Here is a 56,399-nt window from a genome sequence, read left to right as displayed (position 1 = left end):
TCTGCGGGTTCCCGTGGTCAGCGGATACAGTCACGGTTGCGTCGACTACGGGGACAGGAGAGGGCCATTACCGGCAACCGGCAGACGAGCTGGGCGTTCGCCGATGCGTTCGTCGCCGAGGACGAGGCGCTGCGCTGGGCCCGGGACCGGGCCGTGGAGGCAGGCCTGCGCTCGGTGTCGTCCGGCACCGGCGCGGCGCTGCGCCTGCTCGCGGCGGCCGTGGACGCCAAGGCGGTGGCCGAGATCGGCACGGGCACCGGCGTCTCCGGCATCCACCTCCTGCACGGCATGCGGCCCGACGGCGTGCTGACCACGGTGGACGCGGACCCCGAGTGCCAGCAGTTCGCCCGGCAGGCGTTCCGCGCCGCGGGCTTCGCGGGCAACCGCGCGCGCTTCATCCCCGGCCGCGCCCTGGAGGTGCTGCCGCGCCTGGCCGACGGCGGATACGACCTGGTGTTCTGCGACGGCGACCGGCTGGAGTGCCTGGACTACCTAGCCGAATCGTTGCGCCTGCTGCGACCGGGCGGCCTCGTCTGCTTCGAGGGCGTCTTCGCCGACGGCCGCACGGTGGACGCGGCCGTCCAGCCCGCCGAGGTGCAGCGGCTGCGCGAGCTGCTGCGGGCCGTGCGGGAGTCCCGGGTGCTGGTGCCGTCGCTGCTGCCGGTGGGCGACGGGCTGCTGTGCGCCGCGCGGCGCGGCTGAGCCCGCGCGGGCGCGGCACGCGGACGGCCCCGGGCTCCCCGGGCGCGCCCCGGCCCCGGATGCACCGCTGCCCCGGCAGCCGGTGCGGACCGGCTGCCGGGGCAGCGTAAGAACGGTGGTTCGGCGTGTGTCAGCCGACAACCTTCTTCAGGGCGTCTCCGAGGGCCTCGGCCTCATCCGGGGTCAGCTCGACGACGAGCCGACCGCCGCCTTCGAGCGGAACCCGCATGACGATGCCCCGCCCCTCCTTGGTCACCTCGAGCGGGCCATCGCCCGTCCGCGGCTTCATGGCCGCCATGCTCGTTCCCCTTCCTGAAACCAGCTCATCGTCAGCCGACGGCCCCACGACAGGCCCGCGTCACCGGCATCGAACACATTGCTTCCAGGCCATTATCTCGCATCGCGTGACCCAATGAACAACATCGGTCCGTATCCCTTCGGCAACGCGATCGCGCAAAACCACTCAATTCGGCGATCGGACTGCGATACTGCGCCACCCCGGCCCCGATTCCATGGCCGGATTCTTTGACGCAGGTCACATATCGGCGGCCGGTGATCTCCGGCATGCTGAGCCCTGAACGCCGCCCGCGGGGCTTGCGACGAGGGAGGGAACGCACCATGGCCGACTCCGTGCTGTACGAGGTGACGGACGGACTCGCGACGATCACGCTGAACCGTCCCGATGCGATGAACGCACTGAACACCGACACGAAGGCCGCCCTGCGCGACGCCCTGCAGCGGGCCGGCGCGGACCCCGCCGTACGGGCGGTACTGCTCACTGGCACCGGGCGCGCCTTCTGCGTCGGACAGGACCTCAAGGAACACGTCGAATCGCTCGCCGCCGACCGGGAGAACGGCACGCGGCTGACGATGACGACGGTCGAGGAGCACTACAACCCCATCGTCACGGCGATCGCCGGCATGCCGAAGCCGGTGGTCGCGGGCGTCAACGGCGTCGCCGCGGGCGCGGGGGCGGGCTTCGCCTTCGCCGCCGACTACCGCGTCGTCGCCGACACCGCCGCCTTCAACACCTCCTTCGCGGGCGTCGCCCTGACCGCCGACTCGGGCGTCTCCTGGACGCTGCCCCGCCTCGTCGGCCACAGCCGCGCCTCCGACCTGCTGCTCTTCCCGCGCGCCGTGCCCGCCCAGGAGGCGTACGAGCTGGGCATCGCCAACCGGGTCGTCCCGGCCGCGGAGCTGGCCGCGGAGGCGGAGGCCGTGGCCCGGCGGCTCGCCGAGGGGCCGACCGCGGCCTACGCCGCGATCAAGGAGTCCCTCGCCTACGGCGCGGGCCGGCCGCTGGCCGAGGCCCTGGCCAAGGAGGACGAGCTGCAGGGCCGTGCGGGCGCGTCGGAGGACCACGCCATCGCGGTGGACGCGTTCCTGAAGAAGGAGAAGCCGAGGTTCGTCGGCCGCTGATCCCGTACGGACCGGGCTCGGTTCTCAGCCCTTCCTCGCGTGGCACCCCGCCAGGTGGTCGTTCACCAACCCGCACGCCTGCATCAGCGCGTACGCCGTCGTCGGCCCGATGAAGCGGAAGCCCCGCTTCTTGAGGTCCTTGGCCAGGGCCGTCGACTCCGGTGTCGTCGCCGGGACGTCGGCGGCCGTGCGCGGTGCGGCGGCCGGCTCCGGGGCGTACGACCAGATCAGGGCGTCCAGCTCGCCGGGCGCCCACTCCGCCGCGACCCGCGCGTTGGCGATCGTGGCCGTGATCTTGGCGCGGTTGCGGATGATGGCGGCGTCGGCCAGCAGCCGCTCCGCGTCGGCGTCCGTGAAGGCCGCCACCTTGGCGATGGAGAAATCGGCGAAGGCGGCACGGAAGCCCTCGCGGCGGCGCAGGATCGTCAGCCAGGACAGCCCGGACTGGAAGGCCTCCAGGCATATCCGCTCGTAGAGGGCGTCGTCGCCGTGCACGGGGCGGCCCCACTCCGTGTCGTGGTAGACGCGGTAGTCCGCCGCGGACTCGGCTTCCATGCCGCCCCACGGGCAGCGCCGCAGGCCGTCCGGGCCGGTGATCAGGGTGCCGCTCACGCCTTCTTCTCCCCCTCGTCGTCGCCATCGCCGCTCCCGGCCCTGCCCTTGGCCTGCGCGCCGCCGCCCATGGCCGCGGCCTGCGCCCCGGCCAGCGCCGCCTCCAGCTCGGCGATGCGGGCGTCGCGCTCGGCGAGCTCGGCGCCCAGGCGGTCCAGCGCCTCGTCCGTCTCGGCCATGCGGTAGCCGCGCAGGGCGACCGGCAGGCGCAGGGTGTCGACGTCGGCGCGGGCCATGGGGCGGTCGGCGGGGAGCGGCCAGACCGTCCGGTCGGCGGCGGCCTCGGGCAGCGCCGCGCCGCTCCCGCCGCCGGCGACGAACAGCGCGACCGCGGCGACCACCACGACCAGCGCGATGAGCAGGAACCAGAACACGACCATCTCCCCGGAACACGGACTGCGATTCGGTCCACCCCGATCGTGCCATGCCGCACTGACAGTTAAGGTCGCTGGCGGACCACCGAGAGGGAGTAGGGACATGCTGCGGCTGGGACGACGCGAGTTCGATGCGCACGAGCCGGTGATCATGGCGATCGTCAACCGGACGCCGGACTCCTTCTACGACCAGGGTGCGACGTTCGGCGACGAGCCCGCCCTGGCCAGGGTGGAGCAGGCCGTCGCGGAGGGCGCCGCCATCGTCGACATCGGCGGGGTGAAGGCGGGCCCCGGCGAGGAGGTGACCGCCGAGGAGGAGGCGCGGCGCACGGTCGGCTTCGTGGCCGAGGTCCGCCGGCGCCACCCGGACGTGGTGATCAGCGTCGACACCTGGCGGCACGACGTGGGCGAGGCGGTGTGCGAGGCGGGCGCCGACCTGCTCAACGACGCGTGGGGCGGGGTGGACCCCAAGCTGGCCGAGGTCGCGGCCCGCTACGGCGCGGGCCTGGTGTGCACGCACGCGGGCGGCGCGGAGCCGCGCACGCGCCCGCACCGGGTGGAGTACGAGGACGTGATGGCGGACGTCCTGCGGGTCACGCTGGGGCTGGCGGAGCGCGCGGTGGCGCTGGGCGTCCGGCGCGACGGCATCATGATCGACCCGGGGCACGACTTCGGGAAGAACACCCGGCACTCGCTGGAGGCGACCCGCCGGCTCGGCGAGATGGCGGAGACGGTTCCCCGAGCTCTCGGCTTCGCTCGAGCAGGGGATACCCCATTGCCGGTGCTGGTCTCGCTGTCGAACAAGGACTTCGTCGGCGAGACGCTGGACAAGCCGGTGAAGGAGCGCGTCCTGGGCACGCTCGCGACGACGGCCGTCTCGGCGTGGCTGGGCGCGCAGGTCTACCGCGTGCACGAGGTGGCGGAAACGAAGCAGGTGCTGGACATGGTGGCCTCGATCGCGGGCCATCGCCCGCCGGCGGTGGCCCGGCGCGGTCTGGCCTGACGGCGTCGCGGGCCACCGGGCACCTGCGGTGGCCGGGCAAGGGCTCGCCTGAGAACCACGGCGAGTCCGGCACCGCCGGACCGGCTCGTCGTGGTTGCGCGCCGCTGCGGCGGAGCATGGATGCCCGCCGCAACGGCGGCACGCCACCGGGACCGCCGGAGGCGGTGGGTTACATCCCCGCTTCCTTCGTCACCAGCCGCACCGCTTCCTCCACGTCGTCCGTGACGTGGAAGAGGTGCAGGTCGTGCGGGCCGGCCTTGCCCTCGGCGACGATGGTGTCGCGGAACCAGTCGACCAGGCCGCTCCAGTACGCGGAGCCGAAGAGCACGATCGGGAAGCGCGTGACCTTCTTGGTCTGGACGAGGGTGAGGGCCTCGAACAGCTCGTCCAGCGTGCCGAGTCCGCCGGGCAGGACCACGAACCCGCTCGCGTACTTCACGAACATCGTCTTCCGCACGAAGAAGTAGCGGAAGTCGACGCCCAGGTTGACGTACGGGTTGAGCCCCTGCTCGAAGGGCAGTTCGATGCCGAGGCCGACGGAGACGCCGCCGGCCTCCGTCGCGCCCTTGTTCGCGGCCTCCATCGCGCCGGGCCCGCCGCCGGTGATGACCGCGAAGCCCGACTCGACGAGCCCGCGCCCGATGGCGATGCCGGCCTCGTACTCCGGAGAGTTCCGCGGCGTGCGGGCGGAGCCGAAGACGCTGATGGCGGGTGGCAGTTCGGCGAGGGCCCCGAAGCCCTCGACGAACTCGGACTGGATGCGCATCACCCGGAAGGGGTCCTCGTGGACCCAGTCCGCGGCTCCTCTGGTGTCCAGCAGGTGCTGGTCCGTGGTGCCCGCCTGCATCTGGCCGTACCGGCGTACCACCGGCCCCCGGCGCTGCTCCCGCTGCGCGCGCGATCCTTCGGGATGTGCCATGCCGTGCTCCCTCCGCTGCAGATCGTTGCTGTTCAGCGTAGGCCCATGCGCACGGCTCTCCGGCAGGTCACCGGAAGGTCAGCCGGCCAGCCAGGCCCGCAGCCGCTCCTCGCAGTCGTTGATGAGAGAAGCCCGGACGCGTTCGTCCCGCTTGTGGGCGAGGGTCGGGTCGCCGGGGCCGTAGTTGACGGCGGGCACCCCGAGCGCGCTGAAGCGGGAGACGTCGGTCCAGCCGAACTTGGGCTTGGGCGTGCCCCCGACGGCCTTGATGAACGCGGCCGCGGCGGGGTGGGACAGCCCGGGCAGCGCGCCGGGCGACTCGTCGTCCACGACGAGCCCGGCGACGCCGCAGTCCGCGAAGACCTCGCGCACGTGCTCCAGGGCCTCCGCGGGGCTGCGGTCGGGCGCGTAGCGGAAGTTGACGGTCACGGTGCACGCGTCGGGGATGACGTTGCCGGCGACGCCGCCCTCGATGCGGACGGCGTTGAGCCCTTCCCGGTACTCCAGGCCGTCGATGACGTGGCGGCGCGGCTCGTAGGCCGCGAGCCTGGCCAGGATGGGCGCGGCGGCGTGGACGGCGTTGCTGCCCATCCAGCTGCGCGCGGAGTGGGCGCGCTCGCCGGTGGTGTGCAGGTGCACGCGGAGGGTGCCCTGGCAGCCGCCCTCGACCTGGGCGTCGGAGGGTTCCAGGAGGACGGCGAAGTCGGCGGCGAGCCACTCCGGGTGGGCGTCGGCGATGTGGCCGAGGCCGTTGAGGTGGGCGGCGACCTCCTCGTTGTCGTAGAAGACGAACGTCAGGTCGCGGTTGGGTTCCGGCACGGTCGCGGCGATGCGCAGCTGGACTGCGACGCCGGACTTCATGTCGCTGGTGCCGCAGCCCCACAGGAAGCCGTCCTCGTCCAGCCGGGAGGGGACGTTGCCGGCGATGGGGACGGTGTCGATGTGGCCGGCGAGCACGACGCGCTCGGAGCGGCCCAGGTTCGTGCGGGCCACGACGTTGTTGCCGTGGCGGTCCACCGTCAGGTGCGGCAGCGCGCGCAGGGCGTTCTCGATGGCGTCGGCCAGCGTCTTCTCGCTTCCGCTGACCGACGGGACGTCGACGAGCCGGGCAGTGAGGGCGGCGGCGTCGAGGGACAGGTCGAGTGCGGCGTCATCCATGCGGCGACTCTAGCCCGGCCGGTGCGGGCGGGGCGGGGCCGGAGGGTGGGGCCCGGGCGGCGTCGGCACTCTCCAGTAACGTGGGCGGCATGTCCCGGATCTTCGTCACCCGACGTGGCCGAATGTTGCGCATCGTGGCCGCCTGTGCCGTGCTGCTCGCGCTGATCGGCTACGGGATCGCCCAGCTGGTGACGGGCGGCCCGGGAGCGCCGCGCTGCACGGTGCGCGCCGACGGAGCGTCGTACGCCCTCTCGCCCGAGCAGGCGGTGAACGCGGCGACGATCTCGGCCGTGGGGGCCGAGCGCGGGCTGCCGGAGCGGGCGGTGACGATCGCTCTGGCCACGGCCATGCAGGAGTCGGGGCTGCGCAACATCCACCACGGCGACCGGGATTCGCTGGGGCTGTTCCAGCAGCGGCCGACGCAGGGCTGGGGCAGCGCGCGGCAGATCACGGACCCGGTGTACGCGGCGGGGAAGTTCTACGACCACCTGGTGGAGGTGCCGGGCTACTCGCGGCTGCCGCTGACGGTGGCCGCGCAGAAGGTGCAGCGCAGCGGCTTCCCGCAGGCGTACGCCAAGCACGAGCCGGACGCGTCGCTGCTGTCGTCCGCGCTGACGGGCCGGGAGGCGGCGGCGTTCACCTGCACGACGAGCCCGAGCGACGGCAAGAAGGGCGATGTCACGGCGGTGCGGGCCAAGCTGCGCCGGGAGTTCGGCGCGGTGGCGGTCCCGGCGGCGGACACGCTCGCGGCCGGGAGCGGCAGCGGTGCGGGCGCGGCCGGGGGTGCCGCGGCGCGGACCCTGTCGGTGCCCGTGCCGGAGAAGTCGCCCGGTCCGGGCGAGCCGGCCGAGGGCGGCCGGGAGCGGCGCGGCTGGCAGCTGGCCTCGTGGGCGGTGGCGCACGCGACGGAGCTGCGGATCGAGCGGGTGTCCTTCGGCGGCCGGGTGTGGACGGCGGCGGATTCGCGGAAGGGCTGGCTCGCGGACAAGGGCGCCAAGGGCCCTGCGGAGCGGGGGAATTCGGCGGGGAACGCCTCGCTCGAGGTACGGATCACGACCGCCCCGTAGACGCTCAGGAGTGCGAGCGCACCCCCCACCGGGGGTATGCACAACAGCCCCGCGCGATTGCCGGGCATCGCCAGTCCCAGGCGTCCGGCTTTCTCGGAAATTCCTTGTGACTAAAGGCTTGTAAGCCTTCCCGACGTGCATACCGCGCGCCCGTTTTGCCCCGCTATTAGGGGGACAGATAATGCGACGCATTACCAACTCTTTACCGTGGCGCACCGCAACCTTCCGCGGATTCACGCGGTAGTCACTGCGTCCGCTCGCCGGACAGCCAACGTCCTCAACTCCGCCAAAGGAGCATCATGTCCCTCCCCCTGACGCGTCGGATCGCCCGGGCCGCCCTGCTGGTAGCCGCCGGTGCGGCACCCGTCATCGGCGCGGCCGGAGCGGCGAGCGCCGCCCCGCAGGCTCCCGACCTGACGAGCGGCCTGACCGCGGTGGACGGCGCGAACCTCGGCACCAACGTGGACGCGGCCGCCCACAAGGCCGGGGACACGGTGACGGGCGTCGGCACCAGCGCCATCAAGACCACCGTCCCCGGTGCCGCCGACGCCACCGGCAAGGCCGCCAAGACCGCCGCCCCCGCCGTCCAGAAGGTCGCCGGCGAGGCTGCGGGCACCACCTCCGGGCTCGCGGGCCAGGCCACCAAGGCCGCCGGCGGCCTGAACACCCAGGGTCTGCCCGTGGGCGGGCAGCTCCCGATCGGCGGCTGACACAGCGCACGCACCAGCACGCGAGAGGGCCCGGGAGATCATCTCCCGGGCCCTCTCGCGATGCTTCTTCCGCGGACCGCCCCGCGGGGCGCGGCCGGCTATGCGGCCGCGCTCAGGCAGGTCGCGCCCGGGCGGGACACGCTTATGCGGTCAGGCGGCGGACCGCGGCCTCCACCCGCTCGTCGGTCGCGGTGAATGCGATCCGTACGAACTGCTCACCCGCCTCCCCGTAGAACACTCCCGGCGCCACGAGGATGCCGCGCTCGGCCAGGGCGGCGACGGTGTCCCAGCAGGGCTCGTCCCGCGTGGCCCACAGGTACAGCGACGCCTCGCTGTGCTCGATCCGGAAGCCCGCCGCCTCGAAGGCCGCCCGCAGGGACTCCCGCCGGCGGGAGTAGCGCGCCCGCTGCTCCGTCACGTGCGCCGTGTCCCCCAGGGCGACGACCGTGGCGGCCTGCACCGGGGCGGAGACCATCATTCCGCTGTGCTTGCGGACCTGGAGCAGCTCGCCCAGGACGGCGGGGTCGCCGGCGAGGAAGGCCGCGCGGTAGCCGGCCAGGTTCGAGCGCTTGGAGAGCGAGTGCACCGCGACGATGCCCTCGTACGAGCCGCCGCAGACGTCCGGGTGCAGGACGGAGACCGGCTCGGCCTCCCAGCCCAGCTCCAGGTAGCACTCGTCGCTGAAGAGCAGCACCCCGTGCTCCCGGGCCCACGCGACGGTGCGGCGCATCTCGTCGGCGGTCAGCACGCGGCCGGTGGGGTTGGACGGCGAGTTGAGCCAGAGCAGCTTGAGGCCCGTGGGGTCGAGCTCCGTAGGGTCGTCGTAGACGACGGGCTCGGCGCCCGCGAGGCGCGCGCCCACCTCGTAGGTCGGGTAGGCGAGCCGCGGGTAGGCGACCTTGTCACCCGCGCCGAGGCCGAGCTGCGTCGGCAGCCAGGCCACCAGCTCCTTGGAGCCGACGATCGGCAGCACGTTGGCGTGCGTCAGGTCGCGACCCCCGAGCCGCCGCTCCGCCCAGCCGGTCAGCGCGTCGCGCAGCTCGGGCGTGCCCCACACCGTGGGATAGCCGGGGCTGTCGGCCGCGCCGGTGAGCGCCCGCTGGATCAGCGCCGGGACGGGGTCGACGGGGGTGCCGACCGAGAGGTCCACGATGCCGTCGGGGTGGGCGGCGGCTTTCGCCTTGTACGGGGCGAGCCGGTCCCAGGGGAAGACGGGGAGGCGGGAGGAGACTGCGCTCACGGTGTTCGCTCTCTTGCTCTGGGGGTGACCGGTGATACGCCGCGGCCCCGCACGGCTGCGGCCGTACGGGGCCGGGGGGCCGCTCGGGTCAGTGCTCCGGGTTGATGTCCGCGGGCAGGGCGGCGATGAAGGGGTGGTCGCGCTCGATCAGACCGAGCTTCGAGGCGCCACCGGGCGAGCCGAGCTCGTCGAAGAACTCGACGTTCGCCTTGTAGTAGTCCTTCCACTCCTCGGGAGTGTCATCCTCGTAGAAGATCGCCTCGACGGGGCAGACCGGCTCACAGGCACCACAGTCGACACATTCGTCCGGGTGGATGTACAAGGACCGGGAACCCTCGTAGATGCAGTCGACGGGGCACTCCTCGATGCACGCCTTGTCCTTCACGTCGACACAAGGCTGCGCGATGACGTAGGTCACGCTGTCGTTCCTCCTCGGTAGGGCTCATCTCGCGCGGGAGCGCGGCGTCGTCGATGCCCACACCTAGTATCTCCGTTCCCGGGCACTTGACGAACAAGAGGGGCGAGGAGAGCTGTGGAATTCACCACGGGCGGACGTCTGGAAATCAGGATCAGTACCGCTGATGTGGGAAAAAGGGTATCCGTACGCCGTCTGAACCCTTCAGGAGGGTCGTCCGGGGGGTCCGCCGAGCGGTTCACGGACACCGTCGGCGTCCTCACCTCCTGGGAGGGCGGCGTGCTGCGGATCACACGGCGGACCGGAGAGATTGTCACTTTCGACGAGACCGCGCTCGTCGCCGGCAAGGTGGTTCCGGCCGCCCCGCCCCGGCGGCGCGGCCCGGCCGCCACCGTGCGCGAGCTCCAGGAGACCGCGGCCCGCGGCTGGCCGGCGCGGGAGACCGCGCGCCTCGGCGACTGGACCCTGCGCGCGGCGGGCGGCTTCACCACCCGCGCCAACTCGGCCCTGCCGCTCGGCGCTTGCGGACTGCCGCTGCCGGAGGCCGTGGACCGCGTGGCCGCCTGGTACGCCGAGCGCTCCCTGCCCGCGGCGGTCCAGGTCACGACCGGCGACCCGGAACAGGACGCCCTGCTGGACGCGGAGCTGGCCGGGCGCGGCTGGACGGCGGAGCGCCACGCCCTGGTGCGGACGGCCGCGCTCGCCCCGATCGCCGACACCGGGGCCCCCACGGAGCACGTGCGGCTCTCGCGCACCGCCGACGAGGTGTGGCTGCGCGTGTACGGGCGGACCGGCGCGAGCGCCGAGGACGCCCTGGCCGTGCTGGGCGGCGGGCCGTCGGTGTGGTTCGCGACGGTGCCGGGCGCGTCCGGCGAGGGCCCGGTCGCCGTGGGCCGGTGCGTCGTCGACGGCCGGTGGGCGGGCTTCTCGGCGGTCGCCGTGCACCCGGAGCACCGCCGCCGGGGGCTCGCCACGCAGGTCATGGCACGCCTCGCGGAGCAGGCCCTGAGCGAGGGCGCCTCGGCGGCGTACCTGCAGGTGGAGACGGACAACGGCGCGGCGGCGGCCCTCTACGACGAGCTGGGCTTCACGACGCACCACGCGTATCACTACCGCCGTGAGGCGCGTCCCTAGCACCGGTTGCGGTGCTCAGTAGTACGGGTTCCGGTGCTCACCTGTTCCGCCGGACCCTCGACGTCGTGGCTGATCACCGTTGCGGCGGGATTTTCTTGTCCGGCGGAACAGCACGCCGCGGCGGGAATCCGGTGGAATACCCGCTCAGCGCAACCAGCGCGACCATGGAAGCAGAAGCGGAGGCGCCATGTACGACACCACCGGCCGGCGGCAGCGGTTCGCGGAGGCCGCGCGCGAGACGCGGCCCGACCTCGCCCTGCTGTGCCTGCTGATCGCGGGCGAGGCCGACCCCGAGGCGGGCGAGGAGCCGGTCGACACCGCGCAGATAGAGCTGGACCGGCTCGCCGGGCTGCTCCCCGCCCTGGGCAGGCAGGCGCACCCGCGGCGGTGGGCGGAGGCGCTAGCGGAGCTCCTCGGGGAGCGCTGCGGCTTCCACGGCTCCCCCGCCGACTACCGGCGGCTGGAGTCCTCGCTGCTCACCGAGGTGCTCCGGCGCCGCCGCGGGCTGCCGATCCTGCTGTCGGTGGTGTGGATGGAGGTCGCGCGGCGGGCCGGCGCGCCGGTGTACGGGGTGGCGCTGCCGGGCCACTTCGTCGTCGGCTTCGGCGAGCCGTACGGGCAGCACGTGCTGGCCGATCCCTTCGACGGCGGCCGGATCCTGTCCGAGGAGGAGGCGGGCCTGCTGGTCGCGGGCGCCACGGGCGCCCCGCTCGCCCCGTCGATGTTCTCCCCCGCGGAGCCGGCGGAGATCGTGCTGCGGGTGCTGAACAACATCCGTGCCTGGGCCGCGGCGCGGCCCGAGCGCAGCGACGTCCAGCTGTGGGCCGTGGAGCTGTCCCTGCTGCTGCCCAGCCACCCGGCCAGGCTCCGCTACGAGCGCGCCGAGCTGCTCGTGGAGCGGGGCGACTTCGTGGGCGGCGCGCACGAGATGGAGGAGTACGCGGAGGTCATCGACGCGCTGGAGCCGACGGTCGCGGAGACGGTGCGGCGGCAGGCGCGGGCGGCCCGGGCGATGCTCAACTGACCGCCCCGGGCAGCGGGCCCCGCCGGCGTCAGAGCCAGCCCTTGTCCCTCGCGATGCGGACGGCCTCGGCGCGGTTGCGGGCGCCCGTCTTCTGGATGGCCGTCGAGAGGTAGTTGCGGACGGTCCCGTTGGACAGGTGCAGCGTCCTGGCCAGCTCGGCGTTGGTCGAGCCGTCGGCGGAAGTGCGCAGCACCACCCGCTCGCGGTCGGTCAGCGGGTTCGCGCCCTCGGCGAGGGCCGCCGCCGCGAGCGTCGGGTCGATGACGCGCTCGCCGCGCAGCACCCGGCGCAGGGCGTCCGCGAGCTGGGACGCGGGGGCGTCCTTGACGAGGAAGGCCTCCGCGCCGGACTCCATCGCGCGGCGCAGGTAGCCGGGGCGTCCGAAGGTCGTGAGGATGACGACCTTGAGGGAGGGCAGCTCGCGGCGCACGAGGGCGGCCGCGTCGAGCCCGGTCATGCCCGGCATCTCGATGTCGAGCAGCACCACGTCCAGGTCGTGGGCGCGCGCGGCGTCGAGCACCTCGTCCCCCCGGGCGACCTGGGCGACGACCTCGATGTCGCCCTCCAGCCCGAGCAGCGCCGCCAGCGCTTCCCGGACCATGGACTGGTCCTCCGCGAGAAGGACTCTGATGACGCGTCGGCCCGCGGTGTCCGCCGGGTGGTGCTGGTCTGTCACAGCGACAGCGTAGGCCGCTCCTGGGCGAGGCTGCGTGCCAGCGGGACGAAAGCGCGCAAGCGGAAGCCGGAGCGCGGGCCGGGGCCGGTCTCCAGGCGGCCGTCGGCGAGGGCGAGGCGTTCGGAGAGGCCCGTGAGGCCGTTGCCGTGGGTGCCCTGGGGGCCGCGGCCATCGTCACTGACGGTCAGGCAGAGCTCGTCGCCCTCCTCGGTGAGCGCGATCTCGCAGCGGCGTGCGCCGCTGTGCCGCACCGCGTTGGTCACGGCTTCCCGGAGCGCCCAGGCCAGCGCGCCCTCCTCGTCGGGCGCGAGGTCGGGGTGGGTGGCGGCGGCGCGGGAGAGGTCGGCGACGATGCCGGCCGCGGCGAGGGCGGTGCGGGCGCCGGCCAGCTCGGCCTCCAGGGTGGGGCGGCGAAAGCCGCTCACCGCCTCCCGGACGTCCACCAGGGCCTGGCGGCTGACCCGTTCGATGTCGGCGACCTGCTGGGCGGCCTGTTCGGGCTTGCCGGGGAGCATCCGCCCGGCCAGCTCGCTCTTGAGCGTGATGAGCGACAGGGAGTGCCCGAGGAGGTCGTGGAGGTCGCGGGCAAGGCGCAGCCGCTCCTCGTTGGCGGCGAGGTGGGCGACCGTGGCGCGGGCCTCGCGCAGCGCACGGGTCGTCAGGGCCATCTGCCGCACCCCGTTCATCGCGAAGCCGCCGAGCAGCGCCGGGATGACGAGGGCGGCGAGGTATTCGGGGGCGCCCGGTGTCATCGCGCCGAGCCCCGCCAGTACCCCCGTGACCAGCGGAATCACGACGCGGGACAGCTTCGCCGGCAGGACCGCGCCGGCAGAGACGCAGACGTAGACGAAGAGGACGAGCCAGGCGCCCCCGAGTGTGAGGGTGAGCGCGGTCGCGAGCACGATCAGCAGGGCGAGCGCGGCGAGCACGCGGGCGCGCTCCAGGGGGCGGGACGTGTGCCGGAAGACCAGGCCGAGGTAGCCGACGACGAAGGCGGCGAGGCCGGCGCCGCCGAGGACGTCGCCGGCCAGGGTGTGATGGTCGCCGAGGACGTCCTCGACCGGCGCCGCCATGTAGGCGAACCAGATGGAGATCCAGATGAGCTTGACGACCATCTGGCGCCGGTTGTCGGGCTCCGTGCCGATGCCGATGGTGTACGACGGGTCGTCGTGGACTTCCATGGCGGCCCGCCACGGGTTCCAGCGCCGCTTTCCTCCGGCCATGTCCTTCGCCCTGTCCTGTCTTCCGGTTCCGTCCCGTGCGGTGCCGTGCGGCCTCCGGCCGTCCGGCCCGTCGGGCCGTCAGCCCTTGCGGGTGTCCTTGCGGTACAGCCAGGCTGCCATGCCGGCGAACAGCGCGAGGTAGACGACGAGGAGCGCCACCTGCTTCAGCTCGGGGGCGTGGGCCTGCTCGATGGAGCGGCCGAGCCCGGCGTAGGCGTAGGTGGGGGTCCACTCCGCGACCTTCTGGAGCCAGTGCGGGAACGTCGTGGTGGGCATCCACAGGCCGCCGAGCATCGACAGGCCGAAGTAGATGATCATCGTGATGGGGCGGACGGCGTCGCCCGTGGCGAGGTAGCCGACGGCCACGCCGAGCGCGGCGAAGACGATGCTGCCCGCCCAGATGGCGCCGACCAGCGCGAGCCACTGCCAGGCGGCGTCCATCCGGACGTCCTTGACGGCGGCGGCGATCACGAAGACCACGAGGATCGAGGGGAGCGAGACCACGGCGGCGGAGGCGACCTTGGCGGTCACGTAGCCGCGGCCGGGCAGGGCGGTCAGGCGCAGCTGGCGCACCCAGCCCTTCTCGCGCTCCTTGGCGATCTTCTCGCTGTTACCGACGAGGACGGCGGTGATGGCGCCGAAGGAGGCCATGGAGACCATCATCAGCAGCGGCAGGGTCAGCCCGGTGTCACCGACGATCTCGGTGTTGCTCGCGCCGCCCGCGATCATCAGGTACAGGCCGGCGGGGTAGAGCACCGAGAAGAACATGAACTTCTTGTTGCGCAGGGTGCGCGCGATTTCGAGCTTGATCAGGGTGTTCATCGGGCCGCCTCCTCGGCGGTGGCAGCGTCGGTGATGGCGATGAAGGCCTGCTCCAGGCCGAGGCCCGCGACCTCCAGGTTGCGCGGGTAGAGACCGAGGCCGTAGAGGGCGTGGACGGTCGCGTCGGCGTCGTGCGACTGGATGCGCACGGTGCGGCCCGATATCTCCAGGGAGGACAGGAACGGCAGCTCGCGCAGGGCAGCCTCGCCGATGTGCCCGTCCAGGTCGAAGACGATGCGGCGGGCACCGGCCTTCGCCTTGATCTCGGCGGCCGAGCCGTCCGCGAGGACGCGCCCGCGGTGCAGCACGATGACCCGGTCGGCGATGGCGTCGGCCTCTTCGAGGTAGTGCGTGGCGAAGAGGATCGCGCGGCCGTTCTGCGCCTGCTCGCGCATCACGCCCCAGAAGGCCTGCCGGGCCGAGACGTCCATGCCGGTCGTGGGCTCGTCCAGCACGATGAGCTCGTTGGCGCCGGCCGTCGCGAGGGCGAACCGCACGCGCTGCTCCTGGCCGCCGGAGAGCTTGCCGACCTTACGGTCGGCTATCTCGGTCAGATCGGCGGCGGCGAGCACCTGGTCGACGGGGAAGCGGCGCGGGTGCAGATCGCAGCCGAGCTTCACTATCTCGCGGACGGAGACATCCTCCATGAGGCCGCCGGACTGCAGCATCGCGCCGACCTTGCCCTGGGCGAGGGCCTGCTGCGGGCTGGTGCCGAACAGCTCGACCCGGCCCGCGTCGGGGTTGCGCAGGCCCAGCAGCAGGTCGAGGGTGGACGACTTGCCCGCGCCGTTGGGGCCGAGGAGGGCGACGGTCTCGCCCGGGTACAGCTGAAGGTCGAGATCCGCCACGGCGCGCACCGCACCGAAGCTCTTGCTCACGTTCTCGAAGCTGACCACGGGAGCGCCGGTGCGGCGCCCTTCCCCCGTGTACGTTCCTGTGGTGGTCATGCTGACCATGTTCCCTGGTCAGCGGGGTCGGCGGCAGTGTCAGGCGTACGGTCCTGACGATGACAGATGTCATGCCCGGCATGACGTGAGTAAGCGGCGGAGAGCCCCCGTGCCGGTGGGGCACGGGGGCTCTGCACTGCTCTCGTCACCGCTCGGACGACCGGCCTTGGGCGATCAGCTCAGCGGGATGCTCTGGATGCGCTCGGCGGGCGTCTTGGCCACGAGCGCCTTGCGCAGGGCGCCGACGACGTCCTGCGGGGTGACCTCGGTCTTGGTGCCGTTGCCGCGCTGGATGAGGACGCCCTTGAAGGCCGTGCCGTACAGCTCCTTGATCGCTTCGAGGTCGTAGTTCTCGACGAGCTTGCCGCCGACCTCCTTGACGCCGAGGATCTTCGGCAGCGAGCGCTCCGGACCGAACTGGATCTTGTGGAGCGGGTCGGTCTGCACGGTGACGATGCCGGACATCGCGGGCTGCGCGAACTCCTTCATCATCCGGTCGACCTCGGCGTTGGTCACCTTCGGCTGCTGGCTCGCGCTCGGCAGCTCGACCGGGGTCTCCTGGCCGGTGGCGGCGCGGTCCTTGTACGCCTTGGCGACGGCATCGACGCCCTTGTCACCGTCGATGCCCTGGTACGGCTTGCCGTAGACGGGTACGGCCTTGCCCGGCTCGAACTTGATCGTGCCTTCCTTGGCCCCGCCCGACTCGCCCGCCAGCGTCTTGAGCGCGTTCGCGATCTTCTCCTCGTCGGCGACGATCACGGGCTCGGCCGTGCGGGTGCCGCCGATGAGCGAGGGGATGACGGTCAGCGGGTTGTAGTCGCGGCCGGCCGCCTCGCGCACCGTGGCCTGGGTGTCGATGGACAGGCCCGCCACGGACGGCTTGAGCTCGGCCTCCTTGCCGCCGATGGAGACCTTGAGCGGCTTGGTCGCCCGGTCGCCGAGCGCGGAGTCGAGCTTCTGGACGGCCTGCTCCTTGGAGGAGCCGCCGATGTTGACGCCGAGGACGGTGGTGCCGTTGGGCACGTCCGCGTGGTCGAGCGCCAGCCCGGCCACGTACGCGACGCCGACGAGGCCCACGACCGCGCCGCCCAGCAGCACGACCTTGGAACGGCCCTTCTTCTTGGGCTGTGCCTTCGCGGGCGCGCTCTTCGGCGCGGCCTTCGCGGCGCCGGCAGGCGCACCCTTGGCCGGAGGCGGGGGCACCGCTCCGGGCCCGGGCACCTTGGGCTTGGGCACGGCGATGCGCGGCGCGCCGCTGTCCACGGGCTTCCCGGCCTGGGGGGCGCCCGGGCCGGGCGGCGGCACGACGGGCACGCCGCCGCTGACGAACGTCTCGCCGGCGGCGGGGGCCTTGGCCGCGCCCTTCTTGCCGCCCTTGGCACCCTTGGCTCCCTTGCCGCCCTTGGGCTGCTGGGGGGCCTTGCCGGGCGCCGCCGCAGGAGCGGCGGCCGCGGCGGACTGCGCGCCGGCGGGCGGCCCGGGCACGCGGGGCACGCCCTCGTGCGGGGTGTCCGTACGGCCGAACCCGCCGCCGGCGGGGGCGAACGGATCCGCGGCGCCGCCCATGGCGGGCGCGGGGAACTGCTGCGTGCTCTCCGGCTCGGTCCACTGCGCGCCACCGCCCGCGGGCGCACCGGGCGCCGGGGGCTGCATGATGCCCATGGACCCGGTGCTCATCGGGTCGTCGGGCCAGGGCGCGCCGCCGCCCGGGGTGGGCGGCTGCGGCATCGAACCGGTCGTCGAGGGGTCGCCCGGCCACGGCGTCAAGGCCGTGGTGGAGGGGCTGCCGGGCCAGTCGTCCACGGGCGCGCCCGGGGCGGGGGCGACCGGAGCCGGGGAGGCGGGAGCGGCGGAGGCCGACGGGCCGCCCGGCCAGTCGTCCTGCGCGCCGCGCCGCTGCGCCGCGCCGCCGGCGGGGGCGCCGCTGCCTGGCGCGCCACCGGGCACACCGGCGCCCGGGATGTCGTTCATACCCGCGTTCATACCCGCGTCCCACGGGGTGGCACCCGTGGTCGAGGAACCGCCGGGCCAGTCGTCCCCGGTGCCGCGCCGCTGCGCCGCGCCGCCCGCCTGGGGGCCGCCCGCCTGCGGGGCGGCGGCGCCGTGCGCGGTGTCGCGCTGCCAGCCGTTGCCCGGGTTGGGCGTGCGGGGCTGCTGCGGCACGGAGCCGGAGCCGGTGGTCTGTGCGTCACCCGGCCACGGCGTGCCGCCCATGGTCTGACCCGCGGAGGGGGCCGGGGGGGTGTCGCGCGGGCCGGAGTGCTGCGGGGCGCCCGCACCGGCAGCGCCGCCGGCGCCCGCCGAGCGGCGCGGCAGTTCGGTCTTGCGCCCGCCGGCCGGAGGAGGCGTGGCACCGCCGGACTTGCGGGGCGCGAACCAGTCGCTGGCCTTCTCGCCCTTGCCGCCGCTCTGCTCCGCGGAGCCGGGCTGGCCCTGCTGCTTGCGGCCGGGAGGCGTCGTCGCGGCGGGGCGGCGCGGCAGTTGGGCCTTGCGCTCGCCGGACGGCGCGCCACCGCCCGCGGCCGGAGGCTGCTTGGCGGGCGCGGAGGCGGCGCCGGACGCGGACGCGGACCCGGTGCCGGGCGCGCTCGCGGGGGCGGCCTCGCCGTCGACGGGCGTACGCATGATGACCGGCGGGATGGGGCGCGAGCCCGGGATGTTGATGCGGATCCGCGTCGTCAGCGTGGTCTCGGTCTTGGGCTCTTCGGGCCTGGAGGCTGCGGCCGCACGGGCCTGGTCCTCACTGCCGTACGGAGGGTTCCCGGACGGGTAGGCGGCGCCACCGCGGCCCTGGGGCCCGGAGGACGAACTGTCAGATTCACGGCTCAAAGCAGGTTCTCCCGGTTAGCTCCGCCGCCCGTCATGACCTCGCTCGGGCGGCTCGGCGGCGCGCACCACCATACTGGGCACCGCGCACACGCACTTGACGACCGCCGGTTCACGCCGGCGGGCGGGAGCGCGCTGCGTGCCCGCACGCCGTCGGCCCGTCACGGGACAAGTCCGGCAGAAGCCGGTTGACCTGCACACGGGCCGGACGACACTCAGGCGGAAATCGTCACGTCACTTGCCAAGTCGGACCGAAGGTCCGTCCGGTTGCGGCAGTTTCGGGACAGTGGCGCACATCACAGCGAGGGCCATCCCGCCCAGCAGGAAGACCCACGAGCTGATTCCGGCGCCGAAGAAGAAGTCGCCCTCGGGGCGGCTGGAGGTCATCAGCATGACCGCGACGAGCCAGCCTCCGGCGGCCACGGCACCGCCGGTGCGGGTGCCCGTGGCGGTCACGGCGCCGTAGCTGAGACCCGCGACGGCGAGCAGGGCGAGCGACAGGCCGCCGGGGAACCAGCCGCCCTGGGTGAGCGCCCCGGCGAAGCCGGTGGCGGCGCCGAGGAGGAACAGGCCGAGATACGCGGCGATGCGCGCGGCGGTCACGGGGGTGGTCATGCCGCTCATGCCTCCACCCCGGCGAACAGGTCGTCCTCGCGGGGCCCTGCGGCCTGACCGCGGACCAGCTTGTAGTACTCGTCGGCGAGGATCGGCTGCCCCAGGTCATTGGAGAGCGCGAAGAACGGGCCGTCCACGGCGATCTGCGTGGCGTGGGCACGCATCGCCGCGGCCTTGGCCTGTGCGTGACCGGCGGTCGGGATGGCGGCGGTGACCTCGTCGTCGGGGACGACGCCCGGGACGTCGGCCGCGGAGGCGATGCCCGGGAAGGGGATCTCACGGCCCGCGGCGCGCAGCCGCGCGAAGCCCTCCTCGACGACGGACAGGGGCACGCAGTTCCAGTAGACCTTCGCGATCTCGTGGGGGTCGCCGAGGTCGCGGCGGAAGGCCGGCTCGCCGGCGAGCTCGGCGGCGCGCATGGCGACGCGGTGCGCCTGGATGTGGTCGGGGTGGCCGTAGCCGCCGTCCGGGTCGTAGGTGACGAGCACCTGCGGGCGCACCTCGCGAATCACCTCAACGAGGGACGCGGCGGCCTCGTCGACGTCGGCGCGCCAGAAGCAGTCGGGGCGGTCGTTCTGCGGGGCGCCCATCATCCCCGAGTCGCGGTAGCGGCCGGCGCCGCCCAGGAGGCGGTGGTCGGTGACGCCGAGCTCCTTCATGGCGGCGGCGAGCTCCCCGGCGCGGAAGGGGCCCAGGCGGTCGTCCCGGTCGGCTGCGAGATGCGCCAGCTCGCCCGGGATCACCTCGCCCTCTTCGCCGAGTGTGCAGGTCACGAGGGTGACGTGGGCCCCTTCGGCCGCGTACTTGGCCATGGTCGCGCCGTTGTTGATGGATTCGTCGTCCGGGTGCGCGTGCACCAGGAGGAGCCGGCGGCCCGGCAGGAAGGAGCTGTCGGTCATGGGACCAGCCTACGAGTCCTGCGGGCCCGGCGGAGCCCCGCCCGCGGACCCGGGGCGCACACCCTCAGAACTTGATGTTGCTGATCACATCGGTGGCGCTCTTGGTCACCTGGTGGATCGTCGGCCCGAGTGACGAGCTCGCGAGATAGAAGCCCAGCAGGACGCAGACCGCGGCGTGGCCGGCCTTCAGCCCGGACTTCCGGCACAGCATGAAGACGACGATCGCCAGCAGCACCACCGCCGAAATCGAGAGTGCCACGGCGGTTCACCTCCAGATACGCGCGGTTGAGACGCATGAGACGGATGAGACGGATGACGGTTGACGGATGACACGCGGGACTTATCGGCTATGCGTCCGTGATCATAACTTTCCGGAGCGTGACCCAGCACTGGGTGCATGGGGGCAATTCCGGGGCGCACGGCGGATTCACGCCGCTCCGCCGTAGGCTCGCGCCATGACCAGACAAGTCTCGTTCCCGCGACAGTACGCCCGTACGCAACGGTTCTCGCTCGGCGCGCCGCGTGCGTTCACGGTGTCACCTGACGGAACCCGTGTCGTCTTCCTCCGCTCCCGTTCCGGGACCGATCGCACGGGTGTCCTGTGGGTCCTCGACCCCGCCGACGGACGGGAGTTCCCGGCGGCCGACCCGGCCGTGCTGCTCTCCGGCGCCGCCGAGGAGCTGTCGGCCGAGGAGCGGGCGCGCCGCGAGCGGCTGCGCGAGGGTTCCGCGGGCGTCGTCGCGTACGCCGTGGACAGCGCGGCGGAGTTGGCGGCGTTCGCGCTCTCCGGGCGGCTCTTCGTGGCGGAGCTGCGCGGCGGCACCGCCCGTGAACTGGCAGTTCCCGGCCCCGTGGTCGACCCGCGCCCCTCCCCCGACGGCCGCCGGGTGGCCTATGTCGCGGGTGGCGCGCTGCGGGTGGCCGACGTGGAGCCGGTGGCCGGCGCGGCGGCGGGGGAGACCGCCGACCGGGCCCTGGCCGAGCCCGGCAGCGAGTCCGTGACCTGGGGTCTCGCGGAGTTCATCGCGGCGGAGGAGATGCACCGCCACCGCGGGTTCTGGTGGGCGCCGGACGGCGAGTCGCTGCTGGCCGCGCGGGTGGACGAGGCGCCGGTGCGGCGCTGGTGGATCGCCGACCCCGCCAACCCGGACCGGCAGCCGGCCGAGGTGGCCTACCCGGCGGCGGGCACCCCGAACGCCGAGGTGACACTGGCCCTGCTGGGCCTGGACGGCAGCCGTACGGACGTCCGGTGGGACCGCGAGCGCTACCCCTATCTCGCGCAGGCGCACTGGTCGGCGGGCGGTCCGCCGCTGCTGCTGGTGCAGTCGCGCGACCAGCGTGACCAGGCGTATCTGTCCGTGGACCCGGAGACGGGTGCCACGAGCGTGCTCCATGAAGAGCACGACGCAAAGTGGCTTGAATTGTTCCCCGGCGTTCCCGCCTGGACCCCGGACGGGCGCCTGGTGCGCATCGCCGACGAGGACGGCGCCCGGGTGCTGGTGGTGGGCGACCGGAAGCTGACCGACGGCCGGCTGCACGTGCGCGCCGTGCTCGACGTGGGCGACGGCGACGTGCTGGTCTCCGCCTCCGCCGGGCCGGACGCGCCCGCTCCGGAGACGGGAGAAGCGCACGTCTACCGCGTGGGCGAGCAGGGCGCCGAGCGCGTCTCGCAGGGGCGCGGCTGGCACTCGGCCGTGCGCTCGGGGGCGGTCTCCGTCGTGGTGTCGGCGGTACCGGAGCGCGCCGGGTCCACCGCCCGGGTCCTGCGCGACGGCGCGGAGGCGGCGGTCGTGGCCTCGTATTCCGAAGCGCCGGTGCTCACCTCGCGCGCACGGCTCACCGAGGCGGGCGCGCGCCGGATCCCGTGCGCCGTCGTCCTGCCGACGCACTACCAGGAGGGTGACGGTCCGCTTCCGGTGCTCATGGACCCCTACGGCGGTCCGCACGGCCCGCGCGTGGTGGCCGGGCACAACGCCCACCTGACCTCGCAGTGGTTCGCCGACCAGGGCTTCGCCGTGGTCGTCGCCGACGGCCGGGGCACCCCGCACCGCTCCCCCGCCTGGGAGAAGGCGGTCCACCACGACTTCGCGGGCGTCACCCTGGACGACCAGGTCGAGGCCCTGCAGGCGCTGGCCGGGGAGTTCCCGCTGGACCTGGGCCGGGTCGGCATCCGCGGCTGGTCCTACGGCGGCTACCTCGCGGCACTGGCCGTGCTGCGCCGCCCGGACGTCTTCCACGCGGGCGTCGCGGGCGCCCCGGTGACCGACTGGCGGCTGTACGACACGCACTACACCGAGCGCTACCTCGGCCACCCGGACGAGCACCCGAAGGTGTACGACCACAACTCGCTGGTCACCGCCGAGGGGCTGGCGGAGGCGGCGGACCAGGTCCGGCCGCTGATGATCGTGCACGGCCTGGCCGACGACAACGTGGTCGCGGCGCACACCCTGCGCCTGTCGTCGGCGCTCCTCGCGGCGGGCCGCCCGCACGAGGTGCTGCCGCTGTCGGGCGTGACGCACATGACCCCGCAGGAGCAGGTCGCCGAGAACCTCCTGCTGCTCCAGGTCGACTTCCTGAAGCGGTCCCTCGGCATGAACTGACCCCCTCATGAAGTGACCTCCGCACGGCGTGCTCGGCTCCCTGTCAAGCACGCCGCGTCGTCAATCCGTTCATCGTTCGCTCAAGAAGTGCGATCCGCCCGGCCGCTGTTGTGCAGCCCTCTTGACCCGACCCTGAATCCGTTGTCAAAGTCCGCTCAACCCTCCGCGCGGGAACGGCATCCGCGAGGGATCGACACGACGACAGTGCGGGGGATCGAACGCGATGACGAGTCCTTCCCCGGCCCCGGTGGCGCCACCGGGGCCGGCCGGCAGATCGCCCGGACAGCTGATGTGGCGGCGCTTCAAACGCGACCGTCCGGGTGTCTTATCGGCTTACGTGGTGACGTTCTTCTTCCTCGTCGCCCTGGCGGCGCCGCTCATCTCGAAGCTCTACGGGAAGAACCCGACGCAGACGTACGGGCTCGACGAGCCGGGGCTGCTCAACGAGTACGGCTATCCGGTCAAGCCCAACGGGGGGATGTCCGGGAGCTTCTGGTTCGGTCTCGAACCCACCCTCGGCCGGGACGTCCTGATGCAGCTCGTCTACGGAATCCGCACCTCGCTGCTCATCGCCGCGGCGGCCACCGTGCTGTGCGTCCTGACGGGTGTGCTCATCGGGGTGACGGCCGGCTATCTGGGCGGCCGGACCGATTATCTGCTCGGCCGCTTCATCGATCTACTGCTGGCCTTCCCCAGCCAGCTGTCGTTCATCGCCTTCACTCCGGTCGTCTACTCCCTCTTCGTGAGCCCGGAGAAGGAAACCCCCACCTATCTACGGGTCGTGACGCTGATTCTGGTGCTGTGGGTGCTGGGCTGGATGGGGCTGGCCCGGCTGCTGCGCGGACAGGTGCTGAGCCTGCGGGAGCGGGAGTTCGTCGAGGCGGCGAAGGTCACGGGCGCATCCCCCTGGCGGATCATCAGCAAGGAGCTGCTGCCCAACCTCTGGACGCCGATCCTGGTGCAGTCCACGCTGATGCTCCCGAGCTTCGTGACCATCGAGGCCGGGCTGTCCTTCATCGGCGTCGGCATCGTGGAGCCCACGCCCGACTGGGGGCGGATGTTCGCCAACGGCGCCCACTACTACGAGAGTGACATCACCTACATCTTCTTCCCCGGCTTCGCCATGATCGTTTTCGTGGTCGCCTTCAACCTGCTCGGGGACTCGGTCCGGGACGCCTTCGACCCGCGGACCGGACGCTGAGGACGTGCACGCAAGAACCCGCTAGCAACGGACAGGCAGGTGCATCGACCCATGCAGCCCACGACGCGATCCCGCAGGAGCAGAGGCCGCCTCGCCTCCTCCGCCACCGCCCTCGCGGCCGGCGCCCTGGTGCTCTCCGCGTGCAGCAGCGGAGGCGGCGGGGGCGGAAGCGGGGACAAGAGCGAAGGCCCCGGCACGGACAAGAACACCTCGTCCAACTACTCGATCGGCACCAAGGAGGACTCTGCCGGTCCGGCCCCCGAGGTGCCGGGCGCGAAGAAGGGCGGCACGGTCGGCGTCCTGCAGCGCGACGCCTTCCTGCACCTGGACCCCGGGCAGATCTACTACAGCGACATGCTCGCCAACCAGCTGCTCTACAACCGCACGCTCACCTCGTACAAGGTGGACGACAAGGGCCGCGTCAAGGTCGTCGGCGACCTCGCGACCGACGCGGGCACCGCCTCCGACGGCGGGAAGACCTGGAAGTTCACCCTCAAGGACGGGCTGAAGTTCGAGGACGGCTCGCCGATCACGGCCAAGGACGTGCGCTGGGGCGTCGAGCGGCTCTACGCGTCCTTCGAGACCGACGGCCCGCTGTACGTCCCCCAGTGGCTCTCCGGCGACGGCACCGACTTCCGCAAGGCGCTGCCCGACGGCCCGTACAAGGGCGCCCACCTGCCGGCGTCCGTGCTGGACACCCCGGACGACAAGACGATCGTCTTCCACTTCCGTCAGCCGCACGCCGACGCCCCCTTCGCGACCGCCATGCCCAACATCGGCCCCGTCAAGGCCGAGAAGGACACCCAGCGCAAGTACGACAACGCCCCCTTCTCCTCCGGCCCCTACAAGGTCGCCGACTACAAGGTGGGCAAGTCGCTCACTCTCGTCCGCAACGAGAACTGGGACGCCAAGACCGACCCCGTCCGGCACCAGTACGCCGACCGGTTCGAGATCAGCTTCGGCCACCAGTACGCGGACTCCACCCGGCGCTTCCTCGCCGACCAGGGCGCCGACAAGAACACCCTGTCGTTCACCAACGCCGTCGCCCCGGAGATGACCGAGAAGGTCCTCGGCCAGGCCGACACCAAGGCGCGCCGCTTCGTGGAGATCCAGCCGTACGTGGACTACATCAGCTTCAACATGGACCGGATCAAGGATGCGAGTGTCCGCAAGGCCCTCGCCTACGCGATGCCCAACGGGCAGATCCTCCAGCAGATGGGCGGCGCCACCGCCGGGGTGCTCGCCACCAACTACCTCTCCCCCGCGATGGACGGCTACAAGGCGACCGACCCGTTCGGGAAGAAGGCCAAGCCGGCCGGCGACCCCGACAAGGCCCGCGAGCTCCTCAAGCAGGCCGGCAAGGAGGGGCAGGAGATCGTCTACGCCTACCCCAACACCGACCTCCAGCAGAAGGTCTCCGTGGTCGTCACCCAGGCCCTGGAGCGGGCCGGCTTCAAGGTGCAGAAGAAAGAGATCGACTCCAACACCTGGCGGACCGCGATCGCCGAGGTCAAGAACAAGTTCGACATCTACCGCACCTCGTGGGGCGCGGACTGGCCCGTCTCCTCGACCGTCGTGCCGCCGCTGTTCGACGGCCGGCAGATCGCCGACGGCGCCCAGAACTACGGCCACCTCAACAACTCCGCCGTCAACACCGAGATCGACCGCATCAGCGCGATCCCGGACGTGAAGAAGGCCGCCCCCGAGTGGCAGCGGCTCGCCGACAAGATCTTCACCGAGGACGTGCCGGGCGTGCCCACCTTCTACAACACCCAGTTCTCCCTGTGGGGCTCGAACCTGGGCGGCATCCGCTACCAGCCGGTCTACGGGACGGTCGACCCGACCGGCGTCTACGTGAAGTAGCCGGCCGTGCTGCGCTTCCTCGCCCGCCGCTCGCTCGGCGCCCTCGTCATCATCGTGCTCATCAGCGCGATCACCTTCGCCCTCTTCTTCGCGCTGCCCGCCCAGCCGGCCCTGATGTCCTGCGGCAAGAACTGCACCCCGGAGGCCGTCGCCCTGATCAACAAGAACCTGGGCCTCGACCAGCCGGTCCCCGTGCAGTACTGGCACTACATGGCGGGCATCTTCACCGGCCGCGACTTCACCGTCGGCCACTGCCCGGCGCCCTGCTTCGGCTACTCCTTCTCCAACCAGCAGCCGGTCTGGGGCACCATCGTGGACCGCTTCCCCACCACCCTGTCCATCACGCTCGGCGGCGCCGCCGTCTTCCTCGTCGTCGGCGTGGGCATCGGCATGATCGCCGCGGCCTTCCGGGGCACCTGGATCGACAAGTTCTTCAGCTCCCTCTCGCTCGTCGGCAACTCCCTGCAGATCTACTTCGTCGGCGTCATCGCGCTGGCCGTGTTCGTCAGCGGGCTGCACTGGATGGACAACCCGGCCTACTACCCGATCACCGAGAACCCCGTGAAGTGGTTCACCGGAATGCTCATCCCCTGGCTGGTGCTGTCCATCATCTTCATCGCCAACTACAGCCGGATGACGCGCTCCCAGATGATCGAGCAGCTCGGCGAGGACCACGTGCGCACCGCCCGCGCCAAGGGGCTCGGGCGGCGCACGGTCTTCTTCCGCTACGCGTGGCGGGGCGCGCTCGCGCCCATCGTCACCATCTTCGGCATCGACCTCGGCTCGCTGTTCGGCGGGGCGATCATCACCGAGTTCACCTTCAGCCTGCACGGGCTGGGGCGGCTCGCGGTGTCCTCGGTGAGCGAGACCGACCTGCCCACGCTGATGGCCGTGATGCTCGTCGGCTGCACGGCCATCGTCGTCGCCAACATCGTGGTGGACGCGGCGTACGCCGTCATCGACCCGCGCGTACGGCTCGCCTAGGGGGATTCGTGTGACCGCATTTCTCTCCGTACGGGACCTGAGCGTCCGCTTCTCCACCGAGGACGGCACCGTACGCGCCGTCGACGGCCTGTCGTTCACCCTGGAGCGCGGCCGCACGCTCGGCATCGTCGGCGAGTCCGGCTCCGGGAAGTCCGTCACCAACCTCGCCGTGCTCGGGCTGCACGACCCGCGCACCACCGAGATCCACGGCGAGATCATGCTGGACGGGCAGGAGCTGACCGGCGCGCCCGAGTCCGTCCTGGAGAAGCTGCGCGGGAACAAGGCGGCGATGGTCTTCCAGGACTCCCTCACCGCCCTCTCCCCCTACTACACGGTCGGCCGGCAGATCGCCGAGCCGTACCGCAAGCACACCGGCGCGTCCCGCCGGGAGGCCCGGCTGCGGGCCGTCGAGATGCTGCGGCGGGTCGGCATCCCCCAGCCGGAGCTGCGCGTGGACGACTACCCGCACCAGTTCTCCGGCGGCATGCGGCAGCGGGCGATGATCGCGATGGCGCTGGTCTGCGACCCCGAACTCCTCATCGCCGACGAGCCGACCACCGCGCTCGACGTCACCGTCCAGGCGCAGATCATCGACCTGCTCCAGGAGCTCCAGCAGGAGACCGGCGCGGCGATCATCCTCATCACCCACGACCTGGGCGTCGTCGCCGGCACCGTCGACGACCTGCTCGTGATGTACGCGGGCAGGGCCGTCGAACAGGGCCCCGTACGGGAGGTCCTGCGGGCGCCCCGGCACCCGTACACGTGGGGGCTCCTGGGCTCCATGCCCCGGCTCTCCGGCTCCGTCGACGAGCCGCTCACCCCCATCCCGGGCACCCCGCCGAGCCTGCTCGCCCCGCCGCCGGGCTGCCCCTTCCACCCGCGGTGCGGGTACGTCGGCGCCGTTGACGGAGGGGCAGGGGACCGGTGCCGCACGGAGCGGCCCGGGCTGCCGCCGGGGCGGGGGGCCGCCTGCCACCTCCCCGAGGAGCTGCAGCGCAGCGTGTTCGCGGAGCAGATCCGGCCCCGGCTGGGCTGAGCGCCGGGCGGGCCCGCCCGGCACGGGGCCCGGGTGCCCCGGGTGCCCCGGGTGCCCCGGGACGACGGAGCCACAGAGGAGAGAGCATCAGCATGAGCGACAAGGTTTCCCCGCCCGGCCCGCGCGAGGCCGTGGCGACCGGCGAGCCGCTGCTCGTCGCCGAGAGCCTCACCAAGCACTTCCCGGTGCGCGGCGGCTTCCCCGTCCGGCGGACGGTCGGCGCCGTGCAGGCCGTCGACGGCATCGACCTGACCGTACGGGCCGGGGAGAGCTTCGGCCTCGTCGGCGAGTCCGGCTGCGGCAAGTCCACGACGGGCCGGCTGCTCACCCGGCTCCTGGAGCCGTCCGCCGGGCGGATCCTCTACCGGGGCCGGGACATCACCCACGCGAGCCGCAAGCAGTTCGCCCCCGTCCGCTCCGAGATCCAGATGATCTTCCAGGACCCGTACGCGTCGTTGAACCCCCGGCAGACCGTCGGGCGGATCGTCTCCGGGCCCATGGAGATCAACGGCATCGAACCGCCGGGCGGGCGCGAGGCGCGCGTGCAGGAACTCCTGGAGACCGTGGGCCTGAACCCCGAGCACTACAACCGCTTCCCGCACGAGTTCTCGGGCGGGCAGCGGCAGCGGATCGGGGTCGCGCGGGCCCTCGCCCTCGAACCGAAGGTCGTCGTCGCCGACGAGCCGGTCTCGGCGCTGGACGTCTCCATCCAGGCGCAGGTCGTCAACCTGCTGCAGCGACTGCAGCGGGAGCTGGGGATCGCCTTCCTCTTCATCGCCCACGACCTGGCGGTCGTCCGGCACGTCTCGCACCGGGTCGCGGTCATGTACCTCGGCAGGATCGTGGAGGTCGGCACGCGGGACGACATCTACGGGCGGCCGCGGCATCCGTACACGCACGCGTTGCTGTCGGCGGTGCCGGTGCTCGGGGACGGGGCGTCCCCTCGCGAAAGGATCCGGCTCACCGGCGACGTCCCCTCGCCGATCGCGCCGCCGTCGGGCTGCCGCTTCCGCACGCGGTGCTGGAAGGCGCGGGACCGCTGCGCGGTGGAGGCACCGCCGCTCGCGCGAGCGGACGGCTCGGCCGAAGGCCATCTGTCGGCATGCCACTTCCCGGAACCACCGGCGACGGCGGACTCCGGCGGCGCCGTACGCCCCGGGGGCCGGTCCGGCACCGCCGGACAGCCCGGCAGGGGTTGATCACCGCCGCGGCGGAGAGTCGTCGCGAGGCGACGGGGAAGCGAGGGCACTGGACCCCGGGGCGCCGAGGTAGCTGGGAGCGCCCAGGATCCCCCTGCCGCAGGCAAGACAATCCCGCCGCGACGGAAGTCGCGAGGCGACGGGGAAGTGAGGGCGCCGGATCCCGGGGCGACGGGGTAGCTGGGAGCACCCAGGATCCCCCTGCCGCAGGCAAGACAATCCCGCCGCGACGGCGATCAGCCACAACGGCGAAGCCCGGCGGTGCCCGACCTGTCTCAGGTCGGGCACCGCCGGACACCCCGGCAGGGGCTAAGCACCGCCGCGGCGGAGGGGTGTCGCGCGGCCAGGGGCGTCGTGAGCACCCGGCCTTCCTGCCGCAGGCAAGGCACCCCCGGCCCTGCCGGAACGGCCGTTACTCAGGTGACGGCCGTTCCTCCGCGTAGTGGCACGCCGACGCGTGCGCCTCCGGGCCGCCGCCCTCCAGGAACCAGTCCGGGATTTCCAGGGGCGGGACGACCCGCGCGCACTTCTCCCGCGCCTTCCAGCACCGCGTGCGGAACCGGCACCCGGACGGCGGGTGTGCCGGCGAGGGCACGTCCCCCGTCAGGATGATCCGGTCGCGATCGGCCCGCGCCCGCGGGTCCGGGACCGGCACGGCGGAGAGCAGGGCCTGCGTGTACGGGTGCGTGGCGTGTTCGTAGATCTGGGCGTCCGTGCCCGCTTCGGCGAACCGCCCGAGGTACATGACCGCGACCCGGTCGGAGATGTGCCGGACGACCGACAGGTCGTGGGCGATGAAGACGTACGCGAGGTCGAACTCGTCCTGGAGCCGCTCCATGAGGTTGACGACCTGGGCCTGGACGGAGACGTCCAGCGCGGACACCGGCTCGTCGGCGACGATGATCTCGGGCCGCAGGGCGAGGCCCCGCGCGATGCCGATCCGCTGCCGCTGCCCGCCGGAGAACTGGTGCGGGTAGCGGTTGACGTGTTCGGGGTTGAGGCCGACGACGTCGAGGAGCTCGCGGACCTTGGCGCGCCGGTCGCCTTTGGGCGCGACCTCGGGATGGATGTCGTACGGCTCGCCGATGATGTCGCCGACGGTCATCCGCGGGTTGAGCGAGGTGTAGGGGTCCTGGAAGACCATCTGGATGTTGCGCCGGACGGCCTTGAGCGCCCGTCCGGACAGTCTCGTGATGTCCTCGCCCTTGTACAGGATCCGGCCGGACGTCGGCCGCTCCAGATGGACCAGCAGCTTCGCCACCGTGGACTTGCCGCACCCGGACTCGCCCACGATGCCGAGCGTCTCGCCGCGCCGCAGGTCGAAGGAGACGCCGTCGACGGCGTGCACGGCCCCGACCTGCTTCTTGAAGAGGATTCCCCGGGTGAGGGGGTAGTGCTTGACCAGGTCCCGCACCTCCAGAATGGCCTCGCCGTTACCCGGCATCGTCGAGGGTCTCCTTCCAGAAGTGGCAGGCGCTGGCGCGGCCGGGCGCGACGTCGAAGAGCGGCGGCCGGTCGGTGCGGCAGACGGCCCGGGCGCGGGGGCAGCGCGGGTTGAAGGGGCAGCCGGCGGGGATGTCGGTGAGGCTGGGCGGCAGACCCTTGATGGCGTGGAGTTCCTTGCCCTTGTGGTCGAGGCGGGGGATGGAGCCGAGCAGGCCGGCGGTGTACGGGTGGGCGGGCGCGGCGTAGAGCTCGTGGACGGGGGCGGTCTCGACGATCCGCCCGGCGTACATGACGGCGATCCGGTCGGCGACGTCCGCGACGACGCCCAGGTCGTGGGTGATGAGGATCAGGCCCATGCGGTACTCGCGCCGGAGTTCGGCGAGGAGGTCCATGACCTGGGCCTGGACGGTGACGTCGAGGGCGGTCGTGGGTTCGTCGGCGATGACGAGGTCCGGTTCGAGCGCCAGCGCCATGGCGATCATGATGCGCTGGCGCATGCCGCCGGAGAACTGGTGGGGGTAGTCGCCGGCGCGTTCCTTCGCGGCGGGGATGCGGACGCGTTCCATCATCTGGACGGCCTTGGCCCGGGAGTCCTGGCGGGTCATGCCGTCGTGGACGGAGAACATCTCGCCGAGCTGGGCGCCGACGCTCATCACGGGGTTGAGGGCGGACAGCGCGTCCTGGAAGATCATGGAGATTTTGGCGCCGCGGAGCCGGCGGCGCCGCTCGCCGCCCATGGTGAGCAGGTCCTCGCCGCGGAAGAGCACTTCGCCGCCGGTGACGTAGCCGGGCGGGGAGTCGAGGATGCCCATGACGGCCTGGGCGGTGACGGACTTGCCCGAGCCGGACTCGCCGAGCACGGCGAGCGTCTCCCCGGCGCGGACGCTGTAGCTGACGCCGTTGACGGCTTTGGCGACGCCGTCCCGGGTGCGGAACTCCACGTGCAGGTCGCGTACGTCCAGCAGCGGGGCAACGGCTTCCGGCTGTGTCATCCGCCCGCTCCTCAGCGCAGTTTGGGGTCGAGGGCGTCGCGGACCGCGTCGCCGAGCATGATGAACGCCAGCACCGTGATGCTCAGGGCGCCCGCGGGCCACAGCAGCATGTGGGGGGCGTTGCGGATCTGGGTGGAGGCGTTGGAGATGTCGATGCCCCAGGACACGGTGGGCGGTTTGAGGCCGACGCCCAGGAAGGACAGCGTGGCTTCCAGGGCGATGTACGTGCCGAGGGCGATGGTCGCGACGACGATGACGGGGGCGACGGCATTGGGTGCGATGTGCCGCAGCAGCAGCCGGGTGTTGCCCGCGCCGAGGGCCCGCGCGGCCTGTACGTAGTCGTGCTGCCGGGCGGTGACGACGGAGCCGCGGGCGATGCGGGAGATCTGCGGCCAGCCGAGCAGCACGATGAAGCCGACGACGGGCCACAGGGAGCCGCCGGTGACGACGGAGAGGAAGACGAGGCCGCCCAGGATGATGGGGATGCCGAAGAAGATGTCGGCGGTCCGTGAGAGCAGGGCGTCCCCCCAGCTGCCGAAGAAGCCGGCGAGCCCGCCGAGCACGCTGCCGAGGAGGGCGGCGCCGGTGGTGGCGCAGATGCCGACGGTGATGGAGGCGCGGGCGCCGTAGACGGTGCGGGTGTAGACGTCGCAGCCCTGGGTGTCGAAGCCGAAGGGGTGGCCGGGCTGGGAGCCTTCCTGGGCCTTGGCCAGGTCGCACTGCAGGGGGTTGCCGCTCGCGATGAGGCCGGGCCACAGGGCGATCAGGACCAGGAAGACGATGATCAGCGCGGAGACCAGGAAGACGGGGTTGCGGCGCAGGTCGTGCCAGGCGTCGGACCACAGGCTGCGGGCCTTGCCGCTCGCGGTGCCGCCGGGGATCGGGCCGCCTTCGAGGGTCTCCGCGTCGCTGGTGGCCAGGGACGACGCGCCACCGCCGGCGGGGGTGACGGCCTCGTCCGGGGCGAGGCTCCCGGGTTCCCTCGGCTCGGGCTCAGGCATAGCGGATCCTCGGGTCGAGCACGGCGTAGAGGAGGTCGACGAGCAGGTTCGCCATCAGGAAGACGATGACGAGGATGGTCACGAAGCCGACGACCGTGGGCGAGTTCTGCCGCAGGATGCCCTGGTAGAGCTGGAAGCCGACGCCGTGGATGTTGAAGATCCGCTCGGTGACGATGGCTCCGCCCATGAGCGCGCCGATGTCCGTGCCGATGAAGGTGACGACGGGGATGAGGGAGTTGCGCAGCAGGTGCCGGGTGACGACGCGGCGGCGCGGCAGGCCCTTGGCGACGGCCGTGCGGACGTAGTCGGCGCGGGAGTTCTCGGCGATGGAGGTGCGCGAGAGGCGGGTGACGTAGGCGAGGGAGGTGAGGGCGAGGACCATGCCGGGCAGCAGCAGTTCGTCGAAGGGGGCCTCGGGGGACACGGACGGCGAGACGATCCCCCATTTGACGCCGAAGAGGTACTGCAGCACGTAGCCGCTGACGAAGGTCGGGATGGAGACGACGATCAGGGTCAGCAGGAGCACGGTGGTGTCGGCCGAGCGGCCGCGGCGCAGCCCGCTGAGGACGCCGAGGGTGATGCCGAAGACGATCTCGAAGAGGATCGCGACGAGCGTGAGGCGCAGGGTGACTGGGAAGGCGTCGGCCATCAGCTCGGTGACCTTCTGGCCGTTGAAGGCCGTGCCGAAGTTGCCCGAGAGGATCTGCCCCATGTAGTGCCCGTACTGCTTCCACAGGGGCTCGTCGAGGTAGAGCTCCTGGCGGATGCGGGCGGCGGTCGCGGGGTCGGGCGCCTTGTCGCCGAAGAGGGCGGCCACGGGATCGCCCAGGGCGTAGACCATGAAGAAGATCAGGAACGTGCTGCCGATGAACACCGGGACCATCTGGAGCAGGCGCCGGATCACATACCGTCCCATGGACGCGTCAGCCGACCTTGATCTGCTCGTAGACGGGCACGCTGAAGGGGTTGAGCGTGACGTCGGAGACCCGCTCGGAGTAGCCGGCGCTGCCGTTCTGGTACCAGAGCGGGATGGCGGGCATCTCCCGGGCGAGGATCTTCTCCGCGTCGTGGAACTTCGCGTTGGCCGCGTCCTGGGATCCCTCGGCGTTGGCCTCGTCGACCAGCTTGTCGAACTGCGGGTCGCTGAACTTGCCGTAGTTGGAGGAGGCGTCCGTGTAGTAGAGCGGCTGGAGGAAGTTCTGGACCAGCGGGTAGTCCATCTGCCAGCCGGAGCGGAAGGGGTTGCTGAGGCGCTGCTCGGAGATCTGGTTCCGGAAGTCGGCGAAGGTGCCGACGGGGTTGACGATGCAGGCCTTGTCGTTGCCGAGGGCGCTGTTGATGCTGTTGCAGACGGCGTCCATCCACACCCGGTGGGAGCCGGTGTCCACGTTCGAGGTGAGGGTGATCCGGCCGCCGGGCAGGCCGCCGCCGTCCTGGATGAGCTTCTTGGCGGAGGCGGCGTCGAACGTGCAGGCGTCGCCGCAGAGGCCGGCCTTGTAGCCGCCCTGGTCGCCGAGGGCCGGTGAGGTCCAGTCCGTGGCCGGGGTGCGGGTCTTCTGGTAGATCTGGTCGGTGATCTGCTGGCGGTTGATGGCCATGGACAGGCCGCGGCGGACCTTCTCCGTGCCGCTCTTCGACCAGTTCGGGTCGTACATGGGGAAGACGAGGGTCTGGATGATGCCGGCCGGCTGGTTGATGTAGCGGTCGCCGAGGTCGGCCTTGGCGTTCTTGAGCTGGGCGCTGGGGATGTCGTCGACGAGGTCGAGGTTGCCGGCCTGCAGGTCGGTGTACGCGGTGTTGTTGTCGGTGTAGACCCGCAGCTCCACCCCGCTGTTCCTGGCCTTGTCGTCGCCGGGGTAGGCGTCCCAGCGGGTGAGCTTCATCGCCGAGCCCTTGGCGTAGGAGTCGATGACGTACGGACCGTTGCCCACCGGTTTCTGCAGCCAGGCCGCGTGGTCGTCGAAGAAGGCGCGCGGCAGCGGGGCGTAGGCGGCGTAGCCGAGGGTGTCGGGCCACGTGGAGAACTTGGTGCGCAGCTTGACCGTGAACGTCTTGTCGTCCTTGACGGCGAGCCCGGAGAGGGTCTTGGCGGTGGCGCGCCCGCTGGACGGGTGGACCTTGTCGTAGCCGTCGACGTATTCGAAGAAGGAGGCGTTCTTCTGCTTGTTGTCGACGAGGGCCGCGTAGTTCCAGGCGTCCACGAAGGACTTGGAGGTGATCTTCTCGCCGTTGGAGAAGGTCCAGCCGTCCTTGAGGGTGATGGTGAAGTTCTGCTGGTCGGCGGTCTCGATCTTCTCGGCCAGCATGTTCTCGGCGGCGCCGCTGCGGGGGTCGTAGCGCTTGAGCCCGCGGAAGATCATCGCGAGCACCTTGCCGCCCTGGACCTCGTTGGTGTTGGCGGGCTCCAGCTGGTTCTGCGGGTCGCCCCAGGAGGCGCGGACGACGCCGGAGCCCCCGCCGCCCCCGCCGCACCCGGCCGCGGTCGCGGCGAGCGCCGCCGACAGGGCGCAGACGGCCCACCTGGCGCGCGTGGCTCCACGCATGGAGTGCCTCCTCCGGGTTCCGGGCAATACTTATGCCCAGATAACACCCCATTAGGTGGCATGTGACGCCTCCGCGACGGCGTCCCCGCCCGAACCACACGAAAGGGCTCCCCCGGATCACCGGGGGAGCCCTCTGCGTGCGAGCGGTCGGCCGGCTAGGCCCCCGCGCCGACCACGCTCGGCTTCTCCTCCGCGAAGTGGCACGCCGACGCGTGCGCCGCCGGGGTGTCCTTGCCCTGGTAGAGCTCGGGCACGGCCAGCAGCGGCACCTCCTCGGCGCACTTGTCCTCCGCCTTCCAGCAGCGGGTGCGGAAGCGGCAGCCGGACGGCGGGTTGGCCGGGGAGGGCACGTCACCGGTGAGGATGATGCGCTCGCGGCCCTCGCGGGCCTCCGGGTCCGGCACCGGGACGGCCGACAGCAGCGCCTGCGTGTACGGGTGCGTCGGGTGCTCGTAGATCTCGGTGTCCGTGCCGATCTCGGCCATCTTGCCCAGGTACATCACGCCGACGCGGTCGGAGATGTGCCGGACGATGGACAGGTCGTGCGCGATGAAGAGGTAGGAGAGGTTGAACTCGTCCTGGAGCCGCTCCATCAGGTTGATGACCTGCGCCTGCACCGAGACGTCCAGCGCCGAGACCGGCTCGTCGCAGATGATGATCTCGGGGTTGAGGGCCAGGCCGCGGGCGATGCCGATGCGCTGGCGCTGGCCGCCCGAGAACTGGTGCGGGTAGCGGTTGACGTACTCCGGGTTCAGGCCGACGACGTCCAGCAGCTCCTGGACGCGCTTGCGCCGGTCGCCCTTGGGCGCCACCTCGGGGTGGATCTCGAAGGGCTCGCCGATGATGTCGCCGACCGTCATCCGCGGGTTGAGCGAGGTGTACGGGTCCTGGAACACCATCTGGATGTTGCGGCGGACGGCCTTCAGCGCGCGCCCGGACAGCTTGGTGATGTCCTGGCCCTTGTAGAAGACCTCGCCGGAGGTGGCGCTCTCCAGGGTCATCAGCAGCTTGGCGACCGTGGACTTGCCGCAGCCGGACTCGCCGACGATGCCCAGCGTCTCGCCCTGGTAGAGGTCGAAGGAGATCCCGTCCACGGCCTTGACGGCGCCGACCTGCTTCTTGAGGAGCAGGCCCTGCGTCAGCGGGAAGTGCTTGACGAGGTTGCGCACCTGGAGGATCGGCTCCCGCTGACCGGCCGCCTCGGCCTTGCCGGCCTGCTTGCTCAGGTCAGCCATGGATCGTGTCCTTCCAGAAGTGGCACGCGCTGCCGCGGCCGTCGAGCTCGGTGCCGTCCTGCTCCGTGACCTGGAGCAGGGCGGGGATGTCCGCGCGGCAGACGTCCTGCGCCTTGGGGCAGCGCGGGTTGAAGGCGCAGCCGGTGGGGATCCGCAGGAGGTTGGGCGGCAGACCCTTGATCGCGTAGAGCTCCTGGCCCTTGTGGTCCAGGCGCGGGATCGAGTCCAGCAGGCCCCGGGTGTACGGGTGGGCGGGCCGCTTGTAGAGCTCGTGCACGGGCGCGGTCTCCACGATCCGGCCCGCGTACATCACGGCGATCTTGTCGGCGACGTCCGCGACGACACCCAGGTCGTGGGTGATCAGGATCAGGCCCATGTTGTACTCGCGCTGCAGCTCCGCGAGCAGGTCCATGACCTGGGCCTGGACGGTCACGTCGAGGGCCGTGGTCGGCTCGTCGGCGATGATCAGGTCCGGCTCCAGGGCCATCGCCATCGCGATCATGATGCGCTGGCGCATGCCGCCCGAGAACTGGTGCGGATAGTCGCCCACGCGCTGCCTGGCGGCCGGGATGCGGACCCGGTCCATCAGCTCGATCGCCTTGGCCTTGGCGTCCTTCTTCGACATGCCCTGGTGCACCCGGAACATCTCGCCGAGCTGGTTGCCGACGGAGAAGACGGGGTTGAGGGCGGAGAGCGCGTCCTGGAAGATCATCGCCATCTTCGGGCCGCGCAGCTTGCGCCGCTCGCTCTCCGGCAGCTTCAGGATGTCCTGGCCGTGGAAGAGGATCTCACCGCCGGCCACCCGGCCGGGGGGCGAGTCCAGGATGCCCATGATGGCCTGGGCGGTGACGGACTTGCCGGAGCCCGACTCGCCGAGCACGGCGAGGGTCTCGCCGGCGTCGACGCTGTAGCTGACACCGTTGACGGCCTTGGCGATGCCGTCGCGGGTCTTGAACTCGACGTGCAGGTCGCGCACGTCGAGCAGGGGCGCGGACTTCTTGGCGTCCTGCGGCGCGGAGCCGGCCGCCCCTTCGGTCTTTTCGGTCGTGGTCATCGGGACGTTCTCCTCAACGCAGCTTCGGGTCGAGGGCGTCGCGCAGCCCGTCACCGACAAAGACAAATCCGAGCACCGTCAGCACGATCGCGGAGCTGGGGTACACCCACAGGAAGTCACTGACGCCGAGGGAGTCCTTACCGGCGGAGATCATGTTGCCCCACTCCGGCACCTCGGGGCTCACGCCGATGCCGAGGAAGGACAGCGAGGCCTCGGCCACGACGGCGGTGCCGACGCTGAAGGACACGTACGACATCACGGCCGCGATGGAGTTGGGCATGATGTGCCGCGTGATGATGCGGGTGGTGCTCGCGCCCAGCGCCTTCGCCGCGGTCACGTAGTCCATCTCGCGGACGGAGAGGATGCTGGAGCGCAGCAGGCGGGCGACCGTGGCCCAGCTGAAGACGGCCAGCGAGACGATGACGGGCAGCACGCCGCGGCCCATCACCAGGATGATCACGATCGCGCCGATGAGCAGCGGGAAGGCGAAGAAGATGTCGGCGATGCGCATGATGACGCTGTCGACGGCCTTGCCGAAGTAGCCGGACAGGGCGCCGAGGATGCAGCCGATCACACAGGCCAGGAAGATCGAGGCCAGACCGACGATCACGGCGATGCGGCTGCCGTAGACGATGCGGGAGAACTGGTCGCGGCCCAGGGCGTCGGTGCCGAACCAGTGGTCGCCGCTGGGCTCCTGCAGCGTGTTGGCCAGGTTCTGTGCGTACGGGTCGTGGGTCGCGATCAAGGGTGCCGCGGCGGCGACGATGAAGAGCAGGGCGACCAGCACGAGGCCGACCACGGCGAGTTTGTTGGCCAGGAAGCGGTGGCGGATCTCGCCCCACTGGGTGATGCGGGCCGGTGCGGGCTCGGCGGTGTTGTTCGCGGCGGCGGTCGGTGCGGTCGCGGCGTCCGGCCCCTTGGCGCTCTCTGTGAGCTCAGTCATGGGTGACTCCTAGAACGGGGTGTGACCTGGCGGTCAGCTGAGGCGGATCCGCGGGTCGAGCACCGCGTAGAGCAGATCGACCAGCAGGTTGAGCACGACGAAGACGGCGACGCCGTAGGTGACCACGCCGACGATGATCGGGTTGTTCCCCTGCTGGATCGAGGTGACCAGCGCGTAGCCCATGCCGTCCCAGTTGAAGATCGCCTCGGTGATGAGGGCGCCGCCGAGCAGGCCGCCGAAGGAGATGCCGATGTAGGTGACCACGGGGATGATCGAGTTCCGCATGACGTGCTTGAGGAGCACCGTGCGGCGCGGAAGGCCCTTGGCGATGGCCGTCTTGACGTAGTCCGCGCGCAGCACCTCCAGCATCGTGCCGCGCATCAGCCGCGCGACGAGGGCCGCGTCGATGACGGCCAGCGTGAACGCCGGCATGATCATCGAGTTGAACGAGCCGTCGGAGATGAGCGGGAACCAGCCGAGGTTCACGGAGAAGGTGCTCTGCAGCACCATGCCGATGACGAAGCTGGGGAAGCCGATGGCGAAGGTCGTGAGCAAGGTGACCAGGACGTCCCAGAAGGAATATCTGAACAGGGCCGCCACCAGGCCCGCGAGGACGCCGATCACCACGTCGATGATGATCGCCGCGACGGCCAGTCTGGCGGTGTTGCCCAGCTTGGGGCCGAGCACCTCCGTCACCTGGCGCCGCTGGGTGTAGTCCTCGCCGAGGTCGCCCTTGACCAGATTGGTCACGTAGTTGCCGTACTGCACGGCAAGGGGCTTGTCCAGGCCGTAGCGCTCGCGCAGCTGCTCGACGACGGCGGGGTCACGCGCCTTATCGCCGCCGAGCGAGCCGACCGGGTCTCCGGGGAGGACGAACAGACAGGCGAAGAGGATGAGCGTCGCGCCGAAGAGGACGACCACCATCTGCCCGATCCGCCGGATCACATATTTGCCCACGATGTCTCCTTGACTTACTGCCGCCGTGGGGCGTTCGCCGTCGCCTCCCGGCACGGGGGAAGGTGGGGAGGCGGCCGCGCACGGCCCGGCCGCGCGGGCCGGGACGTGCTGCAGGCGAAGGCCGCGGAGCCTCAAGCTCTCGCTCGGGGCTCCACGGTCTTCACGGGACTGGCTGGAGGGTGATGGTTACTTGACGCCGATCTCAGCGAGGTTCGGGTCCTCGTAGAAGTCGATCTTCACGTTGGTGAACTTCTTGGTGTTCACCAGGCGGAACTGGGTGCGCTTCCAGGTCGGGATGACGGCCTGGTCCTCGTCGATCGCGAGCTTCTCGGCCTCGTTGTAGATCTTGGCGCGCTCGGCGGCGTCCTTGGTCTGACGGGCCTTCACCAGCAGCTCGTCGAACTTCGGGTTGCTGTAACGGCCGCGGTTGTCGCCCAGCGCCTTGCCGTTGGCGTCCGGGTTGATGCCGTTGGTGGACAGCAGCGGCGAGAAGAAGTTGTCGGCGGTCGGGTAGTCGGCGGACCACGCCTGACGCCAGATGCCCTTGGCGCCCTTCTCCTGCTGCTTCTCCAGGGCCTCCTTGAACGGCAGGCCGTTGAGCTTGACCTTCACGCCGAGCACGTCCTCGACCTGCTTGGCGACGGCCTGCACCCACTCCTCGTGCCCGGCGCCGGTGTTGTAGCCGAAGTCGAGGGTGTCGCCCGGCTTGAGGCCGGCCTTCTCCGCGTACTCCTTGGCCTTGCCCTTGTCCTGCTTGGCGCAGGAGGAGCACACGTCGGCCTTGTAGACCTCCTTGAAGTTCGGCGGCAGCAGGGCGGTTGCGGGCTCCTGCAGACCCTGGAAGACACCCTTGGCGATCTCCGCGCGGTCGATCGCGTAGGAGATGGCCTTACGGGCGTCCGCCGAATTCATCGGGCTGGTCTCGTTGAACGGCGAGATGTAGTTGATGCCGGCGACGTCGGCCTTGACCCACTCACCCTGGGGCTCGTACTTCTTCTTGGCGCCCGGCATCTGCGGGACCGGCATGCGGGCCCAGTCGAACTGGCCCGACTCGAAGCCCTTGTACTCCAGGGTCACGCCGCTGTTCGGGTTGAGGATCGCCAGCTCGACCTTGTCCAGCTTGGCCTTTTCCAGGCCGTAGTCGTCGTTGCGGACGAGGGTGATCTTCTTGTTGTGCTCCCACGAACCGGACATCTTGAAGGGGCCGTTGCCGATGGGGGCGTCGTTGAACGACTTGTTGTCGCCGGCGCCGGCGACCTTCGGCATCGGGCTGAAGGCCGGGTGAGCGGTCTTCTTGTCGAACTCGAAGTCCGGCGCGGAGAGCTTGACCTTGAGGGTGTAGTCGCCCTCGGCGGACAGGCCCGAGAACTTGTCGCTCGAACCGCCGTTGAGCTCCTTGTAACCGGCGATGCCGTTCATGTGGTACGCCACGTCGGAGGCGGACGCCTTGGTGGCGACACGGGTCCAGCCGCGGATGAACGCCTCGGCGTTCACGGGCTCGCCGTTGCTGAACTTCGTGTCCTTCTTGATCGTGAAGGTCCACTCGTCACCGGCGTCGTTCGGCTTGGCGGACTCCGCCAGCTTCGGCGCGAGGGTGCCGTCGTCCTTCACGTCATAGAGGCCCACGAAGAGCTGACGGGCCACCAGAGTGCCCTCGGACTCCTGGGCGTTGATGGGGTCGATCGACTTCGGCTCGGTGATACCGAGCCGGAAGGTCGCGCCGCCCCCCTTACCACTGTCGTTGCTGCCGCCGCCACAGGCGGTCGCGGCCATCGCCACGACTATCGCGCCCACGACCCACTTGGCGCTCTTGGCACCGCGCATGGGTATGCCTCCTCAAGAGTCCACTTTTCACTATGCGAGAGGCGCCGGCCCCACGCTGACACCCCTGACAGCGGAGACGGAACCGGCACCTCGAGTGTGCTCGTGAGTCGGCGCTCCCCACAGCGCGTGACCCATTGACCCGAGCTCAATGAACCCAACTATTAAGTACGTCCGCCTTGTAAACCACACTTAAAGGGTCTCGCTTTGGTCACATCGAGCCCCCTCAGAGGTTCGAAAACCGGACAAAGCCAGCACAGACAGACAGGCGCGAAACGGACTGTTAACACAACTTCCGGCGTCCACCGGCCGCTATTCGGACAACCTTTGCAAGCGTGCATCAATATGGACTGACTGATTCCGTGTCACTCGGAAACGCCGGAGGCCCGGTTCCGACGCAGGAAATCTGCGTCGGAACCGGGCCTCTCGGATTCTTCGGGCTTCTGGGTGGTCAGCCCTTAGCGCTTCGCACGGGAAGCCGTGCGGCCGCGCTCCTTCTGGTCCAGAACGACCTTGCGGATGCGGACCGCCTCCGGGGTCACCTCGACGCACTCGTCGTCGCGGCAGAACTCCAGGGACTGCTCCAGCGACAGCTTGCGCGGCGGGACGATCGCCTCGAAGGAGTCGGCGGAGGAGGAGCGCATGTTGGTGAGCTTCTTCTCCTTGGTGATGTTCACGTCCATGTCGTCGGCGCGCGAGTTCTCGCCGACGATCATGCCCTCGTACACCTCGGTGCCCGGGTCCGTGAAGAGCACGCCGCGCTCCTGCAGGTTCGTCATCGCGAAGGCGGTGACGGCACCGGCGCGGTCGGCGACCAGGGAGCCGTTGTTACGGGTCTTCAGCTCGCCGAACCACGGCTCGTGGCCCTCGTGGATCGAGTGGGCGATACCGGTGCCGCGGGTGTTCGTCAGGAACTCCGTGCGGAAGCCGATCAGACCGCGGGACGGGACGACGAACTCCATGCGGACCCAGCCGGAGCCGTGGTTGGACATGTTGTCCATGCGGCCCTTGCGGGTGCCCATGAGCTGCGTGACCGCGCCCATGTGCTCCTCGGGCACGTCCACCGTGAGGCGCTCGACCGGCTCGTGCGTCTTGCCGTCGACCTCCTTGGTGACGACCTGCGGCTTGCCGATGGTCATCTCGAAGCCCTCGCGGCGCATCTGCTCGACCAGGATGGCCAGCGCCAGCTCACCGCGGCCCTGCACCTCCCAGGCGTCGGGGCGCTCGGTGTCCAGGACGCGCAGCGAGACGTTACCGACCAGCTCGCGGTCCAGACGGTCCTTGACCTGGCGGGCGGTGACCTTGCGGTCCTTGACCGCGGACTTGGCGTCCGCGCCCTTGCCCGTGCCGCCGCGGCCGACCAGCGGCGAGGTGTTGGTGCCGATGGTCATGGAGATCGCGGGCTCGTCGACCGTGATCAGCGGGAGGGCGACCGGGTTCTCCGGGTCGGCCAGGGTCTCGCCGATCATGATGTCGGGGATACCGGCGACGGCGCAGATGTCACCGGGGCCGGCGACCTCGGCGGGCTTGCGGGTGAGCGCCTCGGTCATCATCAGCTCGGTGATGCGGACGCTGGAGACCGAACCGTCGCGCTTGATCCACGCGACCGTCTGGCCCTTGCGCAGCTCGCCCTGCTCGACGCGGAGCAGCGCGATGCGGCCGAGGAAGTTGTCGGCGTCGAGGTTGGTGACGTGGGCCTGGAGCGGCGCGTCCTCCTCGAAAGCCGGGGCCGGGACGTGCTCCAGGATCGTGGAGAAGAACGGCTCCAGGTTGGTGCTGTCCGCGGGGACGGTGCCGTCCTCCGGCTTGGTCAGCGAGGCGATGCCGTCACGGCCGCAGGCGTAGACGATCGGGAACTCGATCTGGTCCTCGTCCGCGTCCAGGTCCAGGAAGAGGTCGTACGTCTCGTTGACGACCTCGTCGATGCGGGAGTCCGGGCGGTCCGTCTTGTTGATGCAGAGGATGACCGGCTTCCGCTGCTGGAGCGCCTTGCGGAGCACGAAGCGGGTCTGCGGCAGCGGGCCCTCGGAGGCGTCCACCAGCAGCACGACCGCGTCCACCATCGACAGACCGCGCTCGACCTCGCCACCGAAGTCGGCGTGGCCGGGGGTGTCGATGATGTTGATCGTGATCGGGTCCCCGCCGTCCTTGGGGTGGTACTTCACCGCCGTGTTCTTGGCGAGGATCGTGATGCCCTTCTCACGCTCCAGGTCGTTCGAGTCCATGACGCGGTCGTCGACGGACTCGAGCTGGTGCGCGGCGAAGGCGCCGGCCTGCTTGAGCATGGCGTCGACGATGGTCGTCTTGCCGTGGTCGACGTGGGCGACGATGGCGACGTTACGAATGTCGTGGCGGGTGGGCATACTTGCGGCGCTTCTCCCGGAATCGTGGATGGCGGCGCGTACGGTCCGGCACGCGCGCCCGCCGGGCAGAATCACGCCGCGGCCACTTCCATGGTACGGGCCCGCGCCGCGTTCGGCTCCCGCAGGCCTCTGGCGGGGGTGCTGACCTGGGCTTTCACTCTTTTCACGGTGCACGTGAGGCGCCCCTGCGCACGGAGATCCCGCCGCGGCGGCAAAGAACGCCGGCGCTCGCCGGGAAGCGGAATTAAGCCCGCCGCCGCGGCGCGCAACCCCCACGCGGAGGGTCCGGCGGAACAACCCGGTACGGGGAGCCGTACGTATTCAGCCCGCGGCCAGCCGGCCGCGCGTCGCGCCGCCGCCGAACGTCGCCGGCAGCAGGCCGGCCAGGATGATGCCGCCGAGGAGCGCGCCGCCGAGGGCTCGGGTGGGGGGCGGGGTGCCGGGGTCGTACCGGGTGCCGTACGTGCTCACGTCGTGTTCGGCGAGGGCGCGGGCCTGGCGGGCCAGGGAGTCCGCGTGCCCGGTCTCGGAGCGCAGGGTGCGCAGGTCGCGGGCGGCCCGCGCGAGGCCCAGGTGCCGCTCGGCCTCGGCGAGGCGGGTGCGGGCCCGGCACCCGACGGCCCCCCGGTGGGTGGTGACGAAGTCCCGCGCGGCGGCCACCTCGCCCCGCACGCGCCGCAGGGCCCGCTCGGCGCGCGCCCGGGTCCGGTCCTCGTGGCCGGTGTTCAGCTCGGCGTCCAGCGCCGCGGCCGTCTCCTCCACGTGCCGCAGGACGGCCCGCGGGTCGTACCGCCCGCTCTCGACCTCCCGGCGGGCGCAGGCGAGGGCACGCGCCTGGGGGCTGCCGCGCGGGGCGCGCGCCTCGGCGTCGGCGAGGGCGACGGGCAGCCGTGCGGTGGCACCGCTGAGCTCGTGGGCGCGGCGCAGGGCGGCGAGAGTCAGGACCCGGGCCTGGGACAGGGCGGCCTCGCCCGCGCGCAGGGAGATCGCGGCGCCGTCGCCGTCCCCGGCGGCGAGGGCGCGGCGGGCTTCGGCGAGGGCGGCCGTGGCGAAGGAGAGCCGGTCGCGGGCCTCGGCGGGGTGGCGGGCGACGGCGGCGAGGGCGGTCGCGGTGCAGTGCCCGGCGAGGACGTGCAGGGCGCTCTCGGTGGTGGTGATGCGCGGGGCGAGGTCCTCCGCGGCGGCCTCGGCCCGGGCCAGGATGCCCGCCGCGTTGACTCTGAGGCCGCGCAGCACGTCGAAGGACTCGGATTCGGCGTCGAGGCGCCGGTTGGCGCTGGTGCAGTGGGAGCAGATCTCGTCGAGCGTGCGGCGGCGGATCTCCTCGTCCTCGTAGGGCGCGTCGTCGAGGGCCTGGCGCAGCCGGAAGGCGTCCGCGAGCTCGCCCTGGGCGTACGCGACGGCCTCGGCGAACGGCCGGGTGGCGTCGTCTCCCAACTGGGCGGCGGCGAGGTGGAGTTCTTCGGCGCTGGTGCGGACGGCGTCGTCGGTCTCGACGAGGGCCCGGGCGGCCTCGGCGTCGAGCTCGGGCAGCGGGGTCAGGGGCCGGGCCATGCGCGCGGGGCCGGGCGGGGCGCCCGCCGCGGGCCCGCACGCCGGCGAGGGCGCCTGCGCTGCGCGCCGTCTGCGGGAGGCGCGCCGGGCGCACAGGTAGAGGCCGAGGAGGCAGAGCCCGCCGCCCATGGCGACGGGCGCCCAGACCCGGCGGTGCCCGGGGACGAGGCCCTCGCCGCCGGGGTCGGGGCTGCCGGGTGAGATCGCGGGGGGCCGCACGGGCTCGCCCCGGAGCACGGCGCCGTAGCCCTCGGCGGCGCCGATGGCCGCCCCGGCCCAGTCGTGCTGGGCGACGGCGGGCGCGATCGCGGTGGTGGCGACGGCCTTGAGCTGGTCGGCGCGGAAGCCGGACAGCTTGTCGGCGGAGACGGCGTACTGCCGGCCGTGGGTGGCGACGGCGAGGAGGACGTCGCGCTCGCCGAGGCCGTTGCGGTCGGCGGTGGCGTCGGCCCAGGCGCGCCCGGAGCGGCCGGAGAAGTCCCGTACGTAGGTGACGTACAGCTGGACGCGCTGGGTGGTGCGCAGGCGCTCGATCGCGGTGATCACCTGCGCGCGGCGCCGGCCGAGCGCGCCGACGGTGTCGGTGATGCGGCCGCCGGCGTCGAGGTCGAGGGGGGTGTCCGCGCGGGAGGGGGGCGCGGGGAGCAGCGGGAGCAGCAGGGCGCACAGCGCGAGGAGGGCGCCGGCGATGGCCCAGCCCGGCGCCCCCGTCCCGTACCGCCTCGAAAGCCGCGTCACACTTGTGAGCGTATGGCGGCAATGCCCGTTCCGCTACCGGGAGCAAGGAGTTGAACACGGAGCGTGTTCAGCTCCGTCGTACGCCCGGCGCACGCCGGACGGGATGCTCACACCCGGCGCCTGATCTTGCTCCCGAGCCAGACCAGCGGATCGTATTTCCGGTCCACGGCCCGCTCCTTCAGCGGGATCAGCGCATTGTCGGTGATCTTGATGTGCTCCGGGCAGACCTCCGTGCAGCACTTGGTGATGTTGCAGTAGCCGAGCCCGTGGTCCTCCTGCGCGCCGCGCTTGCGGTCAATGCCCGCTTCGGCGGCCCCGTCCAGCGGGTGCATGTCCAGCTCGGCGACGCGCATCAGGAAGCGGGGCCCGGCGAAGACCGGCTTGTTCTCCTCGTGGTCCCGCACCACGTGGCAGGTGTTCTGGCACAGGAAGCACTCGATGCACTTGCGGAACTCCTGGGAGCGCCCCACGTCCTCCTGCTGCATCCGGTACTCCCCCGGCCCGACCCCGGCCGGCGGGACGAACGAGGGGACCTCGCGCGCCTTCGCGTAGTTGAAGGACACGTCCGTCACCAGGTCCCGCACCACGGGGAACGCCCGCATCGGGGTGACCACGACGGGCTCGGCCGGGTCGAGGAGCGACATCCGCGTCATGCACATCAGCCGCGGCCGGCCGTTGATCTCCGCACTGCAGGAACCGCACTTGCCCGCCTTGCAGTTCCAGCGCACGGCGAGGTCGGCGGCCTCGGTGGCCTGGAGCCGGTGGATGATGTCGAGGACGACCTCGCCCTCGTTGACGGTGACGGTGTAGTCGACGAGGGAGCCGCCGTCCGCATCGCCCCGCCACACCTTGAAGTGGGCGTCGTAGCTCAAGAGGTCAGCTCCTCGTCCGTCAGGTACTTCACCAGCTCCTCCTTGTCGAAGAGCGCGAGCAGGTCGTCACGGATCGGCGGCATCTCGCGCCGCTCCAGGCGCACCCGGCCCAGCAGCGGGTCCGCGCCCGGCTCCGTGCTGTCCCCGTTCAGCCGGCAGACGAGGTTCAGCCGGCGCCACCGCCGGTCCATCGCCGGGTGGTCGTCACGGGTGTGGCCGCCGCGGCTCTCGGTGCGCTCCAGCGCCGCCCGGGCCACGCACTCGCTGACCAGCAGCATGTTCCGCAGGTCGAGCGCCAGGTGCCAGCCGGGGTTGAACTGCCGGTGGCCCTCCACCCCGGCCCGCCGGGAGCGGGCCCGCAGCTCGGTCAGCCGGCGCAGCGCCTCCTCCATCTCCGGGCCCTTGCGGATGATGCCGACCAGGTCGTTCATGGCCTGCTGGAGCTCCTGGTGGAGGGCGTACGGGTTCTCCGCGAGCTCTTCCGAGACAGCCGGGTCGCCGCCCTCCGCACCGAACGGGCGCAGCGCCTCCGCCTCCGCCGCCTCCAGGTCGGCCTCGGAGACGACGGGCCGGCCCGCGCCGGGGAAGGAGGCGGCGTGCTCGGCCGCGTACAGCCCGGCCCGCCGGCCGAAGACGAGCAGGTCGGAGAGCGAGTTGCCGCCGAGCCGGTTCGAGCCGTGCATGCCGCCCGCGACCTCGCCCGCGGCGAACAGCCCCGGCACGCCCACCGCCGCGGCCGTGTCCGGGTCGACGTCGACACCGCCCATCACGTAGTGGCAGGTGGGGCCGACCTCCATCGGCTCGGCCGTGATGTCGACGTCCGCCAGCTCCTTGAACTGGTGGTGCATGGAGGGCAGTTTGCGCTTGATGTCCTCGGCGGGGAGGCGGGTCGAGACGTCGAGGAAGACCCCGCCGTGCGGGGAGCCGCGGCCCGCCTTGACCTCGGAGTTGATGGCGCGCGCCACCTCGTCGCGCGGGAGCAGTTCGGGCGGGCGGCGGTTGTTGTCGGGGTCCTGGTACCAGCGGTCGCCCTCGGCCTCGGACTCGGCGTACTTCTCCTTGAAGACGTCCGGGACGTAGTCGAACATGAACCGCCGGCCGTCGCTGTTGCGCAGCACGCCGCCGTCGCCGCGGACGGACTCGGTGACGAGGATGCCCTTGACGGACGGCGGCCAGACCATGCCCGTCGGGTGGAACTGCACGAACTCCATGTTGATCAGGGACGCCCCGGCGAGCAGCGCGAGGGCGTGCCCGTCGCCGGTGTACTCCCAGGAGTTCGACGTCACCTTGAAGGACTTGCCGATCCCGCCGGTGGCCAGCACGACCGAGGGCGCTTCGATGGCGAAGAAGCGGCCGGACTCGCGCGCGTAGCCGAAGACGCCCGCGATGCGCTCGCCCGCGGCGGAGTCGCCGTCGGCGCCGGCCTTGAGCAGGCGGGTGACCGTGTACTCCTGGAAGACCTTGAGCCGGGACTCGTAGTCGCCGGTCTCGCGGTGGTCCTCCTGCTGCAGCGAGACGATCTTCTGCTGGAGGGTGCGGATCAGCTCCAGGCCCGTGCGGTCGCCGACGTGCGCCAGCCGCGGGTATTCGTGGCCGCCGAAGTTGCGCTGCGAGATCTTCCCGTCCCGGGTGCGGTCGAAGACGGCGCCCCAGGTCTCCAGCTCCCAGACGCGGTCGGGGGCCTCGCGGGCGTGCAGCTCGGCCATCCGCCAGTGGTTGAGGAACTTGCCGCCGCGCATGGTGTCGCGGAAGTGGACCTGCCAGTTGTCGCCCTCGTTGACGTTGCCCATGCTCGCGGCGATGCCGCCCTCCGCCATCACGGTGTGGGCCTTGCCGAAGAGCGACTTGCAGATCACCGCACAGCGCATGCCCCGCTCGCGGGCCTCGATGGCGGCCCGCAGCCCGGCGCCGCCGGCGCCGACCACGACCACGTCCCAGGCTTCTCGGGCCGTACGCGACATCAGAAAGCACCTCTCCTTTTGAGCGTGAAGGCGTGGGGTGGAGCGGGCCGGCTAGAAGAACCGCGGGTCATCGAACACGCCGCTCGCCACGAGATAGACGTAGAAGTCGGCGACCGCCACGCTGATCAGCGAGGCCCAGGCGAGCTGCATGTGGCGGGCGTTGAGCGCACTGACCCAGCCCCACATGCGGTAGCGCACGGGGTGCTTGGAGAAGGTGCGGATCCGGCCCCCGACGATGTGCCGGCACGAGTGGCAGGAGAGGGTGTACGCCCAGATCAGGGCGATGTTCGCGAGGAGCACGAGGGTGCCGAGGCCCATGTGGCCCCACTCGCCGCGGGCGTTGCGGAAGCCGAGCGCCGTGTCGTACGTGAGGATGCCCGCGACGATCACCGCGAAGTAGAAGAAGTAGCGGTGGACGTTCTGCAGGATCAGCGGGAAGCGGGTCTCGCCGGTGTACTTCGCGTGCGGCTCGGCCACGGCGCAGGCCGGGGGCGAGGCCCAGAAGCCCCGGTAGTAGGCCTTGCGGTAGTAGTAGCAGGTCAGCCGGAAGCCCAGCGGGAAGATCAGGATCAGCAGGGCCGGCGAGAGGCCCCACCAGGCGCCGAAGACGTGCCAGTCGGCGCCGCCCTTCATCGGGACGCAGTTCTGCGCGATGCAGGGCGAGTAGAACGGGGAGACGTAGGGCGCCGCGTAGTAGTCGTCGTTCGCGAAGGCCCGCCAGGTCGAGTAGACGACGAAGGCGAACAGGCCGGCGGCGGTGACCGCGGGCGCGAGCCACCAGCGGTCGGCGCGCAGGTGGCGGGCGGGGATCGTGGCCCGGGAGGGGTGATGGACCCCGCCCTGGGCGGGCACCCCGGCGGCGGTCGCGGATCGGGGGTCGGTACCAGTGGCCAAGAGGGACTCCGGGGAGGAGCGGAGGGGCGGAGAGGGAGGGGCCGGTGCTGCCGCGCCGCCCGGTCAGGGCGCGTGCCGGTCCCGCGCGCCGAGCCCCTCGTCGTCCACGTCCTTCCACAGGGACGCGTCGTACGGGGCATCGGGCACCGGCACCGTCTCGGGGGGCAGCCGGTCCGCGGGGTGGACGGCGCGCAGGAGGGTGACGCTCTCGCGCAGGTGGGCGGCGTCCGTCCGCACCCGGCGCAATTCCAGGTCCTGGCTGCCCAGGTGCTTCTCCAGCCGTGCGAGCGCCCGGCCGAGATCGTCCAGGCAGCGCTGGACCGCGGTCACTTCGTCTTGCAGGGACATGTCTGTCTGACCCTCACTTCCGCAGTCGGCAGTTGCGGGTGGCGACGATGATGCGACTCAAGAGTGTCGCGCGTCACACCCCTCCGGGGGAAGATAGCGATCGCGCCTTCGCCGGAACGGGTGCGGCGCGCGCCGCAAGACTGCAGAAACGTTCGTTCATGGGGGTCGCCGTGCTCGCCCCGCCCGCCCGGGGGCCGCGGAATCGTTCGTCCACGCGGGTGGCGTACACCCGGGCGGCGCCGTGTCGGCGCGCGACCGGACCGACTGTCGCATTCAGTGGTGAGCAGTAGATGCGATCAGCGGCTCAATGCGCCGAACGAGTCCGGTGAGTCCTCCGGAGGTAGCAGCATGGCCCCTCTCACTCCCACGCGGTCCCGTACGCGCCGCCGTGCCGCCCTGCTGGCCGCCGGGCTCCTGCTCCCGCTGCCCCTCCTCGGCGGCTGCGGCGCCGACCACGACGACGGCGGCCGCATCACCCCGCAGGACATCGGCGCCGCCGCACGCCCCCGGGTCGCCGACGGCGGCACCCTCACCTGGGCCGTCGACGCCCTGCCCAGCACCCTCAACGCCTTCCAGACGGACGCCGACTCCGCCACGCAGCGGGTCGCCGGGGCCGTCCTGCCCGCCCTGTTCACCAGCGACGGGCGCGGCCGCCCGCAGCGCAACCCCGACTACCTGCGCTCCGCCGAGGTCGTCCAGCGCGAGCCCCACCAGGTCGTCGTCTACAAGCTCAACCCCAAGGCCGTCTGGAGCAACGGCAAACCGCTGAGCGCCGCCGACTTCGAGGCCCAGTGGAAGGCCCTGCGCGGCAAGGACAGCGCCTACTGGGCGGCCCACAACACCGGCTACGACCGGATCGACCACGTCGAGCGCGGCGCCGACGAGCACGAGGTCAAGGTCACCTTCGCCCGCGGCTGCGCCGACTGGCCCGCCCTCTTCACCCCGCTCTACCCCAAGGCCGTCACGGGCAGCGCGGACGACTTCAACGACGGCGCCCGGGGCGACCTCAAGCTCTCCGCGGGCCCCTTCCGCGTCGCCGACCGCGACGAGAAACAGGGCACGCTCACCCTCGCCCGCTCACCCAAGTGGTGGGGCGAGCCCGCCAAGCTCGACCAGCTCGTGCTCCGGGCCCTCCCCCGCACCGAGCGGGCCGCGGCCCTCGCGGCCGGCAAGCTCGACCTCGCCGACGTGGGCGCCGCCGACGCCGGCCGCATCGCCACCGCCAACAAGCCGGCGAAGCAGGACAAGGGCGACAAGCCGCCGGCCGCCGCGGCCGCACGCCCGGCCGCGCTGCGCGGCATCGTCGTCCGCAAGTCCCTGGAGCCCGCGTACACCCAGCTCGCCCTCAACGGTGCGAGCGGCCCGCTCGCCGACGAGCGCGTCCGCCGGGCCGTCGCCCGGGCCATCGACCGCCGCGCCATCGCCAAGTCCGTCCTGGGCCCGCTGGGCCTGCCCGTCGAACCGCTCGGCAGCCACCTCTTCCTCTCCGGCCAGGAGGGCTACGAGGACAACAGCGACGCCATCGGCGGCCCCGACCCCAAGGCCGCCCAGGCCCTCCTCGCCGAGGCGGGCTGGAAGCGCGCCGAGGGCGACGGACGGAAGACGACGGCGGACGGGCGGGCGGGCACGGGCCGGACGCTGGGGCTGCGGCCGGGACCGGCGGCGGGCCCGGTCCCGTCGGACGAGGCGGCGGAGGCGGAGGAGGCCATTGATGCCGCTGACGCCGAGACGGAGTACGCCGCCGACGACAGCCTGGACGACGGCACCGGCCCCGACGGCAAGCCCGCCGCCGACGGGAGCCGTGCGGCCGCCGCCCCGGTCCGCATGAAGAACGGCAAGAAGCTCACCCTCCGCTTCGTGGTGCCGGTGAGCGCGGGCACGGACTCCCTGCGGTCCGTGGCCGACCGCATCGCCCGCCGCCTCGACGCGGTCGGCATCGGCACCGAAGTGACCAAGGTCGGCGACGCCGGCTTCTTCAAGGACCACGTCGCCGCCGGCAGCTACGACCTCGCCCTCTACTCCTGGCCCGCCACCCCCTACCCCGCAACCGACGCCCGCCCCCTCTACGCCAAGCCCCAGCCCGCGGCGGACGGCTCCCTGGTGGTGGAGCAGAACTACACCCGCGTCGGCACGGACCGCATCGACCAGCTCTTCGACCAGGCGTCCACGGAACTCGACACGGAGGCCTCCCGCGACCTGGCGAGCCGCGCGGACGCCCGCATCTGGTCCCTGGCCGGATCGATCCCCCTCTACCAGCGCCCCCAGCTGGTGGCGGCGCGGAAGACGGTCGTCAACGCGGGCGCCTTCGGCCTGGCGACCCCGCGCTACCAGGACATCGGGTTCCGGCGGAAGTAGCCCTGCGAGAAGCGCGGAATTAGCCCTGCGGAAAGCTCCGGGCGCGACCCGTCAGCGGCACCGGCGGGCGTTGAGCCGGGCGGCCTGACGCGTCAGGTAGTCGCGCTCGGCGAGGTTGGGCGCCTTACGGGCCGCCTCGGCGTAGAGCCGTGCCGCGGTCGCCGCGTCGCCGTTGCGCTCGTGGAGGTACGCGGCCACCGCGGCGTGCCGCGGCAGGGAGCCGTCCAGCTCCGCGAGGGCCGCCAGCCCGGCGGGCGGTCCGTCGGCCTCGCCGACGGCCACGGCGCGGTTGAGCCGGACGACCGGGCTGCCGGTCAGGCGCACGAGCTCGTCGTACCACTCGACGATCTGCACCCAGTCGGTCTCCCCGGCGGTGGGCGCGTCGGCGTGGAGGGCCGCGATGGCGGCCTGCGCCTGGAACTCGCCCAGCCGGTCGCGGGCGAGGGCCGCCTGCAGGATCCCCACGCCCTCGGCGATCGCCCCGGTGTCCCACCGGCTGCGGTCCTGCTCGGCGAGCGGCACCAGGCTGCCGTCGGGCGCGGTCCGGGTGGCGCGCCGGGCGTGGTGGAGCAGCATGAGGGCGAGCAGCCCCGCCACCTCGGGGTGGTCGATCACCGCCGCGAGCTGCCGGGTGAGCCGGATGGCCTCGGCGGCGAGGTCGACGTCGCCGGAGTAGCCCTCGTTGAAGACCAGGTAGAGGACGCGCAGCACGGTGGCGACGTCGCCGGGCCGGTCGAACCGCACACTGGAGACGGTGCGCTTCGCCCGGCTGATCCTCTGCGCCATCGTCGCCTCGGGCACCAGGTAGGCCTGGGCGATCTGGCGGGTGGTGAGCCCGCCGACGGCGCGCAGCGTGAGCGCGACGGCGGACGACGGCGTCAGCGAGGGCTGGGCGCACAGGAAGTAGAGCTGCAACGTGTCGTCCACGGCCGGCGCGGGCCCGGGCGGCGGCTCCTCGTCGACGAGGTCCTCCCGCCGGCGGCGGGCGGTGTCCGCCCGGGTCGCGTCGAGGAACCGCCGCCAGGCCACGGTGACGAGCCAGCCCTTCGCATCCCGCGGAGGGTCGGCCGGCCAGACGCGGACCGCCTCGACCAGGGCGTCCTGGACGGCGTCCTCGGCCGCCGCGAAGTCGGCTCCGCGGCGGACGAGGATCCCGATCACGCCCGGCGTGAGGCTCCGGAGCAGGGCCTCGTCCATCGGACGGGTCACTCCGTGATGGTGGGCGGCTCGGCCAGGAACGGGCGCACCTCCAGCCACTCGTGGATCGGCTTCCCGCCCGCCCCGGGGGCGGCCGACAGCTCCCCGGCCACCTCGATGGCGCGCTCGTAGCTGTCGACGTCGATCACCATCCAGCCGGCGATGAGGTCCTTGGTCTCGGCGAACGGCCCGTCGGTGACGGGAGGGCGCCCCTCGCCGTCGTACCGGACCCACGTCCCCTCGGGGGCGAGCGCCATCCCGTCGACGAACTCGCCGGTCCTCTCCAGCTGGGCCGCGAAGTCGTGCATGAACTGCACGTGCGCCGAGATCTCTTCCGGCGTCCACTGTTCCATGGGCACGTCGTTCACCGGAGCCGGTGCGCCGCGGTAGTGCTTGAGCAGCAAGTACTTGGCCATCGTGCGTCTCCTCGGTGCGGGTGCGACCCATTGTGGCCGCGTTCACTACGGGGACGGAGCGGGGCACGGCTTCTCGACATCGCGGCCCAAGATTTTTTGGCCCGGCACTCACCACTGGTCAGAGCAGGTGACCGGCTTTACCGGCGTCGCGCCGAACCCGGGGATCTCCATCACGGCCGCAGACTAGTGCTGCGCCGCGGAAGTTCCGCCGATGAGTTTCCGGCGGTTGCACGGTCTACCCATCGACGAAGGGAGTACACCATGCGAAAGATCATCGTTTGCACGTTCCTGACGCTCGACGGCGTCATGCAGGCGCCGGGCGGTCCGGACGAGGACGCCGGGAGCGGCTTCAAGTACGGCGGCTGGCAGAAGCCGGTGTCCGACGACGAGGTCGGCACGGCCATCGCCGGTTGGTACGAGCACTCCGACGCGATGCTGCTCGGCCGCAGGACGTACGAGATCTTCGCGTCGTACTGGCCGACCGCCGATCCCGACAACCCGTTCACCGAGCGGATGAACGGCATGCACAAGTACGTGGCGTCTCGGACCCTGACATCCGTCGAGTGGCAGAACTCCACGCTGCTGGAGGGCGACGTCGTCGATGCCGTACGCAAGCTGAAGGCGTCCGACGGCGGCAACATCAACGTCGTCGGCAGCGGCAACCTCGCCCAGACCCTCATGCAGCACGGCCTCGTCGACGAGTACCGGCTGACCATCCACCCGGTGATCATCGGCACCGGCAAGCGGCTGTTCGCCGACGGAGCGATCCCCACCGCGCTGGAGCCGGTCAGCGTCTCAACGACGAAGGGCGGCACCGTCATCGGCGTCTACCGGCCGAACGGTAAGCCCAGCTACGACAGCTACTAATGTCGTGCGCCGCGGTAGTTCCGCCGATGGCCACCGGCGGAACTACCGGCGGCGCGGTCGTACGCGGCTCAGCGGCCGAGTGCGGAAAGTGGAGGTTGGCGCCCTCCCGGCGCGGAAATCCACCGTCCGGGCCGGGCCGCGCGGCGTAGAAGTGGGCTGAAGGTGTCGACCGCACGCCCCAGCGACCCCACCCGGCAGCCCGGCCGGGCGGGACGACGCCCCCAAAAACCCTTCTCACCTGGTCGCTTCACCCGGTACGGTCTCGACCAATTACCACTGCGGGAAGCCCAGTTCCCACGTTGAGAGCAGGTTTCGTCAATGGCATGTCGTATCAGTGAGCTCGTGCTCGATTGCCGCGACCCCGAGGTGCTGGCGCGGTTCTGGTGCGAAGTCCTGGACTTCGTAGTGCTCGATCGCGAAGGAGACGACTGCATCGAGATCGGGCCGCGCGAAGGGTTCGGCGGCCCGCAGCCGACGATCATTCTCAGCCGCAGTGACGAGCCGGAGCCGGCAAAGTCCCGCCTGCACATCGACGTCAACGCCACCGACCGCGATCAGGACGCCGAGCTCGAACGCCTCCTGAAGCTCGGGGCGCGCCCGGCTGACATCGGCCAGACCGGGCAGGAGCAGTGGCACGTTCTCGCCGACCCTGAGGGCAATGAGTTCTGCCTGCTCAAGGCTCGCCTCAACCCGCTCTGACACCCACCGGGCCCGTCTGCCACCCGACGGGCCCCCGCCGGCCGGCCTGCCTTGACCTCCGCCCCCACGGAGGGACGGTCGGCCGCGGTCAGAGCAAGTGGTCGGCCTTGCCCGCCTTGATGTCGCGGATCAAAGCGCGCAGGGCGTCATGGGTGTCGGTGATGTAGTGGTCCTCGGTCCCGCTCACGGCGATGTAGGCGTTGCCGGCGGAGTCGGTACCTATTCGGAAGCAGTTGCTGCTGTCGCCGCAGAGCGGCTCTTCCCAACGGATGTGCGACATGGTCGCCTTCCTTCAGAGGTCGGATGCGATTCTGTGGATGAAGTCACGCGATTGCCCTACGTCGAGGGCAGCCTGTTCCATCCAGTCCAGGTGGGCCCGGTAACGGGCGATCTGCGATTCCACGGACAGGAAGATCGGTCCGCCGACGGCGTCGAGCAGAATGGTGTCGAGCTGAGGCACCGGTCCTTCGGCATACGTCATCGCGTTCCCTGCACCGGGAAACACCCCGGTCTCCACAGGTACTACCCGTAGCACGACGTTCTCGCGCTCCGACATGAGCAGAAGGTGTTCGAGTTCCTCCCGCATCACTGTGCTGCCACCGAACTGCATACGCAGGGCCGCCTCATGGATGAATCCTGTGTATTCAAGAGGCTCGGCCCCATCGAGCACTTGTTGACGTTGCATCCGATGTGCCACTCGGAGCTCAACTTCCAGCCGGGGCAGGACCGGAAGCACTCCGCCGAAGATCGCGCGGGCGTACTCCTCCGTCTGGAGGAGCCCGGGTAGGTGCATCACCTGAGTGGTGTGCAACCGGGCTGCATGCCACTCCAACTCCGCGATGTCCAGCAGTCCTACGGGAAGGGTCCCCCGGAACTGCTCCCACCAGCCGCGCTCGCGCTTCTGGGCCATGGACGCAAGAGCCTCGATGTACTCGCCGTCGGCGCATGCGTAGTGGCAGGCCAGGGTGCGGAGCCGGTCGGGCGTGATGATGCGGACACCAAGCTCGATGTTGGAAATCTTCGTGCGGTCGATGCCGAGCAGACCGGCCGCGTGATCTGTCGTAATCCCTGCGGCTAAGCGCATCTTGCGCAGCTCGGCGCCGAGCCGTTTCTGCCGTTCGGTGGGCGTTGTCCTGGGTGGCATGCGCCCTTCCTGCCGCTTCCCGGTCGCCTGTTCATAACCCTCTGCCCCCTCATCACTCCACCCCCCACCAACCCCTCCACCCTCGCCACCACCCAGCGCCCCGTCTACAAGCCCTGCTCCTCCGACGCCTCCGCCCTCGCCTACAGCTTCACCGTCCCCGGGGGCCCGCTCTCCGCGACCGTCGTCCGGGCCACCATCCGCAGCGTCCTGCGCGCCCACGGGCTCACCGCGATCGAAGAGCCCGCCCTCTCCGTGGCCGGAGAACTCGTCGCCTGCGCGACACGGTTCGCGCCCGGACAGGACCTCTACCACTCCCTCCGCTGGTGCGACG

At 71.6% G+C, this 56,399-nt stretch carries 51 protein-coding genes; 16 read left to right on the top strand and 35 right to left on the bottom strand.

All coding sequences use genetic code 11. From position 1 onward, the window contains the following. Nucleotides 1-36 precede the first annotated feature (36 nt). On the top strand, nt 37-702 hold the full coding sequence (locus IF61_RS0111205; protein WP_078660131.1) for an O-methyltransferase: 666 nt from the start codon (nt 37-39) through the stop codon (nt 700-702). A gap of 130 nt (nt 703-832) precedes the next feature. Here IF61_RS0111205 and IF61_RS34065 read toward each other — a convergent pair whose 3' ends face one another. Next, entirely contained in the window at nt 833-1,000 is a 168-nt protein-coding gene (locus IF61_RS34065; RefSeq protein WP_009997451.1) for a DUF3117 domain-containing protein, read from the bottom strand. A 320-nt stretch (nt 1,001-1,320) separates the two neighbouring features. On the opposite strand from IF61_RS34065, the gene chcB reads away from it, so the two are divergent. Beyond that, on the top strand, nt 1,321-2,121 hold the full coding sequence (gene chcB / locus IF61_RS0111195) for a 2-cyclohexenylcarbonyl CoA isomerase (protein WP_030366159.1): 801 nt from the start codon (nt 1,321-1,323) through the stop codon (nt 2,119-2,121). Between the two features lie 24 nt (nt 2,122-2,145). Here chcB and IF61_RS0111190 read toward each other — a convergent pair whose 3' ends face one another. Then, a complete protein-coding gene (locus IF61_RS0111190; protein ID WP_211264873.1) occupies nt 2,146-2,676 on the bottom strand; it encodes a DNA-3-methyladenine glycosylase I in 531 nt (176 codons plus the stop codon). 53 nt (nt 2,677-2,729) lie between these two features. After that, entirely contained in the window at nt 2,730-3,113 is a 384-nt protein-coding gene (locus tag IF61_RS0111185) for a DivIVA domain-containing protein (RefSeq protein WP_052392622.1), read from the bottom strand. A gap of 97 nt (nt 3,114-3,210) precedes the next feature. On the opposite strand from IF61_RS0111185, the gene folP reads away from it, so the two are divergent. Then, nucleotides 3,211-4,110: a dihydropteroate synthase gene (gene folP / locus IF61_RS0111180; protein WP_030366156.1), complete on the top strand. Its 900-nt coding sequence runs from the start codon at nt 3,211-3,213 to the stop codon at nt 4,108-4,110. A gap of 169 nt (nt 4,111-4,279) precedes the next feature. Here folP and IF61_RS0111175 read toward each other — a convergent pair whose 3' ends face one another. Together IF61_RS0111175 and dapE are read right to left on the bottom strand one after the other, a co-directional pair. Beyond that, on the bottom strand, nt 4,280-5,029 hold the full coding sequence (locus tag IF61_RS0111175) for an LOG family protein (RefSeq protein ID WP_030366155.1): 750 nt from the start codon (nt 5,027-5,029) through the stop codon (nt 4,280-4,282). A gap of 78 nt (nt 5,030-5,107) precedes the next feature. Continuing rightward, nucleotides 5,108-6,187: a succinyl-diaminopimelate desuccinylase gene (gene dapE, locus IF61_RS0111170; protein ID WP_030366154.1), complete on the bottom strand. Its 1,080-nt coding sequence runs from the start codon at nt 6,185-6,187 to the stop codon at nt 5,108-5,110. 89 nt (nt 6,188-6,276) lie between these two features. Here dapE and IF61_RS0111165 point away from each other — a divergent pair, with 89 nt between their 5' ends. Both IF61_RS0111165 and IF61_RS0111160 read left to right on the top strand, forming a co-directional pair. Next, complete coding sequence (locus tag IF61_RS0111165) at nt 6,277-7,254, top strand: VldE C-terminal domain-containing protein (protein ID WP_030366153.1); 978 nt, start codon at nt 6,277-6,279, stop codon at nt 7,252-7,254. A 299-nt stretch (nt 7,255-7,553) separates the two neighbouring features. Then, entirely contained in the window at nt 7,554-7,964 is a 411-nt protein-coding gene (locus IF61_RS0111160) for a hypothetical protein (protein ID WP_030366152.1), read from the top strand. 142 nt (nt 7,965-8,106) lie between these two features. On the opposite strand, the gene dapC is transcribed toward IF61_RS0111160, so the two are convergent. After that, nucleotides 8,107-9,204, bottom strand: coding sequence for a succinyldiaminopimelate transaminase (gene dapC / locus IF61_RS0111155; RefSeq protein ID WP_030366151.1), 1,098 nt, complete (start codon nt 9,202-9,204; stop codon nt 8,107-8,109). An 88-nt stretch (nt 9,205-9,292) separates the two neighbouring features. Then, entirely contained in the window at nt 9,293-9,622 is a 330-nt protein-coding gene (gene fdxA, locus IF61_RS0111150; RefSeq protein WP_030366150.1) for a ferredoxin, read from the bottom strand. 114 nt (nt 9,623-9,736) lie between these two features. Here fdxA and IF61_RS0111145 point away from each other — a divergent pair, with 114 nt between their 5' ends. Both IF61_RS0111145 and IF61_RS0111140 read left to right on the top strand, forming a co-directional pair. Next, nucleotides 9,737-10,753 (top strand): GNAT family N-acetyltransferase, encoded by a 1,017-nt coding sequence (locus IF61_RS0111145; RefSeq protein WP_030366149.1) that lies wholly within the window; start codon nt 9,737-9,739, stop codon nt 10,751-10,753. A 187-nt stretch (nt 10,754-10,940) separates the two neighbouring features. Further along, nucleotides 10,941-11,777 carry a transglutaminase family protein gene (locus tag IF61_RS0111140; RefSeq protein ID WP_030366148.1) on the top strand — a complete coding sequence of 279 codons (837 nt, stop codon included), beginning with the start codon at nt 10,941-10,943 and terminating at the stop codon, nt 11,775-11,777. Between the two features lie 28 nt (nt 11,778-11,805). On the opposite strand, the gene IF61_RS0111135 is transcribed toward IF61_RS0111140, so the two are convergent. From IF61_RS0111135 to IF61_RS0111095, 8 genes are all read right to left on the bottom strand, one after another. Beyond that, complete coding sequence (locus tag IF61_RS0111135) at nt 11,806-12,453, bottom strand: response regulator transcription factor (RefSeq protein ID WP_281178033.1); 648 nt, start codon at nt 12,451-12,453, stop codon at nt 11,806-11,808. Then, on the bottom strand, nt 12,450-13,676 hold the full coding sequence (locus IF61_RS0111130; protein ID WP_397945244.1) for a sensor histidine kinase: 1,227 nt from the start codon (nt 13,674-13,676) through the stop codon (nt 12,450-12,452). Before IF61_RS0111130 ends, IF61_RS0111135 begins: the two co-directional genes overlap by 4 nt. 78 nt (nt 13,677-13,754) lie before the next feature. Then, the gene (locus tag IF61_RS0111125) at nt 13,755-14,498 is read right to left on the bottom strand and encodes an ABC transporter permease (protein WP_030366145.1); all 744 of its coding nucleotides are present in this window, start codon (nt 14,496-14,498) and stop codon (nt 13,755-13,757) included. After that, on the bottom strand, nt 14,495-15,445 hold the full coding sequence (locus IF61_RS0111120) for an ABC transporter ATP-binding protein (protein WP_030366144.1): 951 nt from the start codon (nt 15,443-15,445) through the stop codon (nt 14,495-14,497). The genes IF61_RS0111125 and IF61_RS0111120 overlap by 4 nt, the downstream gene beginning before the upstream one ends. Nucleotides 15,446-15,619: 174 nt before the next feature. Further along, complete coding sequence (locus IF61_RS35190) at nt 15,620-18,274, bottom strand: hypothetical protein (RefSeq protein ID WP_169748813.1); 2,655 nt, start codon at nt 18,272-18,274, stop codon at nt 15,620-15,622. A 231-nt stretch (nt 18,275-18,505) separates the two neighbouring features. Further along, on the bottom strand, nt 18,506-18,886 hold the full coding sequence (locus IF61_RS0111105; protein WP_397945243.1) for a DUF6113 family protein: 381 nt from the start codon (nt 18,884-18,886) through the stop codon (nt 18,506-18,508). A 5-nt stretch (nt 18,887-18,891) separates the two neighbouring features. Continuing rightward, on the bottom strand, nt 18,892-19,785 hold the full coding sequence (gene mshB / locus IF61_RS0111100) for an N-acetyl-1-D-myo-inositol-2-amino-2-deoxy-alpha-D-glucopyranoside deacetylase (RefSeq protein ID WP_030366140.1): 894 nt from the start codon (nt 19,783-19,785) through the stop codon (nt 18,892-18,894). Between the two features lie 64 nt (nt 19,786-19,849). Further along, on the bottom strand, nt 19,850-20,044 hold the full coding sequence (locus IF61_RS0111095; protein WP_030366139.1) for a hypothetical protein: 195 nt from the start codon (nt 20,042-20,044) through the stop codon (nt 19,850-19,852). 196 nt (nt 20,045-20,240) lie between these two features. On the opposite strand from IF61_RS0111095, the gene IF61_RS0111090 reads away from it, so the two are divergent. The 6 genes from IF61_RS0111090 to IF61_RS0111065 all read left to right on the top strand — a co-directional run bounded on the left by IF61_RS0111090 (nt 20,241) and on the right by IF61_RS0111065 (nt 28,668). Beyond that, on the top strand, nt 20,241-22,385 hold the full coding sequence (locus tag IF61_RS0111090; protein ID WP_030366138.1) for a S9 family peptidase: 2,145 nt from the start codon (nt 20,241-20,243) through the stop codon (nt 22,383-22,385). A 223-nt stretch (nt 22,386-22,608) separates the two neighbouring features. After that, on the top strand, nt 22,609-23,586 hold the full coding sequence (locus IF61_RS0111085; protein ID WP_078660126.1) for an ABC transporter permease: 978 nt from the start codon (nt 22,609-22,611) through the stop codon (nt 23,584-23,586). A 51-nt stretch (nt 23,587-23,637) separates the two neighbouring features. Further along, complete coding sequence (locus IF61_RS0111080) at nt 23,638-25,449, top strand: ABC transporter substrate-binding protein (protein WP_052392620.1); 1,812 nt, start codon at nt 23,638-23,640, stop codon at nt 25,447-25,449. Nucleotides 25,450-25,455: 6 nt separating this feature from the next. Further along, nucleotides 25,456-26,433, top strand: coding sequence for an ABC transporter permease (locus IF61_RS0111075; protein WP_030366135.1), 978 nt, complete (start codon nt 25,456-25,458; stop codon nt 26,431-26,433). A gap of 10 nt (nt 26,434-26,443) precedes the next feature. After that, complete coding sequence (locus tag IF61_RS0111070) at nt 26,444-27,469, top strand: ABC transporter ATP-binding protein (RefSeq protein ID WP_245684480.1); 1,026 nt, start codon at nt 26,444-26,446, stop codon at nt 27,467-27,469. 92 nt (nt 27,470-27,561) lie between these two features. Continuing rightward, complete coding sequence (locus tag IF61_RS0111065) at nt 27,562-28,668, top strand: ABC transporter ATP-binding protein (RefSeq protein WP_078660125.1); 1,107 nt, start codon at nt 27,562-27,564, stop codon at nt 28,666-28,668. Between the two features lie 412 nt (nt 28,669-29,080). On the opposite strand, the gene IF61_RS0111060 is transcribed toward IF61_RS0111065, so the two are convergent. From IF61_RS0111060 to IF61_RS0110985, 16 genes are all read right to left on the bottom strand, one after another. Further along, a complete protein-coding gene (locus IF61_RS0111060; RefSeq protein WP_030366132.1) occupies nt 29,081-30,112 on the bottom strand; it encodes an ABC transporter ATP-binding protein in 1,032 nt (343 codons plus the stop codon). Continuing rightward, entirely contained in the window at nt 30,102-31,106 is a 1,005-nt protein-coding gene (locus tag IF61_RS0111055; protein ID WP_030366131.1) for an ABC transporter ATP-binding protein, read from the bottom strand. The genes IF61_RS0111060 and IF61_RS0111055 overlap by 11 nt, the downstream gene beginning before the upstream one ends. Nucleotides 31,107-31,117: 11 nt before the next feature. Beyond that, on the bottom strand, nt 31,118-32,107 hold the full coding sequence (locus IF61_RS0111050; RefSeq protein ID WP_030366130.1) for an ABC transporter permease: 990 nt from the start codon (nt 32,105-32,107) through the stop codon (nt 31,118-31,120). After that, nucleotides 32,100-33,023, bottom strand: a complete 924-nt coding sequence (locus IF61_RS0111045; protein ID WP_030366129.1) for an ABC transporter permease — start codon at nt 33,021-33,023, stop codon at nt 32,100-32,102. The genes IF61_RS0111050 and IF61_RS0111045 overlap by 8 nt, the downstream gene beginning before the upstream one ends. Before the next feature lie 7 nt (nt 33,024-33,030). Then, nucleotides 33,031-34,650 (bottom strand): peptide ABC transporter substrate-binding protein, encoded by a 1,620-nt coding sequence (locus IF61_RS0111040; protein ID WP_030366128.1) that lies wholly within the window; start codon nt 34,648-34,650, stop codon nt 33,031-33,033. A gap of 155 nt (nt 34,651-34,805) precedes the next feature. Beyond that, entirely contained in the window at nt 34,806-35,885 is a 1,080-nt protein-coding gene (locus IF61_RS0111035) for an ABC transporter ATP-binding protein (protein WP_030366127.1), read from the bottom strand. Continuing rightward, nucleotides 35,878-36,939, bottom strand: coding sequence for an ABC transporter ATP-binding protein (locus IF61_RS0111030; protein ID WP_030366126.1), 1,062 nt, complete (start codon nt 36,937-36,939; stop codon nt 35,878-35,880). The genes IF61_RS0111035 and IF61_RS0111030 overlap by 8 nt, the downstream gene beginning before the upstream one ends. Before the next feature lie 13 nt (nt 36,940-36,952). After that, the gene (locus tag IF61_RS0111025; protein ID WP_052392619.1) at nt 36,953-37,882 is read right to left on the bottom strand and encodes an ABC transporter permease; all 930 of its coding nucleotides are present in this window, start codon (nt 37,880-37,882) and stop codon (nt 36,953-36,955) included. Nucleotides 37,883-37,915: 33 nt separating this feature from the next. Further along, the gene (locus IF61_RS0111020) at nt 37,916-38,839 is read right to left on the bottom strand and encodes an ABC transporter permease (protein ID WP_030366124.1); all 924 of its coding nucleotides are present in this window, start codon (nt 38,837-38,839) and stop codon (nt 37,916-37,918) included. Nucleotides 38,840-39,025: 186 nt separating this feature from the next. Beyond that, on the bottom strand, nt 39,026-40,663 hold the full coding sequence (locus IF61_RS0111015) for a peptide ABC transporter substrate-binding protein (RefSeq protein ID WP_052392618.1): 1,638 nt from the start codon (nt 40,661-40,663) through the stop codon (nt 39,026-39,028). Between the two features lie 455 nt (nt 40,664-41,118). Beyond that, nucleotides 41,119-43,023: a translational GTPase TypA gene (gene typA, locus IF61_RS0111010; protein WP_030366122.1), complete on the bottom strand. Its 1,905-nt coding sequence runs from the start codon at nt 43,021-43,023 to the stop codon at nt 41,119-41,121. Between the two features lie 321 nt (nt 43,024-43,344). Then, a complete protein-coding gene (locus tag IF61_RS0111005) occupies nt 43,345-45,315 on the bottom strand; it encodes a TPM domain-containing protein (protein WP_052392617.1) in 1,971 nt (656 codons plus the stop codon). Between the two features lie 107 nt (nt 45,316-45,422). Then, the gene (locus IF61_RS0111000; RefSeq protein WP_030366120.1) at nt 45,423-46,187 is read right to left on the bottom strand and encodes a succinate dehydrogenase/fumarate reductase iron-sulfur subunit; all 765 of its coding nucleotides are present in this window, start codon (nt 46,185-46,187) and stop codon (nt 45,423-45,425) included. After that, on the bottom strand, nt 46,184-48,148 hold the full coding sequence (locus tag IF61_RS0110995; RefSeq protein ID WP_030366119.1) for a fumarate reductase/succinate dehydrogenase flavoprotein subunit: 1,965 nt from the start codon (nt 48,146-48,148) through the stop codon (nt 46,184-46,186). Before IF61_RS0110995 ends, IF61_RS0111000 begins: the two co-directional genes overlap by 4 nt. Nucleotides 48,149-48,199: 51 nt before the next feature. Beyond that, entirely contained in the window at nt 48,200-49,042 is an 843-nt protein-coding gene (locus IF61_RS0110990) for a hypothetical protein (RefSeq protein ID WP_030366118.1), read from the bottom strand. Nucleotides 49,043-49,105: 63 nt separating this feature from the next. Further along, the gene (locus IF61_RS0110985) at nt 49,106-49,390 is read right to left on the bottom strand and encodes a hypothetical protein (RefSeq protein ID WP_030366117.1); all 285 of its coding nucleotides are present in this window, start codon (nt 49,388-49,390) and stop codon (nt 49,106-49,108) included. A 348-nt stretch (nt 49,391-49,738) separates the two neighbouring features. On the opposite strand from IF61_RS0110985, the gene IF61_RS0110980 reads away from it, so the two are divergent. Beyond that, nucleotides 49,739-51,745 (top strand): ABC transporter family substrate-binding protein, encoded by a 2,007-nt coding sequence (locus IF61_RS0110980; RefSeq protein WP_030366116.1) that lies wholly within the window; start codon nt 49,739-49,741, stop codon nt 51,743-51,745. Between the two features lie 51 nt (nt 51,746-51,796). On the opposite strand, the gene IF61_RS0110975 is transcribed toward IF61_RS0110980, so the two are convergent. Both IF61_RS0110975 and IF61_RS0110970 read right to left on the bottom strand, forming a co-directional pair. Then, nucleotides 51,797-52,942, bottom strand: coding sequence for an RNA polymerase sigma factor (locus tag IF61_RS0110975; protein ID WP_030366115.1), 1,146 nt, complete (start codon nt 52,940-52,942; stop codon nt 51,797-51,799). A gap of 8 nt (nt 52,943-52,950) precedes the next feature. Next, nucleotides 52,951-53,358: a YciI family protein gene (locus tag IF61_RS0110970; protein WP_030366114.1), complete on the bottom strand. Its 408-nt coding sequence runs from the start codon at nt 53,356-53,358 to the stop codon at nt 52,951-52,953. Between the two features lie 261 nt (nt 53,359-53,619). Between IF61_RS0110970 and IF61_RS0110965 the strand changes: the two genes are divergently transcribed. After that, nucleotides 53,620-54,225, top strand: coding sequence for a dihydrofolate reductase family protein (locus IF61_RS0110965; RefSeq protein WP_030366113.1), 606 nt, complete (start codon nt 53,620-53,622; stop codon nt 54,223-54,225). 318 nt (nt 54,226-54,543) lie between these two features. Continuing rightward, complete coding sequence (locus IF61_RS0110960; RefSeq protein WP_030366112.1) at nt 54,544-54,924, top strand: VOC family protein; 381 nt, start codon at nt 54,544-54,546, stop codon at nt 54,922-54,924. A gap of 88 nt (nt 54,925-55,012) precedes the next feature. On the opposite strand, the gene IF61_RS0110955 is transcribed toward IF61_RS0110960, so the two are convergent. Both IF61_RS0110955 and IF61_RS0110950 read right to left on the bottom strand, forming a co-directional pair. After that, on the bottom strand, nt 55,013-55,204 hold the full coding sequence (locus tag IF61_RS0110955; protein ID WP_030366111.1) for a hypothetical protein: 192 nt from the start codon (nt 55,202-55,204) through the stop codon (nt 55,013-55,015). Nucleotides 55,205-55,216: 12 nt separating this feature from the next. Further along, entirely contained in the window at nt 55,217-56,068 is an 852-nt protein-coding gene (locus IF61_RS0110950) for a helix-turn-helix domain-containing protein (protein ID WP_030366110.1), read from the bottom strand. Between the last annotated feature and the right edge of the window lie 331 nt (nt 56,069-56,399).

Origin of the sequence: Streptomyces roseoverticillatus, from assembly GCF_000719265.1 — a bacterium.
GTDB classification, from domain to species: Bacteria; Actinomycetota; Actinomycetes; order Streptomycetales; family Streptomycetaceae; genus Streptomyces; species Streptomyces roseoverticillatus.
This window is presented reverse-complemented; position numbering and strand designations above follow the sequence as displayed.

Excerpts from the sequence above, each read along its gene's own strand:
- IF61_RS0110985 (WP_030366117.1), bottom strand. The coding sequence starts at position 49,390 with ATGTCCCTGCAAGACGAAGTGACCGCGGTCCAGCGCTGCCTGGACGAT.
- IF61_RS0111160 (WP_030366152.1), top strand. The coding sequence starts at position 7,554 with ATGTCCCTCCCCCTGACGCGTCGGATCGCCCGGGCCGCCCTGCTGGTA.
- IF61_RS0110965 (WP_030366113.1), top strand. The coding sequence starts at position 53,620 with ATGCGAAAGATCATCGTTTGCACGTTCCTGACGCTCGACGGCGTCATG.
- IF61_RS0111185 (WP_052392622.1), bottom strand. The coding sequence starts at position 3,113 with ATGGTCGTGTTCTGGTTCCTGCTCATCGCGCTGGTCGTGGTGGTCGCC.
- IF61_RS0111085 (WP_078660126.1), top strand. The coding sequence starts at position 22,609 with ATGACGAGTCCTTCCCCGGCCCCGGTGGCGCCACCGGGGCCGGCCGGC.
- IF61_RS0111025 (WP_052392619.1), bottom strand. The coding sequence starts at position 37,882 with ATGACTGAGCTCACAGAGAGCGCCAAGGGGCCGGACGCCGCGACCGCA.
- IF61_RS0110950 (WP_030366110.1), bottom strand. The coding sequence starts at position 56,068 with ATGCCACCCAGGACAACGCCCACCGAACGGCAGAAACGGCTCGGCGCC.
- IF61_RS0111055 (WP_030366131.1), bottom strand. The coding sequence starts at position 31,106 with ATGACACAGCCGGAAGCCGTTGCCCCGCTGCTGGACGTACGCGACCTG.
- IF61_RS0111120 (WP_030366144.1), bottom strand. The coding sequence starts at position 15,445 with ATGACCACCACAGGAACGTACACGGGGGAAGGGCGCCGCACCGGCGCT.
- IF61_RS0111090 (WP_030366138.1), top strand. The coding sequence starts at position 20,241 with ATGACCAGACAAGTCTCGTTCCCGCGACAGTACGCCCGTACGCAACGG.
- IF61_RS0111190 (WP_211264873.1), bottom strand. The coding sequence starts at position 2,676 with ATGGAAGCCGAGTCCGCGGCGGACTACCGCGTCTACCACGACACGGAG.
- IF61_RS0111040 (WP_030366128.1), bottom strand. The coding sequence starts at position 34,650 with ATGCGTGGAGCCACGCGCGCCAGGTGGGCCGTCTGCGCCCTGTCGGCG.
- IF61_RS0111105 (WP_397945243.1), bottom strand. The coding sequence starts at position 18,886 with ATGACCACCCCCGTGACCGCCGCGCGCATCGCCGCGTATCTCGGCCTG.
- IF61_RS0111080 (WP_052392620.1), top strand. The coding sequence starts at position 23,638 with ATGCAGCCCACGACGCGATCCCGCAGGAGCAGAGGCCGCCTCGCCTCC.
- IF61_RS0111165 (WP_030366153.1), top strand. The coding sequence starts at position 6,277 with ATGTCCCGGATCTTCGTCACCCGACGTGGCCGAATGTTGCGCATCGTG.
- IF61_RS0110975 (WP_030366115.1), bottom strand. The coding sequence starts at position 52,942 with ATGGACGAGGCCCTGCTCCGGAGCCTCACGCCGGGCGTGATCGGGATC.
- IF61_RS0110960 (WP_030366112.1), top strand. The coding sequence starts at position 54,544 with ATGGCATGTCGTATCAGTGAGCTCGTGCTCGATTGCCGCGACCCCGAG.
- mshB (WP_030366140.1), bottom strand. The coding sequence starts at position 19,785 with ATGACCGACAGCTCCTTCCTGCCGGGCCGCCGGCTCCTCCTGGTGCAC.
- IF61_RS0111140 (WP_030366148.1), top strand. The coding sequence starts at position 10,941 with ATGTACGACACCACCGGCCGGCGGCAGCGGTTCGCGGAGGCCGCGCGC.
- IF61_RS0111060 (WP_030366132.1), bottom strand. The coding sequence starts at position 30,112 with ATGCCGGGTAACGGCGAGGCCATTCTGGAGGTGCGGGACCTGGTCAAG.
- IF61_RS34065 (WP_009997451.1), bottom strand. The coding sequence starts at position 1,000 with ATGGCGGCCATGAAGCCGCGGACGGGCGATGGCCCGCTCGAGGTGACC.
- IF61_RS0111030 (WP_030366126.1), bottom strand. The coding sequence starts at position 36,939 with ATGACCACGACCGAAAAGACCGAAGGGGCGGCCGGCTCCGCGCCGCAG.
- IF61_RS0111175 (WP_030366155.1), bottom strand. The coding sequence starts at position 5,029 with ATGGCACATCCCGAAGGATCGCGCGCGCAGCGGGAGCAGCGCCGGGGG.
- IF61_RS0111125 (WP_030366145.1), bottom strand. The coding sequence starts at position 14,498 with ATGAACACCCTGATCAAGCTCGAAATCGCGCGCACCCTGCGCAACAAG.
- dapE (WP_030366154.1), bottom strand. The coding sequence starts at position 6,187 with ATGGATGACGCCGCACTCGACCTGTCCCTCGACGCCGCCGCCCTCACT.
- IF61_RS0111065 (WP_078660125.1), top strand. The coding sequence starts at position 27,562 with ATGAGCGACAAGGTTTCCCCGCCCGGCCCGCGCGAGGCCGTGGCGACC.
- IF61_RS0110980 (WP_030366116.1), top strand. The coding sequence starts at position 49,739 with ATGGCCCCTCTCACTCCCACGCGGTCCCGTACGCGCCGCCGTGCCGCC.
- IF61_RS0110970 (WP_030366114.1), bottom strand. The coding sequence starts at position 53,358 with ATGGCCAAGTACTTGCTGCTCAAGCACTACCGCGGCGCACCGGCTCCG.
- IF61_RS0110955 (WP_030366111.1), bottom strand. The coding sequence starts at position 55,204 with ATGTCGCACATCCGTTGGGAAGAGCCGCTCTGCGGCGACAGCAGCAAC.
- typA (WP_030366122.1), bottom strand. The coding sequence starts at position 43,023 with ATGCCCACCCGCCACGACATTCGTAACGTCGCCATCGTCGCCCACGTC.
- IF61_RS0111130 (WP_397945244.1), bottom strand. The coding sequence starts at position 13,676 with ATGGCCGGAGGAAAGCGGCGCTGGAACCCGTGGCGGGCCGCCATGGAA.
- folP (WP_030366156.1), top strand. The coding sequence starts at position 3,211 with ATGCTGCGGCTGGGACGACGCGAGTTCGATGCGCACGAGCCGGTGATC.
- IF61_RS0111045 (WP_030366129.1), bottom strand. The coding sequence starts at position 33,023 with ATGGGACGGTATGTGATCCGGCGCCTGCTCCAGATGGTCCCGGTGTTC.
- chcB (WP_030366159.1), top strand. The coding sequence starts at position 1,321 with ATGGCCGACTCCGTGCTGTACGAGGTGACGGACGGACTCGCGACGATC.
- IF61_RS0111015 (WP_052392618.1), bottom strand. The coding sequence starts at position 40,663 with ATGCGCGGTGCCAAGAGCGCCAAGTGGGTCGTGGGCGCGATAGTCGTG.
- IF61_RS0111050 (WP_030366130.1), bottom strand. The coding sequence starts at position 32,107 with ATGCCTGAGCCCGAGCCGAGGGAACCCGGGAGCCTCGCCCCGGACGAG.
- IF61_RS0110995 (WP_030366119.1), bottom strand. The coding sequence starts at position 48,148 with ATGTCGCGTACGGCCCGAGAAGCCTGGGACGTGGTCGTGGTCGGCGCC.
- IF61_RS0111035 (WP_030366127.1), bottom strand. The coding sequence starts at position 35,885 with ATGGCTGACCTGAGCAAGCAGGCCGGCAAGGCCGAGGCGGCCGGTCAG.